The 57201-nt window shown below is 67.9% G+C and carries 55 protein-coding genes (1 of these 55 only partly in view); 21 read left to right on the top strand and 34 right to left on the bottom strand.

What is annotated here, in order from left to right; all coding sequences use genetic code 11:
* A protein-coding gene (locus ACFWPX_RS24120) for an ABC transporter permease (protein WP_378929215.1) crosses the window boundary here: on the top strand, positions 1-651 show its 3' portion. The gene continues 132 nt to the left of window position 1, outside the view; 651 of the gene's 783 nt are visible here — the last part of the coding sequence; its start codon lies beyond the left edge, outside the window; its stop codon occupies positions 649-651.
* Between the two features lie 68 nt (positions 652-719).
* Positions 720-1691: a heme A synthase gene (locus ACFWPX_RS24115; RefSeq protein ID WP_378929213.1), complete on the top strand. Its 972-nt coding sequence runs from the start codon at positions 720-722 to the stop codon at positions 1689-1691.
* A gap of 73 nt (positions 1692-1764) precedes the next feature.
* On the opposite strand, the gene ACFWPX_RS24110 is transcribed toward ACFWPX_RS24115, so the two are convergent.
* Positions 1765-2130, bottom strand: coding sequence for a hypothetical protein (locus ACFWPX_RS24110; RefSeq protein WP_378929211.1), 366 nt, complete (start codon positions 2128-2130; stop codon positions 1765-1767).
* Between the two features lie 76 nt (positions 2131-2206).
* Here ACFWPX_RS24110 and ACFWPX_RS24105 point away from each other — a divergent pair, with 76 nt between their 5' ends.
* Positions 2207-3172 (top strand): quinone oxidoreductase family protein, encoded by a 966-nt coding sequence (locus ACFWPX_RS24105; RefSeq protein WP_378929208.1) that lies wholly within the window; start codon positions 2207-2209, stop codon positions 3170-3172.
* Between the two features lie 42 nt (positions 3173-3214).
* Here ACFWPX_RS24105 and ACFWPX_RS24100 read toward each other — a convergent pair whose 3' ends face one another.
* Positions 3215-3622: a hypothetical protein gene (locus ACFWPX_RS24100; RefSeq protein WP_378929205.1), complete on the bottom strand. Its 408-nt coding sequence runs from the start codon at positions 3620-3622 to the stop codon at positions 3215-3217.
* 86 nt (positions 3623-3708) lie between these two features.
* Here ACFWPX_RS24100 and ACFWPX_RS24095 point away from each other — a divergent pair, with 86 nt between their 5' ends.
* On the top strand, positions 3709-5031 hold the full coding sequence (locus ACFWPX_RS24095) for an FAD-dependent monooxygenase (RefSeq protein WP_378929203.1): 1323 nt from the start codon (positions 3709-3711) through the stop codon (positions 5029-5031).
* Positions 5032-5122: 91 nt separating this feature from the next.
* Here the strand turns inward: ACFWPX_RS24095 and ACFWPX_RS24090 are convergent, their stop codons facing one another.
* A complete protein-coding gene (locus ACFWPX_RS24090; RefSeq protein ID WP_378929378.1) occupies positions 5123-6058 on the bottom strand; it encodes a heme o synthase in 936 nt (311 codons plus the stop codon).
* A 502-nt stretch (positions 6059-6560) separates the two neighbouring features.
* Between ACFWPX_RS24090 and tkt the strand changes: the two genes are divergently transcribed.
* The 5 genes from tkt to pgl are packed head-to-tail and all read left to right on the top strand — an operon-like array spanning position 6561 to position 13099.
* On the top strand, positions 6561-8702 hold the full coding sequence (tkt, locus tag ACFWPX_RS24085) for a transketolase (protein ID WP_378912955.1): 2142 nt from the start codon (positions 6561-6563) through the stop codon (positions 8700-8702).
* A gap of 4 nt (positions 8703-8706) precedes the next feature.
* A complete protein-coding gene (tal, locus tag ACFWPX_RS24080) occupies positions 8707-9840 on the top strand; it encodes a transaldolase (RefSeq protein ID WP_378912956.1) in 1134 nt (377 codons plus the stop codon).
* Positions 9841-9844: 4 nt separating this feature from the next.
* Complete coding sequence (gene zwf, locus ACFWPX_RS24075; RefSeq protein WP_378912957.1) at positions 9845-11416, top strand: glucose-6-phosphate dehydrogenase; 1572 nt, start codon at positions 9845-9847, stop codon at positions 11414-11416.
* Positions 11413-12321 (top strand): glucose-6-phosphate dehydrogenase assembly protein OpcA, encoded by a 909-nt coding sequence (opcA, locus tag ACFWPX_RS24070; protein ID WP_378913151.1) that lies wholly within the window; start codon positions 11413-11415, stop codon positions 12319-12321. The genes zwf and opcA overlap by 4 nt, the downstream gene beginning before the upstream one ends.
* Complete coding sequence (gene pgl / locus ACFWPX_RS24065) at positions 12314-13099, top strand: 6-phosphogluconolactonase (protein WP_378929201.1); 786 nt, start codon at positions 12314-12316, stop codon at positions 13097-13099. Before opcA ends, pgl begins: the two co-directional genes overlap by 8 nt.
* Before the next feature lie 131 nt (positions 13100-13230).
* Here the strand turns inward: pgl and ACFWPX_RS24060 are convergent, their stop codons facing one another.
* The 3 genes from ACFWPX_RS24060 to ACFWPX_RS24050 are packed head-to-tail and all read right to left on the bottom strand — an operon-like array spanning position 13231 to position 15002.
* Positions 13231-13626, bottom strand: a complete 396-nt coding sequence (locus ACFWPX_RS24060; RefSeq protein WP_378929199.1) for a hypothetical protein — start codon at positions 13624-13626, stop codon at positions 13231-13233.
* 30 nt (positions 13627-13656) lie between these two features.
* Positions 13657-14694 (bottom strand): WXG100 family type VII secretion target, encoded by a 1038-nt coding sequence (locus ACFWPX_RS24055; RefSeq protein WP_378929197.1) that lies wholly within the window; start codon positions 14692-14694, stop codon positions 13657-13659.
* Positions 14691-15002 carry a hypothetical protein gene (locus ACFWPX_RS24050; protein ID WP_378929194.1) on the bottom strand — a complete coding sequence of 104 codons (312 nt, stop codon included), beginning with the start codon at positions 15000-15002 and terminating at the stop codon, positions 14691-14693. Before ACFWPX_RS24050 ends, ACFWPX_RS24055 begins: the two co-directional genes overlap by 4 nt.
* A gap of 106 nt (positions 15003-15108) precedes the next feature.
* Between ACFWPX_RS24050 and ACFWPX_RS24045 the strand changes: the two genes are divergently transcribed.
* Complete coding sequence (locus ACFWPX_RS24045) at positions 15109-16062, top strand: hypothetical protein (RefSeq protein ID WP_378929192.1); 954 nt, start codon at positions 15109-15111, stop codon at positions 16060-16062.
* A gap of 6 nt (positions 16063-16068) precedes the next feature.
* On the opposite strand, the gene ACFWPX_RS24040 is transcribed toward ACFWPX_RS24045, so the two are convergent.
* Genes ACFWPX_RS24040 through ACFWPX_RS24030 form a run of 3 tightly spaced genes read right to left on the bottom strand, consistent with a single transcriptional unit; the run spans position 16069 to position 20515 of the window.
* Complete coding sequence (locus ACFWPX_RS24040) at positions 16069-17769, bottom strand: ABC transporter ATP-binding protein (RefSeq protein ID WP_378929190.1); 1701 nt, start codon at positions 17767-17769, stop codon at positions 16069-16071.
* A gap of 5 nt (positions 17770-17774) precedes the next feature.
* Positions 17775-19505 (bottom strand): ABC transporter ATP-binding protein, encoded by a 1731-nt coding sequence (locus ACFWPX_RS24035; protein ID WP_378929188.1) that lies wholly within the window; start codon positions 19503-19505, stop codon positions 17775-17777.
* Positions 19506-19543: 38 nt separating this feature from the next.
* On the bottom strand, positions 19544-20515 hold the full coding sequence (locus tag ACFWPX_RS24030) for an alpha/beta hydrolase fold domain-containing protein (RefSeq protein WP_378929186.1): 972 nt from the start codon (positions 20513-20515) through the stop codon (positions 19544-19546).
* A gap of 480 nt (positions 20516-20995) precedes the next feature.
* On the opposite strand from ACFWPX_RS24030, the gene ACFWPX_RS24025 reads away from it, so the two are divergent.
* Positions 20996-21919: a hypothetical protein gene (locus ACFWPX_RS24025; protein ID WP_378929184.1), complete on the top strand. Its 924-nt coding sequence runs from the start codon at positions 20996-20998 to the stop codon at positions 21917-21919.
* An 86-nt stretch (positions 21920-22005) separates the two neighbouring features.
* Here the strand turns inward: ACFWPX_RS24025 and ACFWPX_RS24020 are convergent, their stop codons facing one another.
* Positions 22006-22713 (bottom strand): hypothetical protein, encoded by a 708-nt coding sequence (locus ACFWPX_RS24020; protein WP_378929182.1) that lies wholly within the window; start codon positions 22711-22713, stop codon positions 22006-22008.
* A gap of 37 nt (positions 22714-22750) precedes the next feature.
* Here ACFWPX_RS24020 and ACFWPX_RS24015 point away from each other — a divergent pair, with 37 nt between their 5' ends.
* The gene (locus ACFWPX_RS24015; protein ID WP_378929179.1) at positions 22751-23035 is read left to right on the top strand and encodes a hypothetical protein; all 285 of its coding nucleotides are present in this window, start codon (positions 22751-22753) and stop codon (positions 23033-23035) included.
* A 212-nt stretch (positions 23036-23247) separates the two neighbouring features.
* Here the strand turns inward: ACFWPX_RS24015 and ACFWPX_RS24010 are convergent, their stop codons facing one another.
* Positions 23248-23952 (bottom strand): hypothetical protein, encoded by a 705-nt coding sequence (locus ACFWPX_RS24010; protein ID WP_378929177.1) that lies wholly within the window; start codon positions 23950-23952, stop codon positions 23248-23250.
* A gap of 266 nt (positions 23953-24218) precedes the next feature.
* Here ACFWPX_RS24010 and ACFWPX_RS24005 point away from each other — a divergent pair, with 266 nt between their 5' ends.
* Entirely contained in the window at positions 24219-26321 is a 2103-nt protein-coding gene (locus ACFWPX_RS24005) for a dehydrogenase E1 component subunit alpha/beta (RefSeq protein WP_378929375.1), read from the top strand.
* 6 nt (positions 26322-26327) lie between these two features.
* Here ACFWPX_RS24005 and ACFWPX_RS24000 read toward each other — a convergent pair whose 3' ends face one another.
* The 3 genes from ACFWPX_RS24000 to ACFWPX_RS23990 all read right to left on the bottom strand — a co-directional run bounded on the left by ACFWPX_RS24000 (position 26328) and on the right by ACFWPX_RS23990 (position 28792).
* A complete protein-coding gene (locus tag ACFWPX_RS24000) occupies positions 26328-26843 on the bottom strand; it encodes a hypothetical protein (RefSeq protein WP_378929174.1) in 516 nt (171 codons plus the stop codon).
* Positions 26844-26928: 85 nt separating this feature from the next.
* Positions 26929-27162, bottom strand: a complete 234-nt coding sequence (gene secG / locus ACFWPX_RS23995; RefSeq protein ID WP_101468684.1) for a preprotein translocase subunit SecG — start codon at positions 27160-27162, stop codon at positions 26929-26931.
* 34 nt (positions 27163-27196) lie between these two features.
* On the bottom strand, positions 27197-28792 hold the full coding sequence (locus ACFWPX_RS23990; RefSeq protein ID WP_378912967.1) for an MFS transporter: 1596 nt from the start codon (positions 28790-28792) through the stop codon (positions 27197-27199).
* A gap of 238 nt (positions 28793-29030) precedes the next feature.
* On the opposite strand from ACFWPX_RS23990, the gene ACFWPX_RS23985 reads away from it, so the two are divergent.
* On the top strand, positions 29031-29546 hold the full coding sequence (locus ACFWPX_RS23985) for an MmpS family transport accessory protein (RefSeq protein ID WP_378912968.1): 516 nt from the start codon (positions 29031-29033) through the stop codon (positions 29544-29546).
* Positions 29547-29617: 71 nt separating this feature from the next.
* The gene (locus ACFWPX_RS23980) at positions 29618-30403 is read left to right on the top strand and encodes an META domain-containing protein (RefSeq protein WP_378929171.1); all 786 of its coding nucleotides are present in this window, start codon (positions 29618-29620) and stop codon (positions 30401-30403) included.
* Between the two features lie 66 nt (positions 30404-30469).
* Here the strand turns inward: ACFWPX_RS23980 and tpiA are convergent, their stop codons facing one another.
* The 7 genes from tpiA to uvrC form a co-directional block, all read right to left on the bottom strand.
* Positions 30470-31258, bottom strand: coding sequence for a triose-phosphate isomerase (tpiA, locus tag ACFWPX_RS23975; protein WP_378912970.1), 789 nt, complete (start codon positions 31256-31258; stop codon positions 30470-30472).
* A 3-nt stretch (positions 31259-31261) separates the two neighbouring features.
* Entirely contained in the window at positions 31262-32476 is a 1215-nt protein-coding gene (locus ACFWPX_RS23970) for a phosphoglycerate kinase (protein WP_378929169.1), read from the bottom strand.
* 5 nt (positions 32477-32481) lie between these two features.
* Entirely contained in the window at positions 32482-33498 is a 1017-nt protein-coding gene (gap, locus tag ACFWPX_RS23965; protein WP_378912972.1) for a type I glyceraldehyde-3-phosphate dehydrogenase, read from the bottom strand.
* Positions 33499-33717: 219 nt separating this feature from the next.
* Entirely contained in the window at positions 33718-34701 is a 984-nt protein-coding gene (whiA, locus tag ACFWPX_RS23960) for a DNA-binding protein WhiA (protein ID WP_056810477.1), read from the bottom strand.
* Complete coding sequence (gene yvcK, locus ACFWPX_RS23955; protein ID WP_378929167.1) at positions 34692-35756, bottom strand: uridine diphosphate-N-acetylglucosamine-binding protein YvcK; 1065 nt, start codon at positions 35754-35756, stop codon at positions 34692-34694. The genes whiA and yvcK overlap by 10 nt, the downstream gene beginning before the upstream one ends.
* A complete protein-coding gene (gene rapZ, locus ACFWPX_RS23950; protein WP_378929165.1) occupies positions 35753-36709 on the bottom strand; it encodes an RNase adapter RapZ in 957 nt (318 codons plus the stop codon). Before rapZ ends, yvcK begins: the two co-directional genes overlap by 4 nt.
* A 119-nt stretch (positions 36710-36828) precedes the next feature.
* Positions 36829-38814, bottom strand: coding sequence for an excinuclease ABC subunit UvrC (gene uvrC, locus ACFWPX_RS23945; RefSeq protein WP_378912975.1), 1986 nt, complete (start codon positions 38812-38814; stop codon positions 36829-36831).
* 145 nt (positions 38815-38959) lie between these two features.
* On the opposite strand from uvrC, the gene ACFWPX_RS23940 reads away from it, so the two are divergent.
* Positions 38960-39373 carry a hypothetical protein gene (locus ACFWPX_RS23940; protein WP_378929163.1) on the top strand — a complete coding sequence of 138 codons (414 nt, stop codon included), beginning with the start codon at positions 38960-38962 and terminating at the stop codon, positions 39371-39373.
* A 30-nt stretch (positions 39374-39403) separates the two neighbouring features.
* Here ACFWPX_RS23940 and ACFWPX_RS23935 read toward each other — a convergent pair whose 3' ends face one another.
* Positions 39404-40096 carry an HAD family hydrolase gene (locus tag ACFWPX_RS23935; RefSeq protein WP_378929161.1) on the bottom strand — a complete coding sequence of 231 codons (693 nt, stop codon included), beginning with the start codon at positions 40094-40096 and terminating at the stop codon, positions 39404-39406.
* Positions 40097-40265: 169 nt separating this feature from the next.
* Here ACFWPX_RS23935 and ggt point away from each other — a divergent pair, with 169 nt between their 5' ends.
* The gene (ggt, locus tag ACFWPX_RS23930; RefSeq protein ID WP_378929158.1) at positions 40266-42218 is read left to right on the top strand and encodes a gamma-glutamyltransferase; all 1953 of its coding nucleotides are present in this window, start codon (positions 40266-40268) and stop codon (positions 42216-42218) included.
* A gap of 18 nt (positions 42219-42236) precedes the next feature.
* Here ggt and ACFWPX_RS23925 read toward each other — a convergent pair whose 3' ends face one another.
* The 4 genes from ACFWPX_RS23925 to ACFWPX_RS23910 form a co-directional block, all read right to left on the bottom strand.
* The gene (locus ACFWPX_RS23925) at positions 42237-42722 is read right to left on the bottom strand and encodes a PH domain-containing protein (RefSeq protein WP_378929372.1); all 486 of its coding nucleotides are present in this window, start codon (positions 42720-42722) and stop codon (positions 42237-42239) included.
* Positions 42723-42724: 2 nt separating this feature from the next.
* Entirely contained in the window at positions 42725-43201 is a 477-nt protein-coding gene (gene ribH, locus ACFWPX_RS23920; RefSeq protein WP_378929156.1) for a 6,7-dimethyl-8-ribityllumazine synthase, read from the bottom strand.
* Positions 43202-43226: 25 nt separating this feature from the next.
* Positions 43227-44471: a bifunctional 3,4-dihydroxy-2-butanone-4-phosphate synthase/GTP cyclohydrolase II gene (locus ACFWPX_RS23915; RefSeq protein WP_378627050.1), complete on the bottom strand. Its 1245-nt coding sequence runs from the start codon at positions 44469-44471 to the stop codon at positions 43227-43229.
* Positions 44472-44588: 117 nt separating this feature from the next.
* A complete protein-coding gene (locus tag ACFWPX_RS23910; protein WP_378912980.1) occupies positions 44589-45212 on the bottom strand; it encodes a riboflavin synthase in 624 nt (207 codons plus the stop codon).
* Between the two features lie 549 nt (positions 45213-45761).
* Here ACFWPX_RS23910 and ACFWPX_RS23905 point away from each other — a divergent pair.
* Positions 45762-46232: a hypothetical protein gene (locus ACFWPX_RS23905; RefSeq protein WP_378912982.1), complete on the top strand. Its 471-nt coding sequence runs from the start codon at positions 45762-45764 to the stop codon at positions 46230-46232.
* On the opposite strand, the gene rpe is transcribed toward ACFWPX_RS23905, so the two are convergent.
* Positions 46233-46889: a ribulose-phosphate 3-epimerase gene (rpe, locus tag ACFWPX_RS23900; protein ID WP_378929369.1), complete on the bottom strand. Its 657-nt coding sequence runs from the start codon at positions 46887-46889 to the stop codon at positions 46233-46235.
* Positions 46890-47042: 153 nt separating this feature from the next.
* Between rpe and ACFWPX_RS23895 the strand changes: the two genes are divergently transcribed.
* On the top strand, positions 47043-47411 hold the full coding sequence (locus ACFWPX_RS23895) for an anti-sigma factor (protein WP_378929154.1): 369 nt from the start codon (positions 47043-47045) through the stop codon (positions 47409-47411).
* Positions 47411-48319 carry an RNA polymerase sigma factor SigF gene (locus ACFWPX_RS23890; RefSeq protein ID WP_378912984.1) on the top strand — a complete coding sequence of 303 codons (909 nt, stop codon included), beginning with the start codon at positions 47411-47413 and terminating at the stop codon, positions 48317-48319. Before ACFWPX_RS23895 ends, ACFWPX_RS23890 begins: the two co-directional genes overlap by 1 nt.
* A 25-nt stretch (positions 48320-48344) precedes the next feature.
* On the opposite strand, the gene ACFWPX_RS23885 is transcribed toward ACFWPX_RS23890, so the two are convergent.
* The 7 genes from ACFWPX_RS23885 to ACFWPX_RS23855 all read right to left on the bottom strand — a co-directional run bounded on the left by ACFWPX_RS23885 (position 48345) and on the right by ACFWPX_RS23855 (position 54785).
* Positions 48345-48689 (bottom strand): MmcQ/YjbR family DNA-binding protein, encoded by a 345-nt coding sequence (locus ACFWPX_RS23885; RefSeq protein WP_378929152.1) that lies wholly within the window; start codon positions 48687-48689, stop codon positions 48345-48347.
* A gap of 94 nt (positions 48690-48783) precedes the next feature.
* Positions 48784-50109, bottom strand: coding sequence for an RsmB/NOP family class I SAM-dependent RNA methyltransferase (locus ACFWPX_RS23880; protein WP_378929366.1), 1326 nt, complete (start codon positions 50107-50109; stop codon positions 48784-48786).
* 686 nt (positions 50110-50795) lie between these two features.
* Positions 50796-51719, bottom strand: coding sequence for a methionyl-tRNA formyltransferase (gene fmt / locus ACFWPX_RS23875; RefSeq protein WP_378929150.1), 924 nt, complete (start codon positions 51717-51719; stop codon positions 50796-50798).
* Positions 51719-52258, bottom strand: coding sequence for a peptide deformylase (gene def, locus ACFWPX_RS23870; protein ID WP_378929146.1), 540 nt, complete (start codon positions 52256-52258; stop codon positions 51719-51721). Before def ends, fmt begins: the two co-directional genes overlap by 1 nt.
* 76 nt (positions 52259-52334) lie before the next feature.
* On the bottom strand, positions 52335-53354 hold the full coding sequence (locus ACFWPX_RS23865; protein WP_378929143.1) for an esterase/lipase family protein: 1020 nt from the start codon (positions 53352-53354) through the stop codon (positions 52335-52337).
* Between the two features lie 62 nt (positions 53355-53416).
* The gene (locus ACFWPX_RS23860) at positions 53417-54082 is read right to left on the bottom strand and encodes a PadR family transcriptional regulator (RefSeq protein ID WP_378929141.1); all 666 of its coding nucleotides are present in this window, start codon (positions 54080-54082) and stop codon (positions 53417-53419) included.
* 106 nt (positions 54083-54188) lie between these two features.
* Positions 54189-54785 (bottom strand): TetR/AcrR family transcriptional regulator, encoded by a 597-nt coding sequence (locus ACFWPX_RS23855; RefSeq protein ID WP_378929140.1) that lies wholly within the window; start codon positions 54783-54785, stop codon positions 54189-54191.
* Positions 54786-54912: 127 nt separating this feature from the next.
* Between ACFWPX_RS23855 and ACFWPX_RS23850 the strand changes: the two genes are divergently transcribed.
* Complete coding sequence (locus ACFWPX_RS23850; protein WP_378929139.1) at positions 54913-57075, top strand: MMPL family transporter; 2163 nt, start codon at positions 54913-54915, stop codon at positions 57073-57075.
* Positions 57076-57201 lie beyond the last annotated feature (126 nt).

Below are 57201 nucleotides of genomic sequence, written 5' to 3'. Positions count from 1 at the left end.
CTGCTCACCATGTTCATCCCGATCACCCTGCTCATCGGGCTCTCCCTGCTGCCGTTCGGCGACCTCGGCGAGCACCGGGTGGACCGGATCGTGCCGATGGTGATGATGACCGCGGTGATGTCGACCGCGTTCACCGGCCAGGCCATCGCCGTCGGCTTCGACCGCCGCTACGGCGCCCTCAAACGGCTCGGCGCGACGCCGCTGCCCCGCTGGGGCGTGATCGCGGGCAAGTGCGCTGCCGTGCTGATCGTGGTGGTGCTGCAGGCGATGCTGCTCGGCGCCATCGGCGTCGCGCTGGGGTGGCGGCCCGGCATCGGCGGACTCGCCCTCGGCGCGCTGGTGATCGCGCTCGGCACGGCCACCTTCGCGGCGATGGGGCTGCTGCTCGGCGGCACGCTCAAAGCCGAGATCGTGCTCGCGCTGGCCAATATCTTGTGGTTCATCATGCTCGGCATCGCCAGCCTGGTACTCGTCGGCGATACCCTGCCCACCGCGCTGAGCATGCTCGCGCGGCTCATCCCGTCCGGTGCGCTGGCCTATGCGCTGGACACGGCCCTGTCGGGATCGATCGACTGGTTCGGGGTGGCGGTGCTGGCGGCGTGGGGCGTGGTGTGCGGGTGGCTCGCGACCCGGCTGTTCCGGTTCAGCTGACGTGACCAACGACGCACTGTAGTAGCCCTGGTATCAGCGCCGAATTCCCGGCCGGTACCATTCCTGACGTGCTGTATCGCGCCTTCGTTGGCCTCGTCGACCGGCTGCCGCTCCCCTCGCTGCGGGTGCAGCGGCTCATCGCCATCGCGGTGATCCTCAGCCAGGCGGGAATCTCGGTGACCGGCGCCATCGTGCGCGTCACCGCCTCCGGGCTCGGCTGCCCGACCTGGCCGCAGTGCTTCCCCGGCAGCTTCACCCCGATCGGGGTATCGGAAGTGCCGGTCCTGCACCAGACCGTGGAGTTCGGCAATCGGCTGCTCACCTTCGTGGTGACACTGTGCGCGGCGTTGATCGTGCTGGCCGTCGTCCGGGCGCGCAGGCGCAAGGAAGTTCTGGTCTACGCCTGGTTGATGCCCGGCGGCACCGTCGTGCAGGCGATCATCGGCGGGATCACCGTGCGCACCGGTCTGCTGTGGTGGACCGTGGCTGTGCACCTGCTCGCCTCGATGGTGATGGTGTGGCTCGCGGTGGTGCTGTACGCGAAGATCAGCGAACCCGACGACGGCATCGAGACCGTCCAGGTGCCCGCTCCCCTGCGCTGGCTCACCGCGCTGTCGGGCGTGGCGCTCGCGGGGGTACTCATCGCGGGCACCCTGGTCACCGCGGCCGGGCCCCATGCCGGCGACAAGAGCATCGAGCGACAGGTCGAGCGGCTGGAAGTCGAGATCGTCACGCTGGTGCACCTGCACTCGCAGTTGCTGATCGGCTACCTGGCGCTGCTGATCGGACTCGCCTTCGGGCTGTACGCCGTCGGCATGTCGGCGGCCATCCGCAAGCGGTTGTTCGTGCTGCTCGGGCTGGTGCTGGCGCAGTCGCTCGTCGGCATCGTCCAGTACTTCACCGATGTGCCCGCCGCGCTCGTTGCCATCCATGTCGGCGGGGCCGCGGCCTGTACCGCGGCGACCGCCGCGCTGTGGGCATCGCTGCGTACCCGCGAGAAGATCGACGCGCCCGCGTTGTCACAGACTTCCGTGCACTGAGGTTTCCGGTACCTCTCGAACAACGAAAAAGCCCGCGTCGCAGTGCGATTCGCGGGCTTTTCTCGTCAGTGGGTCAGGCGCCGGCGAACAACTTCGCGTTACGCGCCTTCGGGAACTTGGTCTGACGGGCGACCCAACCGGCCATCTTGGCCCAGTGCGACGCAGCAGGGGTAACGATCGAGCCCAGCTCACGGCTCCACTCGTCGGTCTCGGCAAGACCGTCGACGCGCTCGACGATCGCCTTCGCGGTCGCCATATCGCCGACCACCCGGTCGCCGAGGATGCCGTCGGCACCGACCAGGGTGATCCGCACGCCCTGCTTGCCGATGTACTGCAGCACGGCGGTTCCCGAACCACCGTGCTGGGCGAGGAACTTCACGATGGACTTCTCGACCTCGGCCGGCACCTTCACGGCCTCGGGGGCGGCGGTTGTACTCATGAACCGCAGTTTACCGGCCGGTAGTTTCCAGTCCAGCCCCGAGTGGTCTGGAACACGGGGTGTAGAAAGGGGACTCATGCGCGCGATTCAGGTTTCCGAGCACGGTGGTCCCGAGGTCCTGCGGTCCGTCGAGGTGGCAGACCCGCAGGCCGGACCCGGTCAGCTGCTGGTCGAGACCCAGGGTGTGGGTGTCAATTACATCGACATCTACTTCCGCACGGGCCAGTACCCACAGGCGACGCCCTATATCCCGGGCTCCGAGGGCACGGGCGTCGTGGTGGCGATCGGTTCGGACGTCACCGAGTTCTCGATCGGCGATCGAGTCGCCTGGGCGTCGGCACCCGGCAGCTACGCGACGATGGTCGCCGTCGACGAGGCCGTCGCGGTGAAGGTGCCCGACGACGTCGAACCCGCCGTCGCGGCCGCCGCCCTGCTCCAGGGCATGACCGCCCACTACCTGATCGAATCGGTGTTCTCCCCCGAACCCGGCGACCCGGTGCTCATCCACGCGGGCGCGGGCGGCGTCGGGCTGCTGCTCACCCAGATGGCGGTCGCGAAGGGAGCCAGGGTGATCACCACGGTCTCCACCGACGCCAAGGAAAAACTCTCCCGCGAAGCAGGCGCCACCGACGTCCTGCACTACGGCGACGACCTCGCCGCCCGAGTCCGCGACCTCACCGACGGCATCGGCGTCGCCGCGGTCTACGACGGCGTCGGCGCCAGCACGTTCGAAGCAAGCCTTGCTTCCCTGCGCGTGCGCGGCACCCTAGCCCTCTTCGGCGCAGCCAGCGGCGCGGTCCCGCCCTTCGACCCCCAGCGCCTCAACCCTGCCGGTTCGCTGTGGCTGACTCGCCCCTCCCTGGGCGCGTACACCCGAGACCGCACCGAATTCCTCTGGCGTGCAACGGATGTCTTCGACTGGATCGCCGCCGGAACCTTGAACCTTCGCGTCGGTGCCACCTATCCGCTGGCCGATGCCACCCAGGCCCACCGCGACTTGGCCGACCGCAAGACCACCGGCTCGATCGTCCTGCTGCCCTAGTCGGCGAGGCCGGGCACTCCGGTGTCCGGCCTCGCGCTCAGCTCAGTAGTCGCGGCCGGTGAGGCCGCGGTAGACGAAGCGGGTGATCGACTCGATCGCCTCCTCGTCGGCGAGGGGCACCGAACCGTCCTCGACCATGCGCAACATCCCGTCGACCGCGGCGAACATCATGGCCAGGCTGGCATCGACCGTTCCCGGCAGGCGTAGCCCGCGTTCCGGGAAATCCGCCACGTGGTCGGCCATGTCGGTGCGTTGTTCGGCGCCGAAGCCCGCGACGATCCGCGCGAAATCCGGGCTGACCTGGGCTGCCTGACCCATCGCGCGCAGGACCGAGGCGTGTTCGCGGGCGAAGGTCCAGTAGCCGCGGACGTGGTATCGCACTGCCGCCGGATCGGTGAAGTCGCCGTTGTGCGCCGGATCGGCCGCTCGCTCGTCGCCCGCCACCGCCATATCGCGCAGAAGTGCTTGCAGCAGCTCCTCTTTGCTCGCGCAAGTGGTTGTAGAACGAGCCGGCGGCGCGGCCCGCGGCGGTGGTGATGTCGGTGATCTTCGCCGGGCGCGAGCTCCCGGTGATGCGTGCCTACTTCGCGGGGATCTTCGCCGGCGAGCTCCGCATGGCCGAACCGGTCGAGCCGACACCGGATGTGCCGTATCCGAATGCCTGGGTGCTCGGCCAGTCCGACACCGAGGCCATCCTGCGGGCGCGGCTCGCCGAGCTCGGGGTGAGGGTCGAATTCGGCACGGCGCTGGTCGATGTGACCCAGGACGACACCGGCGTCACGGTGACACTGCACCGGGACGGCACACCGGAGACGGTGCGCGCGAGCTATCTGGTCGGTGCCGACGGTGGCGCGAGCGCGGTGCGCAAGCGCCTCGGGATCGCGTTCGACGGCAGCACCGACGACTCGATCAAGATGCTGCTCGGCGATGTCCGCGCCGATGCCCTCGACCACGATTACGGCTATTGGTTCGCTGCCGCGGCCGACCAGCCGATGACCGGCTTCGCCCTGTCCCCACTACCGGGCGCGCGGCGCTTCCAGTTCGCCGCCCCGCTGGCCGACGACCGCTCCCCCGATCTGGCCACCCTGCAGGATCTCGCCGACCGCCACGGCCCCGAGGCAGGTCTGTTGCTGAGCGACCTGTCCTGGATCACGGTGTGGCGCCCCAATATTCGACTCGCGCAACGATTCCGCGACGGCCGGGTGTTCCTCGCAGGCGATGCCGCCCACGTCCACCCGCCGACCGGCGGACAGGGCTTGAACACCGGTGTCCAGGACGCCTACAACCTGGGCTGGAAACTGGCCGCTGCCCTCGGCGGCGACCCCGCCCCGCTCGACACCTACGAACCCGAACGCCGCACCGTCGCGGCCCGAATCCTCGGCCTGAGCACCGAGCTCCTCGACAAGCTCGTCGACGGTGACGAGGACGCGATGCGCCGCGGCCCCGAAACCCGCCAACTCGGCATCACCTATCGCTCCCCCACCGACCACGGCCCGCTCGTGGCCGGTGACCGCGCGCCCGACGCCCTGCTCCACGACGAAGTCGGCCGCCCACTCCGTCTGTTCGACCTCTTCCGCGGGCCCCACGCCACCCTGCTCCGTTTCGCCCCGGCAACCGGCGCACCCGACGCCGAGCTCTCAGCTCTCGCAGCCTCCGGGCGAGCGGGCTACGCGCATTCCGGCATCCGCACCGTCGACATTCGTCGCGTCGATGCCCCCACCAACGGATCCGCCGACACCGACCGGCCCGCGTGCACGACGCTCGTCGACACCGACGGCCACGCGTTCACCGCCTACGCCGCTGTGCCGGGCAATCACGTCCTGATCCGCCCGGACGGCCACCTCGCCTATCGCTGGTGAGTCCTTCACCGACGGTCAGCCGCGTCGTAACGGGTGGTCCGGAAACGACAGTGGCCGGGCATCGCTGCCCGGCCACTGTTCCGAGAATGTCTTACAGCCCGATGAGGCTGCCGATCGTGTCCCATCCGAGCACCGAGTCGACGGCCAGACCACAGAACACCACCGCGAGGTAGTTGTTCGACTGCAGGAACAGCTTCAGCGGCTTCACCGACTCGCCACGGCGCACCCCGGCGTAGAGCTGGTGCGCCATCAGCAGGAACCAGGCACCGGCCACGAGCGCGACCGCCGCGTAGATGACACCCGTCGCGGGCACCAGCGCCATCGTGGCGAGCACCGTCAGCCAGGTGTAGATGACGATCTGCTTGGTCACCACCTGCTCGGTAGCGACCACCGGCAGCATCGGCACACCGGCCGCGCGGTAGTCCTCCTTGTAGCGCATGGCCAATGCCCAGGTGTGCGGCGGCGTCCAGAAGAAGATCACCGCGAACAGCACCAGTGCGGGCCAGCCGATATCGCCGGTCACCGCGGACCAGCCGACCAGTGCGGGCATACACCCGGCCGCGCCGCCCCACACCACGTTCTGCGAGGTCCGGCGCTTGAGGCCCTTGGTGTAGACGAAAACGTAGAACAGGATCGTCGCGACGACCAGCGCGCCGCTGAGCAGGTTGGCCTGCCACCACAGCCAGGCGAAGGAGATCGCGCCGAGCACAACACCGAACACGAGCGCGTGTGAGGTGGGCACCGCATCGCGGGCGAGTGGCCGGCGTGCGGTCCGCTTCATCACCTTGTCGATGTCGGCGTCGGCGACACAGTTGAGGGTGTTGGCACTGGCCGCGCCCATCCAGCCACCGAACAGGGTGACCAGGATGAGCCGGATGTCGACGGTGCCGCGGTCGGCCAGCAACATCGTCGGAATGGTCGCGACGAGCAGCAGCTCGATGACGCGTGGCTTGGTGAGGGCGATGTAGGCAAGGGGCTTGCGCACTACCCGCGCGGCGAGGCTGTCGCCCGCGAGGCGGTCGGCCAGCGCCGTCGACGAAGTTCCGTGCGCACCGCTACTACCCGGCTCGTGACCGATCCGCACTGTTTCTCCTCGCACGCTGTGCTTCGCTTCGCATCCGGTAATGGAACGAGCAGCGCGCGGCTGCGGCGCGGCCACTACTACAGAGGATGGTAGACCCACTCACCTGCCGCTCCGCGCCAGACCCCCGCCACCGTGGGCGCGGTCACTACGCCCCGAGACCGTCTATCCCGGGCCCACGTGGCGGTGAACCCGCGCCGACGCGCAGGTGAACGCCCATCGCGACGTGGCCGGCGTGCGCCCCGACGATGGTCGACACCGCACCCCGCCGGTACGCGGCGATCCGAACTAGACTCATCGCCAGGGTTCGCGCCAATCCGGTGTAGCGGCACCACTAGGGTATTCCTGTACATCGGTACGCACCCCGGCCGCGTGCGACCCGCAGGATCCTCATCGCCGCTGCCAAGCTATCGCCGTCGACGAAACCTAGGTCAGGAGAACCACGGTCGTGCCAGTCACAGACGACATTCGCGCCCTCACTCAGCGGAACTATCCCAGCGACTGGACGGACCTCGACACCTTGGCCGTCGACACCGCCCGGGTACTCGCTGCCGACGCCGTGCAGAAAGCGGGCAACGGGCACCCCGGCACCGCGATGAGCCTCGCGCCGGTCGCCTACACGCTGTTCCAGCGCACGATGCGCCACAACCCGGCGGAGCCGCGCTGGGTCGGCCGCGACCGGTTCGTGCTGTCCTGTGGGCATTCCAGCCTCACCCTCTACATCGAGCTCTACCTGGCCGGTTTCGGCCTGGAGCTGACCGATCTCGAGCACCTGCGCCAGTGGGACTCGCTCACCCCGGGCCACCCCGAATTCCGCCACACCGACGGCGTCGAGATCACCACCGGCCCGCTGGGCCAGGGTCTGGCCTCCGCGGTCGGCATGGCGATGGCCGCACGACGTGAGCGCGGCCTGTTCGATCCGGACGCCCCCGAGGGCACCAGCCCGTTCGACCACTTCATCTACACGATCGCCTCCGACGGCGACCTGCAGGAGGGCGTCACCGCCGAGGCCTCCTCGATCGCGGGCACCCAGCAGCTGGGCAACCTCGTGGTGATCTACGACGACAACGAGATCTCCATCGAGGACGACACCGACATCGCCTTCACCGAAGACGTGGCCAAGCGCTACGAGGCCTACGGCTGGCAGGTGCAGATCGTCGAGGGTGGCGAAGACGTGGTCGCCATCGAGAAGGCTCTGGAAGCGGCCAAGGCCGAGACGTCCAAGCCCTCGATCATCATCCTGCGCACCATCATCGGCTTCCCGGCTCCGAACAAGATGAACACCGGTGGCGCGCACGGCGCAGCGCTCGGCCCCGACGAGGTCGCCGCGGTGAAGAAGGCGCTCGGCTTCGATCCGGAGAAGTCCTTCGACGTCGACCCGGCCGTCATCGAGCACACCCGCAAGGCACTGGCCCGCGGCGCCGAAGCACAGGCGAAGTGGCAGCAGAGCTTCGACCAGTGGGCCGAGGCCAACGCGGCCAACAAGGCGCTGTTCGATCGCCTGCAGACCCGCTCACTGCCCAAGGGCTGGACCGAGGCGCTGCCGAGTTTCGAGGTCGATCCCAAGGGCATGGCCACCCGCAAGGCGTCGGGCAAGTTCCTCGCCGCGGTCGCCGACGAGCTGCCCGAGCTGTGGGGCGGTTCGGCCGACCTGGCCGAGTCCAACAACACCACGATGCCCGGCCAGGCGAGCTTCGGCCCCGAGTCGATCTCCACCGGCGCGTGGAAGGCCAACCCGTACGGGCGCACCCTGCACTTCGGTATCCGTGAGCACGCGATGGGCTCGATCCTCAACGGCATCGCCCTGCACGGCCCGACCCGCCCCTACGGCGGCACCTTCCTCGTGTTCAGCGACTACATGCGCCCGGCCGTCCGCCTGGCCGCGCTGATGCGGGTGCCCGCCATCTACGTGTGGACCCACGACTCCATCGGCCTCGGCGAGGACGGTCCGACCCACCAGCCGGTCGAGCACCTGGCCGCGCTGCGCGCGATCCCCGGCCTCAATGTGGTTCGCCCGGCCGACGCCAACGAGACCGTCCACGCCTGGCGCACCGTGCTCGAGCGTGACTCCGACGAGCACATCTCGCACTTCCCGGTGCACGAGTCGCCCAAGCAGGACGGCCCGTCCGCGCTGGCATTGACCCGCCAGGACGTCCCGACCCTGGAGGGCACCAGCTACGAGGGTGTCAAGAAGGGCGGCTACGTGCTGGCCGAGGCATCCACCGGCACCCCGGAAGTGATCCTCATCGGCACCGGCTCCGAGGTCCACCTCGCGGTGGCCGCGCGCACTACCCTGGAAGAGCAGGGCATCCCGACCCGCGTGGTCTCGATGCCGTGTGTGGAGTGGTTCGACGTGCAGGATCAGGGATACCGCGACGAGGTGCTGCCCCCGTCGGTGCGGGCCAGGGTCGCGGTCGAAGCCGGTATCGCGATGCCGTGGTACCGATTCGTCGGTGACGCGGGCGAAATCGTGTCCATCGATCACTTCGGCGCGTCGGCCGATTACAAGACTCTGTACCGCGAATTCGGTATCACCCCCGATGCCGTCGTCCGCGCGGCACTGCGTTCCACCGACAAGGTGAAGGGGTAGAACCATGGCACAGAACGAGAATCTCGCCGCGCTCTCGGCCGCGGGCGTCTCGGTGTGGCTCGACGATCTCTCGCGTGATCGCATCCAGTCCGGCAATCTCGCCGAACTGATCGCGACCCGCAGCGTCGTCGGTGTCACCACCAACCCGAGCATCTTCCAGGCCGCGCTGAGTGTGGGCCACGCCTACGAGGCGCAGCTGAAAGACCTTGCGTCCCAAGGTGCCGACGCCGACGCGGCGATCCGCACGATGACCACCGACGACGTGCGCGCCGCCTGCGACGTGCTCGCGCCGGTGTTCGAGGCGACCGGTGGCGTGGACGGGCGGGTGTCGATCGAGGTCGACCCGCGGTTCGCCTTCGACGCCGACAAGACCGTCGCCCAGGCGATCGAGCTGTGGAAGATCGTCGACCGCAAGAACCTGTTCATCAAGATCCCGGCCACCGAGGCGGGCCTGCCCGCGATCACCTCGGTGATCGGCGAGGGCATCAGCGTGAACGTGACGCTGATCTTCTCCGTGCCGCGCTACCGCGCGGTGATGGGCGCCTACCTCGACGGTCTGCGCAACGCCAAGATCGTCGGCCACGACCTGGCCAAGATCCACTCGGTCGCGTCGTTCTTCGTCTCTCGGGTGGATACCGAGATCGACAAGCGCCTCGAGGCGATCGGCACCCCGGAGGCTCTTGCCCTGCGTGGCAAGGCCGGTGTGGCCAACGCTCGCCTGGCCTACGCCGAGTACCAGGACGTGTTCGACGGTGGCGCGCACACCTCCACCTACAACCACCTGGCCTCGCAGGGTGGCAACCGGCAGCGGCCGCTGTGGGCGTCGACCGGGGTGAAGAACCCGGACTACCCCGACACCCTCTACGTCACCGAACTCGTCGGCCCGAACACGGTCAACACCCTGCCGGAGAAGACGCTGCAGGCGTTCGCCGATCACGGTGAGGTGCTGGGCGACACGCTCAGCGGCCGCGGTGCCGAGGGTGCCCAGGTCTTCGCCGATCTGGCCGCGGCCGGTATCGATCTCGACGACGTGTTCGCGCTGCTCGAGCGCGAAGGCGTCGACAAGTTCGAGAGCGCGTGGGAAGAACTGATCGAGGCCACCACCGGCGCGCTCGGCGTCGCGGCGGAGGGCAACTGACACGATGGCCGGCACAGCATCGACGGATCAGGCGGCGGGGCTGTGGCACAACCCGCTGCGCGACGAACGCGACAAACGTGTTCCCTTCATCGCGGGCCCGTGCTGCCTGGTGATCTTCGGTGTCACCGGAGATCTGTCCCGCAAGAAGCTGATGCCGGCCATCTATGACCTGGCGAACCAGGGGCTGTTGCCCCCTGGTTTCGCCCTGGTCGGCTTCGCCCGGCGCAACTACGCCGACGAAGACTTCGCCGCGGTGGTACTCGAGGCCGTGAAGAAGCACGCGCGCACCCCTTTCCGCCAGGAGGTCTGGGACCACCTGGCCGAGGGGCTGCGGTTCGTGCAGGGCAGTTTCGACGACGACGCGGCGTTCGCGACGCTCGCCGATACCTTGGCCGACCTCGACGAGACCCGGGGCACCGGCGGCAATTACGCCTTCTACCTGTCGATTCCGCCGAATATGTTCCCGGTGGTGCTCGATCAGCTCTCCGAACACGACCTGGCCCAGGCCAAAGCAGAGCCCGACGGGTACACCCCGTGGCGGCGCGTGGTGATCGAGAAGCCGTTCGGCCACGACCTGACCAGCGCCAAGGAGCTCAACGCCCTGGTCAACCGGGTCTTCCCGGAGGAGCAGGTCTTTCGCATCGACCACTACCTCGGCAAGGAAACGGTCCAGAACATTCTGGCGCTGCGCTTCGCCAACGAGTTGTTCGAGCCGATCTGGAACGCCAACTATGTCGACAGCGTGCAGATCACCATGGCCGAGGACATCGGCTTGGGTGGTCGCGCGGGCTATTACGACGGGATCGGCGCCGCGCGTGACGTCATCCAGAACCACCTGTTGCAGCTGCTCGCGCTGACCGCGATGGAGGAGCCGACCTCCTTCGAACCGATGCAGCTCACCACCGAGAAGATCAAGGCCCTCTCGGCCACCAAACTCGTTGCGCCGCTGGATGAGACGACCGCGCGCGGGCAATACACCGAGGGCTGGCAGGGCAGCGAGCACGTGGTCGGCCTGCACCAGGAAGAGGGCTTCGATCCGCAGTCGCGGACCGAGACCTACGCCGCGCTCACCCTGCATGTGGAGAACCGCCGCTGGGCGGGTGTGCCGTTCTATCTGCGGACCGGAAAACGCTTGGGCCGCAGGGTGACCGAGATCGCGGTGGTGTTCAAGCGCGCGCCGCACCTGCCCTTCGACCAGACCATGACCGAGGAACTCGGCCAGAACGCGCTGGTCATCCGGGTGCAGCCGGACGAGGGCATCACCTTGCGCTTCGGCTCCAAAGTCCCCGGCTCCGGTATGGAAGTACGCGACGTGAACATGGACTTCAGCTACGGCGAAGCGTTCACCGAGTCCTCCCCCGAGGCCTACGAACGGCTGATCCTCGACGTGCTGCTCGGCGTGCCGTCGCTGTTCCCGGTCAACGCGGAGGTCGAATTGTCCTGGCGCATCCTCGATCCCGTGCTCGCGCACTGGGCCGCGGGCGGCAAACCCGAACCCTACGAGGCCGGTACCTGGGGTCCCACCTCGGCCGATGAGATGCTCGCGCGCAGCGGGCGGGAATGGCGGCGTCCGTGATCGTCGACATGCCCGATACCAACACCGTCGATGTCGGTAAGCGGATGGTGCTGTTGCGCGAGACCAACGGCGTGATCACCCAGGGCCGCGTGCTCACGCTGGTGGTGTGCACCCTGGACTCCTCGGAGGCCGAGGACGCGATCGACGCCGCCAACGACGCCAGCCGCGAACATCCCTGCCGGGTCATCGTGCTGGCGCGTGGTGACCGCGACGCCGAGACCCGCCTCGACGCCCAGATCCGCGTCGGTGGTGACGCCGGTGCGGCCGAGGTGATCGTGCTGCGCCTGCAGGGTGCGCTGGTGAACCACGAGAGCAGCGTCGTGACCCCGTTCCTGCTGCCCGACACCCCGGTGGTGGCGTGGTGGCCGCGTGGCGCGCCGGAGTACCCGTCGATGGACTCGGTGGGCAAGCTGGCCAAGCGCCGCATCACCGATGCCACCTACGCCCCCGATCCGCAGGCCGCGATCAAGAAGCGCCGCTTCTCCTATGCGACCGGTGACACCGATCTGGCGTGGAGCCGCATCACCTACTGGCGGGCCCTGCTGGCCGCGGCGCTGGACGAGCCGCCGTTCGAACCGGTCACCTCGGTCACCGTGTCGGGCCTGGCCTCCGAACCCGCACTCGACACCCTGGCCGGCTGGCTGGCCTCCCGTCTGCACTGCCCGGTGATCCGCAAGACCGGGGAGCTGAAGGTGGAAATCCAGCGTGCCACCGATTCGATCGCCATCGAACGCCCGCAACTAGGAAGGACGGCAACGCTGACCCGCACCGGCGAACCCGACCAGCGGATCGCGCTGGCACGCCGGGAAACTCGCGATTGCCTCGCCGAAGAACTGCGCCGGCTCGACGCCGACGAGATCTACGCCGAGGCGCTCGCCGGAATCGAGAAGGTGACCTATGAGTGACCATATCGACGTACACGACGACCTCGGTGCCGAATTCCCCGCGAATACGATCGAGATCCACGACGATGCCGAACTGCTCGCCGACGCGGCCGCCGAACGCTTCGTCGACGTGATCGTCGCCGCCCAGGCCCAACGCGGCAATGCCTCGGTCTCCCTCACCGGCGGCAGCGACGGCATCCGCCTGCTCGAGCGAGTCCGCCAGTCCCCCGGCGACATCGACTGGTCCACCCTCTACGTCTACTGGGGCGACGAGCGTTTCGTTCCCTCCGGCGACAAGGACCGCAACGAACTCCAGGCCCGCGAGGCGCTGCTGGACTTCGTCCCGTTGAACCCCGCCCATGTCTTCCCGATAGGCCCCTCCGACGGCCCCTACAGCACCCCGGAGGAAGCCGCGGCCGCCTACGCCCAGCTCGTGCACACCGAACTCGACGAACGCGGCGAGTTCGACCTCACGGTCCTCGGCATGGGCCCCGAAGGCCACATCGACTCCCTGTTCCCGCACTCCCCCGCGGTGCAGGAGACAACCGATTACGTTGTCGCCGTCCACAATTGCCCGAAACCCCCGCCGACCAGGGTCACGATGACCCTGCCCGCGATCCACCGCTCCCGCCACGTGATGCTCGTGGTCAGCGGCGAAGGCAAGGCCGCCGCGGTAGCCGCCGCGGTAGGCGGCGCCTCCCCCGACGACATCCCGTCGGCCGGTGCGGTCGGCATCGAGTCGACCACCTGGGTCATCGACGAGGCCGCGGCGACGGGTCTCCTGCTCGACGAGGAATAACACACCTGACGAAGCCGGTCCCGTGAATCTGGGGCCCGGCTTCCTCAGGTCAAGGGAACGGTCAGGGTGCTTGCTCACCGAATTCGGCGGCCGGTGTTTCTCCGGCCCGGCCCACTCGCGATAACCGTCAGCTAATCGTCACGCGGCGCGTAGAGCTCGGGATTGAATAGCGAACGCGCGCCAGAATGCGTGTACAGCTTGCGCTGCAGTGTCCGGAGTACAGCGATACCCTCGGCGTCGGGAAACGAGCTGACCAGACGGAATTCCACGCCTGCACCGAATAGGTCACTGCCGAAGGCGAGTTCGCTCAGAAACAGCACCCGAGCCGTGTCGACCTCAGAAAGTTTCTCCCCGGCAGAGGTAGCTCGACGCAACCGGTCCACATCATCATCGAAATGATCTCGATCCGAATATCCGAGCGCGCGTATAGGTATCGGCGCGCGCGTCGAAATCCCCGCCCAACTCGCAAGACATGCGTCGACGAAGTCGCGCTCTCGAATACTCAACGCCGCCATGTCGTATTCCACCGTAGTTCCCTTCGATTGAGCCCCGCCCACTTACTTCGCACCAGTCTTTCCGGACTGCGTGCCTCCGGTACCACCAGGGGGTTGCGATCCAGTGCGCGTCCCGTCTTTTCCGTCGCCAAGGGATGGGTCATTGACCTGACCCGTTAGTCGAATGAACTCGCCTAACGGGTCTTTAGGTCTGTAGACGGTGCCGTGGTCGGTTGTATTCGGATCGATAATAACGATGAAGCCGTCATAGCTCATCATCACCGGATCACCCTTGTGGTCTTTGCCGAGCCGCTCCATCTGCGAGCCAGAGATGATCTGGTAGACCTTCTCTGCCAGATCATCTTGTGTCATTCCCTTGAAATCGTCAGTGTGCTTCGTCCACGCATGCCCGTACGCGATTTCTTGGGCCATACGTCGTGCGGGGTCACTACTCCATCCGCCGGGTGGCTGAGGCAGACCAGGTACCTGGAATACCGCACCGGTGTCCAGGTTCTCGGGGAGGTCGACAAACGCTTCCTCGATCGCCCTCTGTACCGAGGAAGCCGCAGTGCGCGCGTTCTCCAACGCCTGCTTCACCGCAGTGGTCGACGCATCCGCATCGACCTGGAGGGCTCCGGCCGCGACCGAATAGGAGGTTGCGTCCGGCAACTGCAACAACAGCGTTTGATGCGTACTCGTCGAGATCTTGACCGTACCGTCGTCACCAACCTCGTACCCATTGGATTCCGCTGACTTCACGGCGTTCACCAGCGCAGATTTTGCCGCGGCCAGTGTGCCTGCACCCGACTGTGCCACGGTCGCGCCGTCCTGCAACGCTGTGATGAAAATCCTAGTGGTAGTGCGGATCTCCTCGTGCTTTGTCCGCATCGCGTCCGCCGCACTGCCCGTCCAGAAATCCCGGCTACCATCAACCGCGCGGTACTGCGTGTCATCGAAAGTCGTCAGTTTCTGCGCCTGGGAGGACCACGCGTCACCCCGCGCGGCAAGGGTCGCAGGTTCCCACGCCAGAACCTGTGCGACGGTGAGAGTATCCGCGCCTGCGGCCCCCGACTGCTGTTCCTCGGTGCCGAGCGTGCTCATGCCAGCGCCGCCTGCTGAGCTGCGAGGTCGCCCGCGTTCTGCATGTCCGTGCTCTGAAACTCGGTGACCACGGTCGACGTCGTCGTCGACAGCGCGTCATAGTCCGCGATCACCGTCTTGGCCGCCTTGATGACCTTCCCGATCGCCGCTGTCGCCACGTCAGGAACTTTCGTTCCCGGCAATGTCACCACGGCTTCACCGGTCTCACCGGTAAAAACACCGGTCATCTCGGCCTCGGCCCTGCCAAGTGTGGTCGCGAGCTCCTGTGTCCGTGTCGGATCGAGATCCAAATCCGATGCGCCAGCCATGATTCCCCATTTCCCGTAGTTCCCTCCGGCCGTCACCGTAGCGACAGCGACCAGCCCACGCAATGACGACGGCCTCGAGCCGTCGACGTGCTCGCACCAGCCCGATATGATTCGGCCGCTGCTGGGTCACGCGAACGAAGCAGCACTGCGATGCCGTGATGCCACAGCGGGGCGGCAAGTCGGACAGAAGGTTCAACGCATGGCGGACGTCGACCCGGTCTCGGGCCATATCGAACAGCTCCAACGGGCGCTCACCGACGCGAGAGGCCGGGCGGTCAGCGCTGATGGGTCACTTCGCCTCGAAGCAGGTGCGAACGGCACGATCCACAGCATCGAGTTGGGCGATAGTGGCGCCGATCTCGGTGCGGCTGCGGTGGTTTCGTTGATCCTCGAGCTGCATCGCGAAGCAGTCGCCGAGGCTGCCGCGACCATGCGTGCGGCAGTGGCGGCGCTGAGCAGCGATCCACGGCTGCACGAGGACCGCCAGGAGGTCGTCGGCAAGCTTGCACGGCCCCGTCCTGAGTCTGAATATGTTGCAGCACCACAGCACTACTCGCCGCACCAGTCCAGCACGACCAGGGAAGCCAACGGCGCTCCACGCGTGCGGAATAGTTCGCCGTCAGGTGAGTTGCAGAGGCGGCCGACGCCACATAAGGAACCGGAGCGCGCCAGGTCGGCACCTCTTCCGACACCGCCTCAAAAACCGGCAGCGCCGCCGAAACTCTCGGCGTTCGATCCGGTCACCTTCGCACCGCTGCCGAGGGCAAACCGTCCCGTGCCGCCGAATCAGCGTTCCATCGCGCCTGATCTGAGCGGCACGAGTTCGGGCGCGTCCCCCGAAAAGCCGATCACCCACGACGCGCGAGACGTCGGTAGCGATGCCGAACCGGCGAGCAGACCACTGAGCATCGAGCTGGCGGCGACGGAAACCGACTTCGTCCCTGCCGATCCGTTCGCCTCGTGGGGCGAGCCCGGTGACGGCACTGGAATCGCGCCGGGGAGTTGGCTTCCCGACGACAATCTGATGCTGTCCGACGACTGGTGGGAATGGCGGCGATAACAGCTGTCAGGTGACTGGGGTCAGAGAGCTCGCCCAGAAGTCGGCGTAGCGGCCTCCTTGGTGGAGGAGTTCGTCGTGGGTGCCGTCTTCCTCGATGTGGGCGTGGTCGAGGAAGATGATGCGGTCGGCGCGGCGGACGGTGCGTAGGCGGTGGGCCACCATCACGACGGTTCGGCCTGCCATCAGGCGTTCGATTCCCGCGTGGACCGCGGCCTCGTTCAAGGGGTCGAGGGCGGAGGTCACCTCGTCGAGCAGGACGATCGGGGCGTTCTTCAGGAGGGCTCGGGCGATCGAAACACGTTGGCGCTCACCGCCGGACAGTGATGTGCCGCCTTCGCCGACGTTCGTTGCCCAGCCGCCGGGGAGACGGGCGATCACCTCGTCGAGGCGGGCCGCGCCTGCTGCTGCTCGCACCTCGTCGTCGGTGGCGTCGGGGCGGCCGAGGCGGATGTTGTCTTCGATCGTGCCGTCGAAGAGGTAGACGTCCTGGAACACGATGGCGAACTGGGCCATCAGTGTTTCGGTGCTGATGGAGCGCACGTCGACGCCGCCGATGCGTACGGTGCCCGAGTCGACATCGTAGAAGCGGGCGATCAGTTGCAGCAGCGAGGTTTTGCCCGCTCCGGACGGCCCGACGACGGCCAGCCGTTGTCCTTGGGGAACCGTGAGCGATACCTCGTCGAGCACCGTGCGGGTGCCGTGCCGGAGGGTGACGGCCTCGAAGCTCAGGTCGTGGGCTCGCGGCTGGAGCGGGGTACTGGGTTCCGGCAAGGTCTCCGTCCGCAGGAGTGCGTCGAGACGCACCAGTTCGGATCGGGCGCTGCGGAGTTGGCCGCCGATATCAGCGAGCGACAGGAGTGGGTCGGCGCAGCGGGCGGCGAGGATCAGGATCGCCAGAAACTCTGCCGCACCGATGTTTCCACCGAGGGCGAGGTAGGTGCCGAGCGCCAGCAGCACGGTGAACATCGCTTGGACCGCGAGCGAGAGGCCGAGGATTCCGGGTAGCGCCGTGAATGCTCGGCGGCGCGACATGCGAGCGACTTCCCGCAGCGAATCGTCGAGCAGGCCGAACCGTTGCGCGGTGCGCCCTCCAGCCCGCAGAACCGGCTGGGCCTGCAGATATTCGATGACACGTTGCGCGGCGTCGTGGTCACGTTCGTGCCGCCGCGCGTCGTCGACCGCCATCGCGCGCCCCGACCAGACCTGGATCGCCGCGACGATCGGCACGGCGGCGGCCGCGGCCAACGCCAGCTGCCAGTTGAACGCGAACATCACGACGATGATCGTCAGCGGCGTCACCGCGGCGGAGATGAGCGGCGACATCAAATGTGCGAGCACACTCAACGCTTGCAGGACACCACGACTGGCGAGCACCGACACCTCACCGACACGACCTGCCGTGTACCAACCGATGGGCAGCCGGGCCAGATGATCACCGAGTCGGTAGTACACACCACGCAGCAGTGTGGTCCCGACCCGGAAACCGGACAGGTCGCTGAGATATCGCAGGACCGCGTAGAGAGCAACGGCACCACCCAGTGCGATCAGCCAGGGCCTGGCGTCGGCGGGATCGTCGCCGAACAGCGCTCGCAGTACGGGAACGAGCAGCGCGTAGGACAATCCCTCGGCGACCGCGGTCACGGTCATCAGCGCGACGGTGCGCCGGACCGGTCGGGCGTACTCGGGTCCGAGTACACGCAACAACATGCGAATCATCGTGGGTCTCCCTGTAGTTCCTCGGTCACCGTTCGGTGCGAGTGCCAGAAATCGGCGAACTTTCCCTGTTGGGCAAGCAGATCGGCGGGTCGGCCGCGTTCGGCAATGGTGCCGTTGTCGAGCATCACGACCATGTCGGCGTCGGCGATCGTCTCCAGCCGGTGGGCGATCACCAGGATGGTCCGGTCGCGGCCGAGCGAGGTCAATGCCTGCCGCACCGCCCGTTCGGTGTGTGGGTCGGCGAAGGCGGTCGCCTCGTCGAGGACCAGCACCGGTGCGTCGGCGAGCAAGGCTCGTGCCAGCGAAATCCGTTGCGCCTCACCGCCGGACAAGGCCGCGTCGTCACCGATCACCGTGTCGTAGCCGTGCGGCAACTCGAGGATGCGGTCGTGGATATTCGCCAGACGCGCGGCACGAATCACGTTGTCGCGGTCGGTATGTGGGACGGCGAGGGCGATATTGTCCGCGACCGACGCGCGCAGCAGTCGCACATCCTGGAAGACGAACGAGACCGTCCGATAGAGCTCGCGGCTACCGAGTTCACGCAGGTCGACGCCGCCGAGTGTCACCGTGCCGTGGGTCGGGTCGAAGAACCGCGGCAGCAGCTGGACCAGGGTGGATTTGCCACTGCCAGACGGCCCGACGAGTGCTGTCACGGTGCCGGGCTCGAGCACCAGGTCGATCCCGCGCAGCACTTCGTGTTCGGCGTCGTAGCCGAATCGGACCCCGCGCAGCTCCACCCGGTGCCCCCGCGGTGCCATCGGCCGGGTCGGCTCCGGCAGCGGCGCCTCGTCGAGCACGTCGCGAATCCGGCCTGCCGCGCGCCGAGCTGCCTGGAGATCGTCGAAACCGTGCCCGAGCGCGGCCACGGGTGCGGTCAGGCCGATGCCGAGCAGCAGGAACGGCAGCAGATCGGCCGGGGCCATCGCACCGTTCGTGATCAGCACCGTGCCGCCGATCAGCACGACCAGCAGCACGAACGGCGGCGACAGCGCCACCTGCATGCCCGCCGCGATCCCCGCCAGCCCACGCACCATCCGCAGGAAGATGTCGGCGAAATCGTCAGTGGCCGTGCGGAATCTGCGATGAGCGCGCTCGGACCCGCCGAATGCCTTCACCACCGCGATGCCCTGCACGAACTCGACGACCGAGCTGGCGATACCACCCATGGCGGTATCGAAATCCTGCTGTTCGCGTAGTCGGCTGGGGGTCATCATCAACGGGACGAGCGCGATGGCCACCACCACCGGGATCAGGGTGATGAGGGTGAGCCGCCAATCGACGGTGAACAGGTAGACCAGTGAAACCGACGGCACGACGAACGCGGACACCAGTTCGCCGGGCGCGTGGGCGATGAACGGATGCACGGCGCTCACATCGTCGCCGACGATCTTCGCCAGCTCACCGGTACGACGCCGCGCGAACCAGCCGATCGGCACCCGCGCCAGCTGATCGGCCAGCTGCCGCCGGAACGACAGCTGGACTCGATCATCGAGGAGATGCCCGATAGCCGAAGACGCTGCGGTACAGAGTAATCGGACCAGCAGACCCACCGCGCCTGCCAGCACGACGAGCCATACATGAGCGTGGTCGACCTCGTCGGGCGACAGCAGGGTACGACCCAGCTCGACTACTGCCAGCAACGGAGCCAGCCCCGCCACGGCGCCGACGACCTGTAGGATCACCACTGCGCCGAAACTGCCGAGATACGGGCGCAGCAGTCTCATGAGACTCGTTGTCCGAATCAGTTGTTCACTGCTGGTTGTCATCGACGTGCTCCCGAACGCACAGCCAGGTGGCTTCGCAAATGGTCGAGGATCTCCGCGCGGGCCGGTCCGGCGGCGGGGATCAGCCCCGACATGCTCAGGAATCCGTGCGTCGCTTCGGGATAACGGGTCAGCGTCACCTCGACACCCGCCTGCCGCAGACGAGCGGCGTAGGCGGGCGATTGATCTTCCAGCGGATCCAGACCCGCGGACTGGATGAGCGTGGGGACGGAGTGGGCGAGGTCGTCGTGGAACATCGGCGAAATCGTTCGCGCGTCGAAACCTTCGGGCAGCGCGATACGTTGCACCGCACGGCAATTGGCTGGGGTCGCCGTGGGGCTGTCCGCGTTCTCGGTGAACGAGGGATATTCGAACACCCCATCGGTCCAATCGAGTTGGGGGTTGATCAATACCTGTGTCCGCAGGTGAGGAGTCTCGAAGGCGGTCAGCGCCGCGAGTGACGCGCCCGCGCTACTTCCGAGCAGTGCGAGCCGAGTTCCGTCCGCGTCCGCGCCCCACTGCCCTGCCTGCGCGGCAAGTCGAGGCACTGCGTCGCGGGCATCCTCGACAGCGGCGGGAATCGGATGCTCAGGCGCGAGCCGGTAATCGACCGAAGCGACCACCGCCGGACACTCGGCAGCCAGGTGACTCAGCAGCCAATCGTCCTGCTCGGGCACCCCACTGATGAATCCGCCACCGTGGAACGCGACGATCAAAGGCAGCCCCGAACCTCCTCGCACGGGCCGATGCACGCGAACATTCAGTGCGCGACCAGGCAGTTCGAGCGTGTGCGTCGTGGTGCGCGCACCGCGGTCCGGCTTACCCGTGATGAGTGCCCCGATCGCGGACCGACGCAACTTCTCCTGCGCCCCGCGCGCCTCCACAACCTCCGCGGGGGTGATCGAATCCCAATCCGGCCCACCATTGAGCGCGGCCAACACCCGCATCCGTAGGGGAACTCTGCCTCGCATGATGTGCCTCCTGGCGCTCACTCACCACCCGCTCTCCCGGCGGCGTGGAGCAACCATGACAGCCGCGACCACCACTGCGCTTTCGGAAACATGCGGTCACCGTCGACGACCGGCTCGCTCGGCAATGCGCCGTGTTCGAGTCGTTCAAACATTTTTCCGTCGGATCATGATCGATCCCACAGCATGTCGGCCGAGCTCCCTGTCCGCCCATCCCGTCCGGACCCACACCTGGGAACACCGGGTAAAATCTCGGGCGATCGGTGTGGCGGGGGACGCGAGTTGCCAAACCGGGAACGTCACGGGTTGCCTGCCTGTGGTGCTGTCGTGCCCCGTGCGCTGAGTTGCGCTTGGGCCGGGTGCGAGGCGCCGGCATGGGAAGGGAAAGGGTGATGGGTGGGTTTCACAGGACCATGGGAGGACGAGAGTTCGGGGTCACCATTCGGTCCTCCATTGGACGCGCTCGGGCCTGATCCTGCCGCAGTGGCGGGTTTGCGCGAGCAGGCCCCGACTTCGTGGCGACCGGCCGATCCGGAGCCCGCCCCGGAAGCGATGATCCCGGCGCCGCCGCCCCGGTTCCGGGCGCCTGCGGGGAATGAGCCGACGCACACCACCGGCGCCGATGGACTGCCGGACTGGTCGGCACCGGTGCCCGCACGGCCGATTCAGCAGGAACCGAATCGCGAACCCCCGCCGCCGTGGGACCACGACCCGATGGCCGCGATCTTCAAGCCTGGCAAGGCATCTCCTCGTCAACGGTCGCAGTCCTCGTGGGATGAAGACGACCTGTTCGATGAGCTGTACAACGACAGCCGCGCGAACAATACGCTCCCCGCCGCGTCGAAATCGGGACGGAGCAGGATCGGCATCATGCTGCTGGGTTCGGTGGCGACGATCGCAGTCGGCGTGGCGGCGGCGATGACCTTCGTCGTCCTGGCCGGTCAGGACAGCGGACCGGAAGAAACCGTGGTCATCGCTGCCACCAGCCCGCCTACGACGACAAGAAAGACAGCAGGACCACTGCCTTGTGTCGACGAACAGCGCGGCAGTCTGACCATCGGCCGCGGTCCCGGTGACAACAGCTCCGGCCCCGGCGTGATCCTCGGATTCGAGTACGCGTTCTACACCGACCGGAACGGCGAGAAGGCGCGCTCGTTCGTGGCGCCCGAAGCCGACACCGTGGGTTCGGCCCCGATCATCCAGGGCGGCATCGACAAGTACGTCCCGCTCGGAACCACCTACTGCGCCCAGATCAACCAGATCGGCCCGGACAGCTACGAACTCGACCTCACCGAGCGTCGCCCCGGCGGCACGTCAGCAGAGGACCTGCTCTACACCCAGCTCATCACCACGACCGTCCGCGACGGGCGTACCTTGATCGCGACGATTGTCGAACGCGGACAGTGAGATCCGCTCCGTTCCGCTGAATGCCGTTGCCCTCCAGCCGAATCGGCATGGAGGGCAACGTGGTCAGATCAGTTGTCGGTGCAGCGTCAGATCGCGCTTCCCACCGCACCACCGACAACGCCGCCGACGACGGCTGCAGGCACTCCGCAGGCGACAGCGCCGACTGCCGAACCCGCGGCGACTGTCGCCGCGTATGCCGCACCCGCGGCCGGAGCCGCCAGGACACCACCCGATGCGGCGCCCGCAGCGGCACCGGCTGCTACCGCGGCACCGGGGGCGAGGGTGACGGAAGTGATCAACCCGCCGGCCACACCACACACGACCGCTGCCGGCACGCCGGCCACCGCCGCACCCGCCAGGGCACCCGCGGCGATCTTGTCCGAGCGACTCGGGTCGATACCGATCGACTTTCCGCCTGTGGCGATCGCGGCTTCGGTGTTGGCGGCAGCCGAGTTCACTCCGTCGAGAAGGTCTTCCGGCACCGCGTCGGGCACCGGCGAGGTGAAGTCGCCGAGCCGCAGCGTGCGGTCTGGTGGGGCGATGGGAGCAACCGGCTCCACCGCTTGCGGTGCGTGCAGCGCACCGAGGTTGACCGGCGGCGCACTCTCATTGCTCGGCACAGTCCGGTGGCCCGGCGGGACAGCATAGTCACCGAACGGGCCAGGTCGGGCCTCGCGCGGCACCGTGACGCCCGGCTGACGCGGGGTCGTGCGCGGCCCGAACGCGGCGTTCGGATCGTCGCCCGGCGCGGTGACGCCCGGCTGCACGGTGGTGGTGCGTCCCGGCCCGACCACGGGTGTCGCGCCGCCCCGATCGCCGGGCAGCGGCGGAGTGGCTGTTCCCGGTTCCGGTTTCGCCGGTTTCGGCGTTACCGTGGTGGATTCGGGCGACTGGGTATCGCTGGGTGCCACGCTCGTCGACGTCGAACTCGCGACATCGGTGCTGGTATTGGAGCAGGCCACAGCGAACATCACGGGAAGGATCCCTAATGCCGGTGCCGCGCGCCTCGCGATCGCTCCTGCTTTGATTCTTCGGTGCTTGCCGGCCATCTCGAACTCCCCGCTTCTGATCATGTCGACATACGGCACCGTCACGGTGCCGGACGCGCCACTGTAGACATGACCACTGGGGGGCCGTCAAAACCTGAGTGTGGGTTGACAATCACCGGGTAACGCCCCGGTCCGATTCCATAACGCCCCGCTACCAGCGGAATCTTCACCCGCCATTCCGGCCACTCCAGGTCGATTGTGTCGTCACTCACTACCGGTTCTCGCCACGCCCTTACACCATTCGAGAGATCACCTGGGCGTGGTACCCATTGTCGACGATCAGCCCAAGACCGCGCGCGGATCCGGGAGGTACATGCCGGCTTTGCCGCGCACGGTACTCCACATGGCGAATCCCATCACGGGAGTATTCTGGGCGATCATCATCTGTCGATTACCGAGGTCGATGACGGCGGGTACTACGACGGTGCCGAAGCTCATCGCTTTGTTGGTGACGGCGCCGAAGCTGGCCGGATGAACTCGATCGGATATCAGCGCGGCGATCGCGCACGCACCGCCCTTCACCGCGAAGGCGCTCGGGCGGCGGATCGAGCGGGCGAATTCGTCTACCTGCCTGGTGAATCCGGCGACGGTGGCGGGTGAGATCTCACCTGCGTGACCTACACACACGGCCAATTCGATCGGGTTCAGCGAACTCTTGATCACCGCACCGACACCGATCAGGGACAGCACCGGGCCCACCCAGTTCCGGCTCACCTGGAGGCCGCCCATATTCATATGGTGAGCGACGGCCGCCAGATAAGCCTGCACCGCCGCGCTCTCCTGGGGCGCACCCGGTGCCGGAGATTGCTGCGGCGCAACATAATTCGGCTGAGGCGCACCGTAATGAGCGGGTGGCTGCTGGTATTGCGGCTGCTGCGGCGGAAAGTGCGGCTGCTGCGGGTACGGCTGCTGCGGCGGCGCCCCGAAAGGCCCGGACTGCTGCGGATATCCCCACGGACCTCCCGGTCCACCTGGCGTAGTCATAGCCCCTCCTTCACCCGTCCCACGTGAACACCGGACACTACCGGTCCATCCGAACCGGCCCGCGTGCGAGCTACAGCTACGCGATCGACGTTCGCCGGAGGACGAACACACAGTTGCGCGCTTCTGGCGGAAATTGCACGCCGTTCATCGAAGTTCGCAGTAACTTTCTTGGCATGCCGACGGTTCGGACGTCGACTCGACTGCGGGCGAGGAGTGTTGCGGTGGCGCTGGGATCGCTTGACCTGGATGGGGCTTTTCGGGCCGCGATGGACAGTCTCGCTGTGCCCAACCGGATCGACCCGATCGCGACCATCGACGCCGCGTTCGGGATCGAATTGTTCGAATCACAGGTCGCCAGTCGGCATCTCGATCTGGCGGCGCGGAGGTTGGGGGCCGCGCGGCAGGGGTTCTACAGCATCGGGTCTTCGGGTCATGAGGGCAACGCGGCGGTGGCGGCCGCGTTGCGCGTCGATGATCCGGCGTTGTTGCACTACCGGTCGGCGGCGTTCTTCGTGCAGCGGTGCCGGCGGATTCCGGGGTCGGATCCGATTCGGGATGTGCTGCTCGGGGTTGTCGCGGCGGCTGCTGATCCGATCTCCGGTGGTCGGCACAAAGTGATCGGCAGTGCGGCGGCGTCGATCATTCCGCAGACTTCGACCATCGCTTCGCATCTGCCGCGTGCGGTGGGGTTGGCCTTCGCTTTGGATCGGGCTGCGAAGCAAGGGATTTCGTGTCCGTGGCCCGCTGATGCGGTGGTGGTGTGCAGTTTCGGCGATGCGTCGGCCAATCATTCGACGGCAGTCGGTGCCGTCAATGCCGCGCTGCATGCCGCCCATCAGGGCGTACCGATGCCGCTCGTCTTCGTCTGCGAGGACAACGGTCTCGGTATCAGCGTGCCCACCGCACCGGACTGGATCGAGCGCGCCTACGGCCCACGCCCGGGACTCACCTACCTCGCCGCCGACGGGTGCGACCTGCCCGATGCGCTCGGCGCGGCCCAGGACGCGGTGCAACTGGCGCGGACCTGGCGGGTGCCGGTCTTCCTGCACCTGCGCACCGTCCGACTGGGTGGGCACGCTGGATCCGACGTCGAGTCGGCCTATCGCGGCCCGGCCGATATCGCCGCCGACCTCGCCCGCGATCCCCTCCTCGGCACCGCCCGCTACCTGATTTCCGCCGGTGTCGCCGATGCGGGCGACCTTCTCGACCGCTACGAGCGAATCGGTGCGCGCGTGCGTGAGACCGCCGACGATGTGGTTCGAGAGGCACGGCTCGACTCCGCGGCCGCCGTGATCGCGCCGCTCGCACCGGCCCACCCCGACGCGGTCCGCGACGAGGTGAATCGCATGCACGCACCGGACCCCGCTCCCCCGATGACGCTGGCGCAGGCGATCAACCACACGCTCGGCGAACTGCTCGCCGAGGATCGCGACGTGCTGGTGTTCGGCGAGGATGTCGGCCGGAAAGGCGGCGTGTACGGCGTCACGAAGGGACTCAGAAAACGCTTCGGAGCGCGCCGGGTTTTCGACACCCTCCTCGACGAACAGTCCATCCTCGGCACCGCGCTCGGTACGGGATTGGCCGGATTCATCCCGATCCCCGAGATCCAGTACCTGGCCTACGTCCACAACGCGGCCGATCAGATTCGCGGCGAAGCGGCCACCCTCCAGTTCTTCTCGAACGGCCGGTACCGCAACCCGATGGTCGTGCGCATCGCCGGCCTCGCCTATCAAAAGGGTTTCGGCGGCCACTTCCACAACGACGATTCCCTGGCGGCACTGCGCGATATCCCCGGCGTCGTCGTCGCGGTGCCCGCGCGCGCCGACGACGCGGCGGCGATGCTGCGCACCTGCGTGTCAGCAGCGCGAGTCGATGGCCGAGTATGCGTGTTCGTCGAGCCGATTGCGCTGTACCACACGAAAGATCTACATCCAGGCGACGAAGCCTGGCTGGCCTCCCCCACCACCGAACACGTCCCGATCGGCGATGCGCGCACCTACGGCGACGGCACCGACCTCACCATCGTCACCTTCGGCAACGGCGTCCCGATGAGCCTGCGCACAGCGAATCGCCTGGCCGCCCGAGGAATTCACGCACGCGTACTCGACCTCCGCTGGCTCAATCCCCTTCCGACCACTGACCTGCTCCATCATGCCGAAGCCACCGGACGCGTCTTGGTCGCCGACGAAACACGTAGCAGCGGTGGGGTTTCCGAGTCGGTTTTCGCGGCGCTGATCGATGCGGGCTATCGCGGTGCGCTCGCCCGGGTCACGAGTGCAGACAGTTTCGTTCCACTCGGTCCCGCCGCCGACACTGTCCTGCTGAGCGAGTCGGACATAGAAGAAGCCGCCGACCGTCTTCTGCACTGAGCTCAGCTAGATCCAATACCGGTACCAGACACCGTCATACGATCGATAGCTCTCGTCATATTCACCGGAGCGAGGTGGCGCGCCCTCAGGTAGATAGGCGAATCCCACGCTGCCCAGGAATCCGCCCTGCGTCCGGAACAGGCAACCGCCATCTGCTGACCGAACCGCTTCAACGGTGTAGAGGCCAATTCGTTGACTCGCACCGGATTTCTCACAGACCTGAGCCGCCTGCTCGAAGTGCGGCTTCGACACCCACCAGCCGAACCGTTCCGGCACGCCACTCCAACCGAGTACGCCCGTCACCGCGACGACCGCGGGCGCGACTACAACCAGAACGAACCGCCGATAGGCGACGACCCCGGCCACCCCGAACCCTAACCACAGCACGCCGAGCGTACCGAGCGCGAGCAACAGCAAGCCCGTGCGATCGAGCGGACCGTCGACCATGTTCTGCCACACCAGCCACAGGCACACCAGCACAGCAAGGCCGGTCACGGTACTCATGACGATGGTCCACCACACCGGCACCAGCCGACGTGACGGCAATTCTCCCCCAAAACTCATGCACGCCACCCTACGGGCGCAGCAGGTGAGGGAAGCGGCGAACTCAGGCGAACTTGATCTCCAGGCCGATGCCCAGGATCGCGATGAACCAGACGATGCCGACGAAGATGGTGATGCGGTCGAGGTTCTTCTCGACGACGGTGGAGCCGGACAGGCTCGACTGCACGCCGCCACCGAAGAGGCTGGACAAGCCGCCACCCTTGGCGCGGTGCAACAGCACCAGCAGCACCAACAGCAAGCTGGTGATCACAAGGAGGATATCGAGGAACAGCGACATGAGGTTCATCCTAGGTGGTGGAGGACCGACTGGTCTAACCAGGCTCGACGGCGACCAGGTGTGAGACGGTGTGGGGGCCTGCGGAGTACTGGGCGACGGTCTGTTCGATCTCCTGGTCACGGGCGGTCAGGCGCACCTGGTGCTGGTGCATGTGCTCGGCCCAGGATCGGACGACGAAGGCTTCGACGAAGCGGTCGACGGTGCCCACATCGCGGTAGAGCCGCCATTCCATCGCGCCGGTGCGCTGCCGGGATCGCCCGACCAGCGCCATCGATTCGGTGAAGGCGGCGACGTCCTGCGGTGGCACGTCGTAGCCGCGCATCACCAGGACGGGGCCGTCCGCGGGTTCGGGCTCGACGACGAGTTGTGGTTCGGGCCAGTACGCCGCCGGTGAGAGGTCGATGTCCTCGACGTTGTGCCGGATCGGCCACCACACCGTGCTCACCGCGCAGCACGCCAGCATCACCGCCGCGATCAGCAGCGCCGTCACGGCACCGTAGGCGCCGGCGACCAGACCCCAGAGCAGGGAACCGATGGCCTGCCCACCCATGAACACCAGCATGTACACCGACAGACCGCGGGCGCGGACCCAGGCGGGCAGGAGCAACTGCATGGTCGAGTTCAGCGTCGACATCGCCAGCAACCACGCCAGCCCGGCCCCCACCAGCAGCACGAGTACCAGCACCACGTGGTGGACCAGCGCGGTCGCGACGGCGCCGAGGCCGAACAGGACCGCGGCGAACGCGAGTCGCTGGGTGGGGGTGAACAGGACCCGCAGCCGCGACAATCCGAGCGCACCACAGACCGCGCCGAGCCCGAGCGCGCCGAGCAGCAGACCGTAGCCGGACGACGACAGTCCGAGCCGGTCGTGCGCGATCACCGGCAGCAGCGACCACACCGCGCTGGCGGGGGCGATGAACAGGATCGCGCGGAACAGCACCCGCCTGATCGCGGGCGCGGCTCGAATGAACCGGGTACCTGCCTGCAACGCCGCGAGGGGCCGTTCACTGGGTAGCGGGCTCGTTCGCGTCGGCCACTTCGACACCAGCAGTACCGCGACGATGCCGACGAACGACACCGTGTTGAACCCGAACACCACGGTGGGCCCGGCTATCGACACGATCACACCCGCCACCGCCGGGCCGACGGCTCGACCGATATTGACGCTCATACTGCCCAGCGCCGCCGCCGAGGTGATCTGGTCGCGCGGCACCAGCTCGGGCTGGATCGCCTGCCAGGCGGGCGCGGTGAGCGCCTGCCCACAGCCCAGCAGGAACAGCAGGCTGAGCAGGACCGCGGGTGTGGTGTGGCCGGTGGCCGTGGACACCGTGAGGGTGAGCGAGACCAGCGCCATCCCGGTCTGCGCGCCGAGCAGCAGTCGGCGTCGATCCACCAGGTCCGCCAGCACCCCGGACGGGATCGACAGCAACATCACCGGCAATGTCAGCGCGGTCTGCACGAAGGCCACCAGCGCGGCCGCGTTCGGTTGGTCGACCACCAGCCACTGCGCGCCGACGGTCTGCATCCATGTGCCCAGGTTCGACACCAGCTGAGCGATCCACAACGCCCGGAACAGCGGCGACCGCAACGGGGCCCAGGTCGAGATCCGTTCCGCCGCGACGTTGCCCACCCGACGAGCTTATCCCCGGCGACTGCCATCCCGCGCGATGCGCCCCTGCTGAGATCATCGCTCGCCGTTGGCGCACACCCGCTGGGAATGATCCCGGCGAACTATCAGATACCTTGTGGCCCACGACAATAGAAAAGCGATCGACCGATACGGTGTTATCTTCTGAGCGCTTTCGAGCGATCAGAACCGCAGCTCCCGTTTCGTTCGGGGGGAGCTCGTACGACACGGAGGACAACGCATGAATGCCCCGCAGCAGCCGTATGGCCAGCAACCCTACGGTCAGCAGCCGCCGTACGGCCAGCAACCCCCCGGCGGTGGCTACCCGCCGCAGGGTGGCTACCCGCAGCCGCCGCGCAAGAAGAAGGTGTGGCCGTGGGTACTCGGCGGCATTCTCGTCGTGCTGCTGCTGATCGTCGGTGGTTGCGTGGCGTTCGTCGGCACCGTCGCCAATGAGATCGAGAACGAGGTCAGCCGCGAGGTGACCGTCTCCTATCAGGCCGCGGGTTCGGGCACCGGCACCGTCATCTACTCCGACGGGACCCTGGACGTTCAGACCGAATCCGACGTGCCACTGCCGTGGTCCAAGAACGTGACGATCACCGGGCTGGTGAAGCACTCCGCGCTGAGCGTCATGGCGGGCATCGACGGCGGAACTGTCTCCTGCAAGATCGTCGTCGACGGCAAGGTGATCGCGCAGGACGAGGCCAGCGGTTCACTCGCCACCGCCGACTGCCAGGGCGACGCGGGCAAGTAGTTCCTGCTCCGATCGCGACCCGCCCCGAACATCGACAAGCGGTGTTCGGGGCGGCCCGTACCATCGGCTCCATGCGGATATCACCTCGTCCTCTGGCTGTCCTGCTCGCACTGGTCGGCGCGGTGGTGGCCGGGTGCGGATCAGCCGACAAGGAACCGGCGGACGACACCGCCACGCCGATGGGTCACACCTATATCTCCACCGAGGTCGTCGGCGGCGAGATCCCCGGCGGCGGTCCGATGACGCTCACCTTCACCGACGGCCGGATCTCGGCGAACTCCGGCTGCAATTCCGCGGGCGGCACCGTCGACCTGAGCAATCACGTCCTGCACACCTCGCCGCTGGCAAGCACGCTGATGGCGTGCCCCGGCGACCGTGAACGCGCCGACGCCTGGCAGAGCGACTTCCTGGAATCCGACCCCACCTGGCGCCTCGACGGTGACCGGCTGACGCTGACCGGTAAGTCCGTCACCATCCAGCTCACCGACAAGAAGATCGTGAGTCCCGACAAGCCGCTGACCGGCACCGCGTGGGTGGTCACCACCATGCTCACCCCGGACGCGCAGATCCGCTCGACCACGCTCGACCAGGTGAGCCCGAATCTCACCATCGGCGACGGCGGCACCGTCAGCGGCACCGCGGGCTGCAACCGGATCACCGGCACCGCAGGGGTCGGTCCCGGCGACGCGGTGAACTTCGCCGTCGCCACCACCAAGATGATGTGCCCGCCGGAGGTGATGGAAGTCGAGCAGAACGTGCTGCGCGCGCTGGACGGCCGAACCACCGCCACCATCGACGCCGACGCCCTCACCCTGCGCAACGACAACGGCTACGGCCTGATCCTGCGCGCGCAGTAGCCCTACGACGAAAAGCGAAGGGCCGGAAACCCAGTGGCTTCCGGCCCTTCGATGTTCAGTGCCCGATCAGGGCAGCGGACCGCCCGCGGCGATCGCCGACAGGGTGGCGAACTCGTCACCCTTGAGCGAAGCACCGCCGACCAGCGCGCCGTCGATATCGGGCTGACGGATCAGCTCGCCGATATTCTTGGCGTTCACCGAGCCGCCGTAGAGCACGCGCACACCGGCGGCGACCTCCGGGGAAGCCAGCTTCTCCAGTTCGCCGCGGATCGCGCCGCACACTTCCTGCGCGTCGGCCGCCGAGGCGACCTTGCCGGTGCCGATGGCCCAGACCGGCTCGTAGGCGATGACGACCTGCGAAATCTGTTCCGCCGTCAGGCCTTTGAGCGAACCACGCAGCTGCTCGAGGTTGTACTCGACGTGCGTGCCCGCCTCGCGGACGCCGAGACCCTCACCGATGCAGACGATCGGGGTGATCTCGTACTTCAGCGCCTGCTTGGCCTTGGCCAGCACGGTCGCGTCGTCCTCGTGGTGGTACTGACGGCGCTCCGAGTGCCCGACCACCACGTAGGCGCAGCCGAGCTTCGCCAGCATCGGCGCGCTGACCTCGCCGGTGTAGGCACCGGAGTCGTGCGCCGAGACGTCCTGGGCACCGTAGGTGATCAGCAGCTTGTCGCCGTCGACGATCGACTGCACACTGCGCAGATCGGTGAACGGCGGGATCACCGTCACGTCGACCTTCGCGAAGTACTTCTCGGGCAGCGCGAACGCCACCTTCTGCACCAGCGAGATGGCCTCGAGGTGGTTGAGGTTCATCTTCCAGTTGCCCGCGATGAGCGGTTTACGCGCAGCCATCGCTCAGCCCTCCAGCACCGAAATACCGGGCAGCTCTTTGCCTTCCAGGTATTCCAGAGAAGCGCCACCACCGGTGGAGATGTGCGAGAAGCCGTCGTCTGGCAGGCCGAGGGTGCGCACGGCAGCCGCCGAGTCACCGCCGCCGACGACCGTGAACGCACCCTTGGAGGTGGCGGTCACGATGGCCTCGGCGACACCACGGGTGCCCGCGGCGAACGCGTCGAACTCGAACACGCCCATCGGGCCGTTCCAGAACACCGTCTTGGCCTCGGTCAGCAGCGCGGAGAACCGCGACACCGACTCGGGGCCGATGTCCAGGCCGAGCCAGCCGTCGGGGATCTCGGTCGATGCGACGGTCTTCGTGTCCGCGTCGGCCGCGAACTTGTCGGCCACCACGATGTCGACCGGCAGGTGCAGCACGTCGCCGAAGCGCTCGAGCAGCGACTTGCAGGTGTCGATCATCTCGGCCTGCAGCAGCGAACCACCGACCGGAAGTCCTTGCGCGGCAAGGAAGGTGAAGCACATGCCGCCGCCGATCACCAAGGTGTCGACCTTGGGGGCCAGCGCCTCGATCACCGCGAGCTTGTCGGAGACCTTGGAGCCACCGAGCACCACCGCGTACGGGCGGGCCGGGTCCTGGGTGAGCTTGCGCAGCACCTCGACCTCGGCCGCGACCAGCGTGCCCGCGTAATGCGGGAGCACCTGCGCGACGTCGTAGACCGATGCCTGCTTGCGGTGCACCACGCCGAAACCGTCGGAGACGAAAGCACCGTCGTCACCGACCAGCTCGACGAACGCCGCGGCCAGCTTGGCCCGCTCCGAGTCGTCCTTGCTGGTTTCGCGCGGGTCGAAACGCACGTTCTCGAGCAGCAGCACGTCGCCGTCGGTGAGGCCTTCCGAGCGCGAGAGCGCGTCGTAGCCAACCACGTCACCGGCCAGCTGGACATTGCGGCCGAGCAGCTCGGCCAGCTTCGCCGCCACGGGGGCGAGGGAGAACTTGGCGTCGGGCTCGCCCTTGGGGCGGCCCAGGTGCGCCATCACGACCACCTTGGCGCCCGCGTCGACCAGCGCCTGAATGGTCGGCACCGAGGCGATGATGCGGCCCGGGTCGGTGATCTGGCCGTTGTCATCGAGGGGAACGTTGAGGTCGGAGCGCACGAGCACGCCCCGGCCCTCGACACCCTCGGCCAGGAGATCCTGAAGTGTCTGGACTGTCATCGCGGTCAGAGCGACTTGCCGACGAGATCGACCAGGTTGGCCAGCCGGTTCGAGTAGCCCCACTCGTTGTCGTACCAGGAGACGACCTTGACCTGGTTGTCGATGACCTTGGTCAGCGGCGCGTCGTAGATCGACGAGTGCGGGTCGGTGACGATGTCACTGGACACGATCGGGTCCTCGTTGTACTTGAGGATGCCCTTCATCGGGCCCTCGGCGGCGGCCTTCATCGCGGCGTTGATCTCCTCGATGGTGGCGGGCTTGGCCAGGGTCGCGGTCAGGTCGGTGACCGAGCCCGTCGGGACCGGAACGCGCAGCGCGTAGCCGTCGAGCTTGCCCTGCAGCTCGGGCAGCACCAGGCCGATGGCCTTGGCGGCACCGGTGCCGGTGGGGACGATGTTCAGGGCCGCGGCACGGGCGCGACGCAGGTCCTTGTGCGGAGCGTCCTGCAGGTTCTGGTCCTGGGTGTACGCGTGGATGGTGGTCATCAGACCGTTCACGATGCCGAACGAGTCGTTGAGCACCTTGGCGATCGGGCCGAGGCAGTTGGTGGTGCACGAGGCGTTGGAGATGATGTTCTGGCTGCCGTCGTACTTGTCGTCGTTGACGCCCATCACGATGGTGATGTCGTCGCCGGTGGCAGGCGCGGAGATGATGACCTTCTTGGCGCCGGCGGAGAGGTGACCCTTGGCCTTCTCGGCGGCGGTGAAGATGCCGGTCGACTCGACGACGACGTCGACGTTCAGGTCGGCCCACGGCAGTGCGGAGGGGCCTTCCTTGATCGCGAGCGCCTTGATGCGCTGCTCGCCGACCACGATGGTGTCGCCGTCGACGGAGACGTCCTGCGGCAGACGACCCAGGATCGAGTCGTACTTCAGCAGGGTGGCGAGGGTGTTGATGTCGGTGAGGTCGTTGACCGCGACGATCTCGATATCGGTCTCGCCGACGGCCTTCAGAGCCTCCACCGCACGGAAGAAATTACGTCCGATACGACCGAAGCCGTTGATACCTACCCGGACAGTCACGTTATCGCTCCTCAGCTTTCAAGCGGATTCATTCCGACCACAACCACAGTAGTGGCCATCACCACCCCACCGACAGCCACCTGCGGTTTATTGCACCCCCGGGCCCCACGCCTCCAGGAGCCATCAGAATAAAGGGCAGAGCGGTCATGCATGACCGCTCTGCCCTAATCGTCGGATTCGCCACAGCTTTCGGCGCGAGGAGTCTGTCCCGGTTCCCGGTTACGCGTCGTCGAGGAGTTCCGCTGTCACCGCGGACTCGGTATCGGGGATACCGAGATCCTTGGCGCGGCGGTCGGCCATCGACAGCAAGCGGCGGATCCGGCCCGCCACAGCGTCTTTGGTCATCGGCGGCTCGGCCAGCTGACCGAGTTCCTCGAGCGAGGCCTGCCGGTGCTGCACACGCAGCCTGCCCGCCGCGGCGAGATGCTCGGGAACATCGTCGGCGAGGATCTCCAGCGCCCGCTCCACCCTCGCTGCCGCCGCGACGGCCGCACGCGCGGAACGACGCAGGTTCGCGTCGTCGAAGTTGGCCAGCCGGTTCGCGGTGGCCCGCACCTCGCGGCGCATCCGCCGTTCTTCCCAGGTGAGCCTGGTGTCCTGCGCGCCCATCCGGGTGAGCAGGGCGCCGATCGCCTCGCCGTCACGCACCACGACTCGATCCGTGCCGCGCACCTCCCGCGCCTTCGCGGTGATGCCGAGCCTGCGCGCCGCACCGACCAGCGCCAGTGCCGCTTCCGGACCGGGGCAGCTCACCTCGAGCGCCGAGGAACGACCCGGCTCGGTGAGCGAACCGTGCGCGAGAAACGCGCCACGCCATGCCGCTTCGGCGTCACCGATGCTGCCGCCGACCACCTGCGCGGGCAGCCCGCGAACGGGGCGTCCGCGCACGTCGAGCAAACCGGTCTGGCGCGCCAGCGCCTCGCCTTCCTTCGACACCCGCACGACGTAGCGGGAGGTCTTACGCAACCCACCCGCGCCGAGCACATGCACGTCGGAGCCGTATCCGTACAGCTCGAAAATCTCTCTGCGCAGTCGCCGGGCGATGGACCCCATGTCCACCTCGGCTTCCACGATCACCCTGCCCCCCACGATGTGCAGACCGCCCGCAAACCGCAGCAGCGCCGACAGTTCCGCTTTACGCGAGCTGACCTGCGATACCACGAGCCTGCTCAGCTCGTCCTTCACCTCGGCTGTCATCGCCACGAGACGCGCTCCTTTCCCACCGACCCCGAACGCTCATCTGCAACACTGTGCACATCTGACGCACTGTGCCGTCCCTCGACTCGAAGCCCAGCCAGTTGCGACCGCGGCGATCGGATCAGCTGATCCAGTGCGGCGGCAAGTTTTCCGGGATGATGCCGATCCGTTCCCGGCTCGGCGACATCGCAGAACGTTACCCGTGCACGCAACTGTTCGGCGGCTCTTGCCACATGTTCCCGTTGCCGCCCCTCGGGCACCGACGCCGAGTCGACGAGCACGTCGTCGACCGCGAAATCCGGTGCGTGCTGGGACAATACATGCAGATGTCGCTCCGCGGAAAAGCCGGCGGTCTCGCCCGGCTCCGCGGCCAGATTGAGAACCAGTACTTTGCGTGCCCTGGTACGTACCAGCGCCGCGTGCAACTGCGGCACCAGGACATGCGGAATGACGCTGGTGAACCACGAACCAGGTCCCAGCACAACAACATCCGCGCCGTCGATAGCCGCGGTCGCCTCGGGGCTGGCAGGCGGATCGGACGGAATCAGCCGCACCCGCCGGACCTTACCCGGCGTGGTCGCCACCGCAACCTGACCGCGCACGCACCGGCCGATCCGCGGATCCGATTCCAGGCCCGACACTTCGGCCTCGATGTCGAGCGGGATCGGCGACATCGGCAGCACCCGGCCGGTGATCCGCAACAGCCTGCCCACCTCGTCGAGCGCGGCCACCGGATCACCGAGGATATCGGTGAGCCCGGCCAGGATCAGATTTCCCACCGAGTGCCCGGCGAGCGCGCCGGTGCCGCCGAAGCGGTGCTGCACCGTCGTGGTCCACACATCGTCGGCGTCGTCGGACAGCGCCGCCAGTGCCATTCGCAGGTCACCCGGCGGGAGCATGCCCAGCTCGGCGCGTAGCCGACCGGACGACCCGCCGTCGTCGGCGACTGTGACGACGGCGGTGATCCGCCTCGTCAGCCTGCGTACCGCCGTCAATGTCGCGTACAGCCCATGTCCGCCGCCCAGCGCGACGACGGCTGGGTCGGCTTCGGTTCCACTCATTCGCGCCCCAGATCCCGGTGCACGACGCGAACGACGTCCACCGCCACGTGCCCGGTATCGGCGCCGATGCGCTCACCCAGTGCCTCGGCGATAGCGACGCTGCGATGTTTGCCGCCGGTGCACCCCACTGCCACGGTCATGTATCGCTTCCCCTCTTGGCGGTATCCGGTCGTCGTCAGGTCGACCAGGTGTTTGCCGGTCTGCAGGTAGTCCCGCGCGCCGGGCCGGGACAGCACGTAATCGCTGACCACCGACTCCTGTCCTGTGTGTTCCCGCAATTCCGGAATCCAATGCGGGTTCGGCAGGAATCGCACATCCAACACCATGTCGGCGTCGAGGGGAACACCGTACTTGAAGCCGAACGACTGCACGGTCAGTTGCAGTGCGGCTGGCGCGCCCGCGCCGTATGCCTCCTCCAGCTTGCGGTGCAGCTGGTGGATCGACAGCTCGGTGGTGTCGATGACGAGGTCGGCGGCGCCCTTGACCGGGGCGAGCCTGGCTCGTTCGGCGGCCAGACCGGCCGAGAGCGTCCCGTCGGGGCTGTCGCTCTGCAGCGGATGACGACGCCGGGCGAACCCGAACCGCCGGATCAGCACATCGTCGGACGCCTCGAGGAACAGCACCCTGGTGCGGATGCCCGCGCCGCGCAGTTGCTCGGTGACACCGGAGAGCTCGCCGGTGAAGAATCGGCTGCGCACGTCCATGACCAGCGCGAGCCGCCGGATCGGCGGGTCGGCCGCGGCGCCTAGTTCGATCATCCGCCCGATCAGTTCGGGCGGTAGGTTGTCGGTCACGTACCAGCCGAGATCCTCCAGCACGCGCGCGGCAGTGCCGCGGCCCGCGCCGGACAAGCCGGTCACGATAACCACTTCGACTGGTTGCTGTGTGTCGGTGACCGTCCCGGATTGCCCGGGTGCCGCCCCCGCCTTGTTATTCGATTCGACGCGTGTCATGTCCTACCGGATCCGTTTCTGGGTGCCTTTCGATCATCCCGCACCGGTTCGGGTATCGGGCGCAGACACACAACGTACGGCACACGCAATGTTGCGTCCTGCGATCCCGGCCGTCGCGGCTACGGGCTGTTGAGTGCCGCGAGCACTGCTTTTGCCGTCGAGACCCCGATTCCGGGCACCGAGGTGATTTCTTCGACAGTCGCGTCCTTGATTCTGGCGACCGAACCGAAGTGGGTGACCAGCGCGGTCCGCCGCGTCTCACCGAGGCCCGGCACCGAGTCCAGTGCCGATGCCGTCATCCGGCGTGAGCGTTTGCTGCGGTGGAACGTGATGGCGAAGCGGTGGGCCTCGTCACGCACACGCTGCAGCAGGAACAGTGCCTCGCTGTTGCGCGGCATGATCACCGGGTCGGCCTCGCCGGGCACCCAGACCTCTTCGAGGCGTTTGGCCAAGCCGATCACCGCGACATCGGTGATGCCGAGTTCGTCGAGGACCTCGGCGGCGGCGGCGACCTGGGGTGCACCGCCGTCGACGACGTAGAGGTTGGGCGGGTAGGCGAAGCGGCGCGGCCGGCCGGTGGTCGGGTCGATGCCGGGGCGTGAGGCGGGTTCGTCGACCTCGTCGGGTTCGATCTCGACGGGTTGTTCGCGGTCGCGGGCCAGGCGGGCGAAGCGGCGGCGGGTCACCTCGGCGATGCTGCCGACGTCGTCGGAGCGGCCGTCGCCGGCGGCTTCCTTGATCGCGTAGTGCCGGTAGTCGGACTTGCGGGCCAGGCCGTCTTCGAAGACCACCAGTGAGGCGACCACGTCGGTGCCCTGCACGTGGCTGATGTCGACGCATTCGATCCGCAGCGGGGCGCTGTCGAGTTCGAGTGCGTCTTGAATGTCTTGCAGCGCTTGTGATCTCGAGGTGAGGTCACCGGCACGGCGGAGCTTGTGCTGGGCCAGTGCCTCGGCGGCGTTGCGCTGCACCGTCTCGGCGAGCGCCTTCTTGTCGCCGCGCTGGGGGATGCGCAGCGAGACCGCGGAGCCGCGCATCTCACTGAGCCACTCGCCGATCTCCACGGCGTCGGCGGGCAGTTCGGGCACCAATACCTCACGCGGGACGACGATGGCCGCGTCGCCGTTCTGGTCCGCCATCGAGGCCTGTTCGCCGTAGAACTGGGTGAGGAACTGTTCGACCAGGGCGGCCAGCTCGGTTCCCGATTCCGCGACGTCGAGTGCGTCGCCCGCTTTGTCGACGACCCAGCCGCGCTGGCCGCGCACACGTCCGTCGCGGACATGGAAGATCTGGACCGCGGCTTCGAGTTCGTCGGTGGCGAAGGCGATCACATCGGCGTCGGTGCCGGTGCCGAGCACCACGGCCTGCTTCTCTAGTGCGCGGCGCAGCGCCTGGACGTCGTCGCGTAGCCGGGCGGCGTTCTCGAAGTCGAGGTCTTCGGCGGCTTCGTGCATACGGCGTTCGAGTGCGCGCACCATCTTGTCGGTCTTGCCGGAGAGGAAGTCGCAGAAGTCCTCGACGATCTGGCGGTGTTCGTCGGCATCGACCCGGCCCACGCACGGCGCGGAACACTTGTCGATGTAGCCGAGCAGGCAGGGCCGCCCGATCTGGTTGTGCCGCTTGAAGACTCCGTTGGAGCAGGTGCGTGCGGGGAACACCCGCAGCAGCAGGTCGAGGGTCTCGCGAATCGCCCAGGCGTGGGCGTAGGGGCCGAAGTAGCGCACGCCTTTCTTGCGGGCACCGCGGTAGACGAACAGCCGCGGGTACTCCTCGTTGAGGGTCACCGCGAGCACCGGGTAGGTCTTGTCGTCGCGGTAACGCACATTGAACCGCGGATCGAATTCCTTGATCCAGTTGTACTCGAGCTGCAGCGCCTCGACCTCGGTGGACACCACCGTCCACTCGACAGCGGCCGCCGTGGTCACCATCTGCTTGGTGCGCGGATGCAGCGAGTACACATCGGCGAAGTAGGAATTCAACCGGCTCCGCAGGCTCTTGGCCTTGCCGACATAGATGACCCGCCCGTGCACGTCCCGGAACTTGTACACACCGGGTTCGACGGGAATCGTGCCCGGCGCCGGCCGGTACGTCGCGGGATCTGCCACCTGTCAAGCCTAGCGAGGGGCTCCGACAGGTCCGCACCGCCGACCGAGTCGCCGTCGAAGTTCCCTGGGTCGAGGACTGCGGCAGGCGCGCCGGAACCGGCTGTGTAGCGTGAGTGCGCGGATTCTGTGTCTGGAAGGACGTCCGATGACCAACGCTGCTGCCCTGCCGTACGCCGGCGATGACCGGTACGACGACGAGGTGACCCCCTACGGGGTCATGCCCGGCACTGTGCGCGGGGCGCGGCTGATCGCGGCGGTCGCGGCCGCCGTCGGTGTGGTGCTGATCGCGATCACGGTGGCGCTGGGTGGCTCGCTCGGCGCGCTGCTCGCCGGGTATCTGCCGTCCTTCGCGCTGGTCCCGCTGGTGCTGTTGTTCCGGCAGGGCGGTGACCTGGTGCGCAAGGCGGCGATCGGGGTCGCGGTGCTGGCGCTGCTGGTGTCCTCGACCGGCATCCTCACCGGATTGCCGCCCGGGGTGGTCGGCATCGTTTCCAACGGAGCCGTCGCCGGTCTGCTTCTTCGACCCTCGGCGCTCGCCTGGTTCACCCGCGAGCGCTGACCCGTCCGCGTCGGCTCCGGCCGGCGTGGATCAGTCGGCCGTGCGGATGCCGTGTTCGGCGAGTGCGTCGATGAGGGCGCGGGGGCGATCGACGGTGGGGACCGCGTCGACGAGGGCGAAGCGGGCACCGAGGGCGGTGGCGCCGCCGTCGGCTTCGGTGCTGTCGCCGATCATGAGAACGCGTCCGGGGTCGACGCCGAGGCGATCGGTGGCGTCACGGAAGATCTGCGGGCTCGGTTTGATGGCGCCCACTTCGTAGGACAGGGTCATCGAACCGATCAGCTCCGTCCAGCCGCGCTCGGCGAAGGCCGGGCGGATGTCGAAGGCGATATTGCTGACTATGCCGACCGGAATACCCTGGGCGGCAAGAGATTTGAGAACAGTTCCGGTGTCGGGGTACGGAGTCCAGGTGAGCGGGTCGATGAGGCGTTCGTACAGGCGCGTCGCCTGGGCATCGGGGACACCGGAGCCGCGAAGCACCTCCAGGTAGGCGTGACGGTGCAGGGCGGGGTCCAGATCGCGGTTGTCCCAGGCGTGCTGGCCTGCCGCGTCGAAGGTCATGAACTGTTCGACCGGGGTCGTCATCCGCCGCAGCACTTCGGCTTTCGCCGCGATGTCGAACGGTGTTCCGTCGTCGCCGACGAGTTCGTCGGCCCAGGTCCGGTCGTCCTCCAAACGGAAGACCGTGCCCGAGTAGTCGAATAGCACCGCGTCGATATCCATATCAGCCAGGGTAGCCAGCCGGCGATCGCGCACCTGGCGGAAATCGGGCGGAGAACCCAAGATTCGCGTACACGTCATCCGGGTGTCGACATCGTCGAGTAGGTCGGCGGCATGCGGCCCGGGCCGAAAAAGATCGAATCCCGTCGGACCGGCGAGCTACGCTGCCTACATGACGCCAAGGCGACGGACGTGGATCGGGGCCACGACGGCCGCAGTGCTCGCGGTGGGGGTACTGGCCGGTTGTTCGACAGACGAGAAGACGGCAGCGGAGTGTACGAGCACACCCAACGGAACTCCGGTATCCGCGGCGCCCGTGACCGGCGGGGGTACGCCGACCTCGCAGAATCTCAGCACCAATCCTGAGATCGCCTCGGGGTACCGCTCGGACATGACGGCTGTGCGCACCAGCACCTACGCGGTGTCGACCGCCAATCCGATCGCCACGGAGGCCGCGTGCCGGGTGCTGCGGGCGGGTGGCACCGCGACCGACGCGCTGGTCACCGCGCAGGCGATGCTCGGGCTGGTCGAACCGCAGGCGTCCGGAATCGGCGGTGGCGCGTTCCTGGTGCACTACGACGCGAAGTCGCGCACGGTCGACACCTACGACGGCCGCGAGACCGCGCCTGCCGCGGCGACCGAGAACTATCTGCGCTGGGTCAGCGACACCGACCGCACCGAACCCGCGCCGAACACCCGGGCCAGTGGCCGCTCGATCGGTGTTCCCGGAGTGCTCCGGATGCTCGAACTCGCGCATTCCGAGCACGGGATGAGCGCCTGGAAGGAACTGTTCGATCCCGCGATCAGCCTGTCCGACAGCGGTTTCGAGATCAGTCCGCGCCTGGCCGGGCAGATCGCCGAGTCCGCGAAGGACCTGGCCGCCGACGAAGCCGCGCGCGGCTACTTCCTCGAACCCGATGGTTCGCCCAAGAAGGCGGGCACCGTCCTCACCAATCCGGCGCTGGCGAAAACGCTGTCGACGATCGCGACCGACGGAGCGAAAGCCTTCTACAGCGGGGCTATCGCCGAGGACATCGTCGAGGCGGCGGGCAGCACGGCGGGTAGGCGCACCCCCAGTGCGCTGACCACCACCGACCTGGCCGATTACGAGGCCAAGAAGCGCACGGCGCTGTGCACCGGGTATCGCAAGTACGAACTGTGCGGCATGCCCGCACCGTCCTCGGGTGGCAGCACCGTCGCCGCGACGCTGGGCATCCTCGCCAACTTCGACATCCCCGCGCTGCGCCCCCAGGAGCTCGACGCCAACGGCGGGCGCCCCGACGCGCAGGCCGTGCACCTGATCTCCGAGGCCGAGCGGCTGGCCTACGCCGACCGCAACAAGTATGTCGCCGACCCGGATTTCGTTCCGCTGCCGGGAAATTCGGCCCTCTCGCTGGTCCACCCGCAGTATCTGAAGGAGCGGTCGACGCTGATCGACCCCCAGAAGAGCATGGGTACCGCCAAGCCCGGCAATCTCGGACCGGTCCCCCTCGGCACCGGCCCACAGCCGCCCGAGCACGGCACCAGCCACATCTCCGTCGTCGACAAGTACGGCAATGCCGCCGCGATGACCACCACGGTCGAATCGGCGTTCGGGTCGTTCCATCTCGTCGACGGGTTCCTGCTCAACAATCAGCTCACCGACTTCGCCGCCGACCCACTCGATCCCGACGGCACCCCGGTGGCCAACCGCCTCCAGCCGAACAAGCGCCCGCGCAGTTCGATGGCCCCGACCCTGGTGTTCGAACGCGACGACAAGGGCGATCGTGGCGAACTGAAGCTCGTCACGGGTTCACCCGGCGGTTCGGTGATCATCCAGTTCGTCGTGAAAACGCTGGTCAACGTGCTGGATTGGGGCCTCGACCCGCAACAGGCGGTGTCCGGGGTGTCGTTCGGCGCGGGCAATACGCCGGTCACCGGGGTAGGCGGCGAGCACCCCGACATCGATGCCGCCGACAACGGTGACCATGATCCGCTGGTCGAGAAGCTGCGGGCGATGGGTCACCAGGTGTCGGTCGCGCCGCAGTCCAGCGGACTCAGCGCCCTGCAGCACAACGGCAAGGACGGCTGGATCGGCGGCGCGGATCCGCGACGCGAGGGAGCGGTCCTCGGCGATACCCGCTGAGGCGGCGGGCGCCCGCGCTCAGTCCTGCGGGGCGTAGCGGGCGCCCAGTTCGCGCACCCGCTCGATGGCATCCGCGGCGTGCGCCTTGTCGTTGGACCGGATCGCCAGCATCGGGACGTAGTCGTCGTCGGCCAGTTCGAGGCGGGCCCACGACTTGCGGTCGGGGAAGGACACACCGCGGATGTAGGCCCACGGATACACCTGGTCCCCGAGGATGTTGCGCACCGCGACGCCTCGGCTACCCGCGCGCACTCGCGGCCGGGTGAGCATCAGTACCGCGCCCGCACCGACCACCCCGATCAGGATCATCGCGACCTGATCGGCGACCCGGAAGTTCACCCCGGTCGACCCGGTTCGCAGCAGCAGCCCACCGGCGGTGAAGGCGACGACGATGACGACGGCTACCACGATGGCGGTGCGGATCGCCCGGCGCGGACGCACCTCGAACTCCCAGCCCGTGTCGGGCCCGGGAGCACTGCGACGCCACGTCCGCACCACCGGCACGGTCACACCGATCGCAGCGCGCGCAAGGTGAGCGCGGCATCGAGGGCGGCGGCACACGCCTGCTCGCCCTTGTCCTCCGCCGAACCGGGCAGCCCGGCCCGATCGCGCGCCTGCTCCTCGTCGTTCGTGGTGAGCACACCGTTGGTGACGGGGGTCGCCGCATCGAGCGACACCCGGGTCAGCCCGGCCGTCACCGCGTCACAGACGTATTCGAAATGCGGTGTGCCACCACGGATGACGACACCGAGAGCCACCACGGCGTCGTGGGTGCGCGCCAGTTCCTGCGCGACGACCGGCAGCTCCATCGCCCCGGCGCAGCGCACCACGGTCACGTGCTCGACGCCGGCTTCCTTGGCCACCCGTTCGGCATTGGCCACGAGGGTGTCGCAGATCTCGGTGTGCCAGCGCGAGGCGACGATGCCGAGTTTGACGTCTTTGGCCTGCGCCAGGGCAAAGGTCGGAACACCTGTGCCGCTCATCGTTGCCGCCTTTCGGAAGGAGTGATCACTGCGCGGTTTCGCCCAGGTCGAGATCGTCGAGGCCGACCAGGTCGTGGCCCATCCGATCCCGCTTGGTGCGCAGGTAGTGCAAGTTCTCGGCATTGGCCCGCAACGGCATCGGGACACGCTCGGTGATCGCGAGGCCGTAGCCGTCGAGACCGACCCGCTTGGCCGGGTTGTTGGTGAGCAGGCGCATCGAGCGGATACCCAGATCGACCAGGATCTGCGCGCCGGTGCCGTAATCGCGGGCGTCCGCGGGCAGGCCGAGATCGAGGTTGGCATCGACGGTGTCGCGGCCGGTGTCCTGCAACTGGTAGGCCTGCAGCTTGTGCATCAGGCCGATGCCACGGCCCTCGTGCCCGCGCATGTAGAGGACTACGCCGCGACCCTCCTGATCGACCATCTCGAGCGCCGCGTCCAGCTGCGGGCCGCAATCGCAGCGCAGCGAGCCGAAGACATCGCCGGTGAGGCACTCGGAGTGCACGCGCACCAGCACGTCCTCGCCGTCGCCGATGTCGCCGCGCACCAGCGCGACATGCTCGGCGTCGTCGAAGATGCTCTGGTAGCCCACGGCCTTGAAGTCGCCGTGCGCGGTCGGGATCCTGGCCTCGGCCACCCGCACGACATGCTTCTCGTGCTTGCGCCGCCAGGCGATCATGTCGGCGATCGAGATCATCGCCAGGTTGTGCTCGTCGGCGAACACGCGCAGCTCGTCGGTGCGAGCCATGTGCCCGTCGTCCTTCTGGCTGACGATCTCGCAGATCACGCCCGCGGGGCGCAGTCCGGCCATCCGGGCCAGATCGACCGCGGCCTCGGTGTGGCCGGGCCTGCGCAGCACGCCGCCGTCCTTGGCGCGCAGCGGCACCACGTGGCCGGGGCGGGTGAATTCGTCGGCCTTGGCTTGGGCACTGGCCAGCAGGCGCATGGTGACGGCCCGGTCGGCGCCGGAGATGCCGGTGGTGATGCCCTCGCGCGCGTCCACCGAGACGGTGTAGGCGGTGCCGTGCTTGTCCTGGTTCATCGCGTACGCGGGCGGCAGGCCGAGGCGGTCGCAGTCGTCGGCGGTGAGCGGCACGCAGATGTAGCCGGAGGTGTAGCGGATCATGAACGCGACCAGCTCCGGGGTGGCCTTCTCGGCCGCGAAGATGAGATCGCCTTCGTTCTCCCGGTCCTCGTCGTCGATGACGACAACAGCCTTGCCGGCCGCGATATCGGCGACCGCGCGCTCGATGCTGTCCAACCTGGTCACGTCTGCTTGCTCCGTAATTTTGGCGGCCGGGGCCGCGGGTTTGCCGTGGGGATGGCAACTAGTCCTACATTACGGCGTGGTCCCTGGGTGCTCGGTCAGGCCCGACGCCGATCGGTTTCAGCCTCGTTGGGCGAGACGTTCCACGTACTTCGCGATGACGTCCACCTCGAGGTTCACGGTGGCACCGACAGGGGCGGTGCCGAGAACCGTCAAAGACAGGGTGGTCGGGATCAGGGAGACCTCGAACCAGTCACGCGATCCGTCGGCGTTCGGTTCCGCTTCGATGCCGAGGCCGGAGACGGTGAGCGAGACGCCGTCGACGGTGATCGAGCCCTTCTCCACTACATAGCGCGCGATGGAATCCGGCAGCGAGATCCGCACGACCTCCCAGTTCTCCGACGGGCTGCGGCGCAGGACCGTGCCGGTGCCGTCGACATGGCCCTGTACGAGGTGCCCGCCGAGGCGGCTGTTCAGCGCGGCCGCGCGCTCGAGGTTGACCGGCGAACCGGCGACCAGCCCGCCGATGCTCGAACGCTTCAACGTCTCGTCCATGACATCGACGGTGAAGCTGTCGCCGTCGACCACGTCGACGACGGTGAGGCAGACACCGTTGACGGCGATCGAATCGCCGTGTCCGGCATCGGAAGTCACCAGCTTGCCGCGGATCGTCAACCGGGCGGCGTCGGTCAGCGCTTCGGTGGCCACGATCTCGCCAAGCTCCTCGACGATCCCTGTGAACATGCCTGACTCCCTTGTCGCGTCATCCGTACCCGTTGGGCCCAACAGCAGGTGGGTGGCCGCTATTCCCGCGCGGCCGCCCAGCTCGTCGCACAGCCTAGTAGCGCGGCCGGTGAGCCCGGGGCGGGGGCCGAACCCGACCACGCGCAGCACTCGGTCACCGAAAGCGATCGGCGGGCCGGCGATCGGGCGGCAAAGGTGTACCGACATGACGGAACGCCGCCGTTAATCAGTCCGGCGGTTGTCGTTCAATCCAATTTTCGACGAACCGGCCCCCTGCATTCATCCGGCAGCCTTAACCTGGTATTACCCGCCATTACGAACTGGAAACACGGTGAGTGGAATGCTTGCGCCCGCCGCGCCATTGACGCAATATTGTTACGTCAACGATTCCTGCTGTTCAACCAGATGTCGGGGCCTGGAACTGCGGGTTCTCCCGACATCATCGCCCGGAGCACTGCGGCTACCGGGAGTTCGCCCCAGGGATAGTCCACCACTCCAGGAAGACAACACTGTGGGTTACAACAGGTTCGCTATATGTGGGGGTGCCGCGTGAGCACATTGATCGATTCGACGCTGGAAATGCGCTGCGTGCGTTATCGGCGAGAGTTGCATCTGCCGGCCAAGATCGATTTCGATTCCCGCCGCATTCTGCTCCAGATCGGCGCGCACTACGGCGCGGTGACCATGCCCGGCGACCTGGGCGAGCGAGTGCAGGCCCGATTGCGCGAGGCCGCTATCGCGGGCCCGGTCGTCGATCACCCCCGCGCCCGGCGCTGGACGTTCCTCACCGGCCCGTGCCGGCCCGACTCCCTCACCGCGACCGCCTCGGCCGAACTGTTCCGCCTCTACGCGACCGTCGCCTGCGCGGGCAGCCAGATCGTGCTGCCTTCCCCCGACGACGAGCGCACCGGCTACCGCACCTGGGTGCAGGAACCCGAGTCCGGCGACCATCGGCCGCCGGTGCAGGCAGTCGTCGACGCGGCACGGGCGCTCGGCACCCGCAAACTCCGCGCCCTGTAACTAGGGCAGCCAGACCGACGCGGCGAGGTTGCGCAGCGTCTGCACGGCGGCACCGGGATCGGCGGTGTTGTAGACGGCCGACCCGGCCACGAAACAATCGATTCCGGCCGCGGCGGCCTGCTCGATGGTGTCCGCGTTGATGCCGCCGTCGATTTCGACGACCAGGCGCAACTCACCCGAGTCGACCAGGTTGCGCACGATCCGCGCCTTCTCCAGCACGCCGGGAATGAACGACTGCCCGCCGAAACCGGGTTCCACGCTCATCACCAGCAGGGTGTCGAACTCACGCAGGATTTCCAGGTACGGCTCGATCGGAGTGTTCGGCTTCACCGACAGCCCGGCTCGGGCACCCGCGGCGCGGATATCGCGCGCCACCGCGATCGGATCGTCGGCCGCCTCGGCGTGGATGGTGACGTTGTAGGCGCCCGCCTCGGCGTAGCTCGGGGCCCAGCGGCCCGGATCGTCGATCATCAGATGGCAATCGAACGGGATGTCGGTGGCCTTGAGCAGGCTCTGCACGATCGGCAGACCCAGTGTGAGGTTCGGCACGAAGTGGCCGTCCATGACGTCGACATGGAGCCAGTCGCATCCTTCGACAGCCGCGGCCTCGGCGGCGAGGTTCGCGAAGTCCGCGGACAGGATTGACGGGGCGATCATCGGCTGGGACGGACGAGAGAACGTCGGTGTGGACACAGCGCGCCAGTGTAGCGACGGCAATGGTGATTGCCCTGCCGGGATATGGGTAGCCTTCTCAGGGTGACCAATTTTTCGGCGGAACATGGGCCCTTCGGCGCCCCGGTGGAGATTCGTGTGGCAGCACAGCTGACGCAGCTGCCAATCGTGCGCGGACTGGCCGAAACACTGGTACTACTCAGCGATTTCACCCTCGACGAGGTAGCCGATGTGCGCCTCGCCGTGGACGAAGTGTGCTCGACGCTCATCGCGATCGCCGCCCCGGATACGCTGCTCACCTGCCAATTCCTTGTCGGTGACACCGAATTGCAGGTGCGCGTCGACGGTGTCGCGGCGGCGCAGGGCATGCCGGACCAGCGCAGCTTCGGGTGGCATGTGCTGCGCACGCTGTGCGACGAGGTGACTGCCGAGCAGCAGGATTTCGACAGCGGTGTGTCCGGTTTTCCGACGACGGTCCGATTCCGTCGGGTCCGGGGGAAGGCGTAGTGCACGGCGAAGACAACGAGCCCGACCACAACAATCTCGGCGAACCAGGAAAACCCGACTCCCCTCCCGCGGATTCGGACAAGGCCGCTGAACCGGAGAAGGAAACCCTCGAGCAGGAAACTCTCGACGAGGAGACCGAAACCCCCGAACCGGTGTCCGGATACGACGATGTCAGCGCCCTGTTCGAGCGCCTCGCGGCGACCGAGCCGGGCAGCGTCGCGCACGCGGTGGCGCGCGACGCGCTGATCAACCGCTGCATTCCGCTGGCCGACCACATCGCGCGCAAGTTCAGCGGGCGCGGTGAGCCGTTCGACGATCTGTCGCAGGTGGCGCGGGTCGGCCTGGTGCACGCGGTGGATCGGTTCGATCTGAGCCGCGGCTCGAATTTCCTGTCCTTCGCTGTGCCGACGATCATGGGTGAGGTCCGGCGGTATTTCCGTGACAACACCTGGGCGATGCGGGTTCCGCGGCGCGTCAAGGAAACTCACCTGCGCATCGGCGCGGCGGTGGATCAGCTGTCGCAGCGATTGGGGCGCTCCCCCACCGCCAAGGAGATCGCCGCCGAACTCGATGTCGACCCCGACGAGGTGACCCAGGCGGTCATCGCGGGCAACGCCTATCAGCCGACGTCGATCGACGCCGCCTCGATCGGGCGTGACAGCGACGCGTCGCTGCTCGACACCCTCGGCGAGGAGGAATCGCAGTTCGACCGGGTCGAGGAGTACATCGCGGTGCGGCCGCTGCTGGCCGGCCTGCCCGAACGTGAGCGCCGCATTCTGACCATGCGGTTCTTCGAGTCGATGACGCAGACCCAGATCGCTTCGCAGCTGGGGATCTCGCAGATGCACGTGTCGCGAATTCTCGCGAAAACCCTGGCGCGCCTGCGCGAATTGTCCGAACGGGACTGACTCGCGCGGACCGGACAACGGTGTCCTACGCGCCCTGCCTCGCCCGCCGCAGCTTCGCGGGTGCGCGCAGCCACCAGGCGCTGTCGAGCAACTCGGCGAGCTGTTGCGGGTCGACCGCGTCGAGGTCGATGAGGATGTACGGGTGCCCGTCGTAGTGCGGGGTGGTGTAGAAGGCCGCGTCGCCGGAGGCCAGCAGCGCCTCCTTTTCCGCGGGTTCACAGAGCAGGACAAGGCCGCCTTCGGCTTCGTCACGTAATCGGGCGAAACCCTTTCCGCCGACATTCAGGCCCGGACTGCGCCACCAGGTGCCCTCCGCTACCTCCGGCAGCGCCGTCGCCATCGCGACCACCTGCTCCCACGTCATCGTCATACGCCGATTCTCCTCCTCGGCGATCGCTTCCCGCTTGGACAAATGGAACGGCGCCGTCCCCTGTACTGGGAACGGCGCCGTCGTATCGTCGCGTCTACTTCTTGCGCAAAGTCGCCAGGAACATGGCGTCGGTGCCGTGGCGGTGCGGCCACAGCTGCGCGGACGGGCCGTCACCGAGATCGGTGACGCCGGGCAGGAACTCGCGGCTGTCGAGTTCTTCGGCGCCGGTGCGACGGACGAAATCGGCGACCACCGACACTGTTTCCGCGAGGTGTGGCGAGCAGGTCGAATACACGACGACACCGCCCGGACGCACCAGATCCCATGCGGCGGTGAGGAGTTCACGCTGCAAGGTGACCAGTTCGGCCACGTCTGCCGGGGTGCGACGCCAGCGCGCCTCGGGGCGCCGGCGCAGGGCACCGAGGCCGGTGCACGGCGCGTCGACCAGAACGCGGTCGTAGCCGGGGGTCAGACCGCTGTCGCGACCGTCGGCGACGTGCACGGTGACGGGCAGGTTCCGGGTGGACTTGCGGACCAGTTCGGCGCGGTGCTCGGCCGGTTCGACGGCGTCGACGGTGAACAGGTCGATCGCCGCCAGCGCGCCGAGCAGGGCGGCCTTACCGCCGGGACCCGCGCAGAGGTCGAGCCAGCGGCCCTTGTCCTCGCCTTGCAGCGGCGCGCGGGTGAGGGCGAGCGCGACCAGCTGGCTGCCCTCGTCCTGAACGGCGGCGATGCCGTCGCGGACCGGTTCGAGCTGGCCGGGGTCGCCGCCATCGAGGTACACCGCGTAGGGCGACCAGCGGCCTTCCTCACCGCCGGTGACCAGCGCGAGCTCTTCGGAGGTGATCTCGCCGGGCCGCGCGACCAGGTGCACGACCGGGCGCTCGTCGTCGGCCGCCAGCAGTGCGTCCAGCTCGCCCGCCTGTGCGCCGAGCGCGTCGGCGAAGGATTGGGCGATCCACTTCGGGTGCGCGTGTTCGAAGGCGAGCTTGCCGACCGGGTCGGCCGGGGCCAGCTCGGTGATCCACTCCTCGGCGGTCTTCTCCCCCGCCCTGCGCAGCACGGCATTGACGAAACCGGCACGGCCCTGGCCGAATTCGGCGCTGGCCAGGTCGACGGAGGTGTCGACGGCGGCGTGCGCGCTGGTGCGGGTCCGCAGCAGCTGGTAGACGCCGAGGCGCAGGATATCGAGGATGGGTCCGTCGATCTCGTCGACCGGGCGGCCCGCGCACGCCGAGATCACCGCGTCGAGCTGCCCCTGCGAACGGCTGGCGCCATAGGTGAGCTCGGTCGCGAACGCGGCGTCGCGCCCACTGATCTTGCGCTCGCGCAACAGCTTCGGCAGCGCGAGGTTGGCGTAGGCATCGCGCTCACGCACCGCACGCAGTACATCGAGGGCGACCTCGCGCGCCGGATCCACGGGTTCGCCGCGCCGCTTGCGCGGACTCGGGACGGTGGGATCGGGCCGCTCGGGGCGACGCGCAGCGGCGGCCTTGCCCGCCGGTCCCGCACCGGCAGCTCGGCTGCCCGCGCCACGGCCACGCGCATCTCCTTCGCGCGCACCACGATCGGGACGGGAGGCGCCACGGTCGGGTCGTCCGTCGCCGGGACGTGCCGCGCCGGAGCGACCGGTCGACCCACGCTCATCGCGCTGATCAGCCGCGTCACGCCGCTGCGCGGGTGCCTTCGCACCGCCGAAGCCGGGACGGTCATCGGCACGTCGGGGCGCACGGGATCGCGGAGCGTCGCCGCGTTGTTCGCCCGCGTCACGACCCTGCGGGCCGCGAGCGAAACCGGGGCGGTCGTCCGCACGGCGGGGTGCGCCGGATCGGTTGCCGCCGTCGCGGTCGTCACGGCGGGGTCGATCGGAGCCGCCGCGGTCGTCGCGGCCACCCGTCCAGCGGTCACCGTCCGCGCGCGGGGTGGTGGTGCCCTTCGCGGCGCGTGCTGCCCAGCCGCCGTCGACGTTCTTACCGGTGATCTTGCGGTCGTCGCGGGGGCTGCTGCCGCGCGGCGCGCCCGCCTTTCCGGTGGGCTTGCGGTCCTCGCCGGACGTGATGCCTTTCGCGGCATCGGCTTCGCGTCGACGTCGACGGTCCGAGGCACTCATCCGATCACCGTGCCGGGGGTGAGGCGGGCGCCGCGGGCCCAGTCGAGGGCGTTCATCATCTTCTTGCCGGGTGGCTGGACCTGCCCCAGGCGGACCGCTGTGGTCGATGTTCCGACGAAGACGCCGGACTTGCGCACCTCGATCTCGCGTTCGGGCAAGGTTTCCTCCACCATTTCCACCGGGCCGAGTTTGAGGCGCAGCCCGTTCACCTCGGTCCACGCGCCGGGCGCCGGAGTGACGGCGCGGATGTGACGGTGGATGGCCAGCGCGGGTTCGGCGAAACCGATCCGCCCCGCCTCCACGGTCACCTTCGGTGCGTAGGACACGCCGTCGTGGGGTTGCGCAATCGCTCGCAGCGAACCGTCTTCCACTCCGTCCAGGGTCTTCTCGAGCAAGACGGCGCCCGCCTCGGCCAGCCGGGCCAGCAGCTCACCCGCAGTGTCGGTGAGCCCGATCTTCTCGGTCATCACCCCGAACACCGGGCCGGTGTCGAGGCCCGCTTCGATCAGGAAGGTCGACGCGCCGGTCATGTCGTCACCCGCGTCGATGGCCGCCTGCACGGGAGCCGCCCCACGCCAGGCGGGCAGCAGCGAGAAGTGCAGATTGATCCAGCCGTGCGCGGGGATATCGAGCACCTGCTGCGGCAGCAACGCGCCGTAGGCGACGACCGGGCAGCAGTCCGGCGCGAGTTCGGTGAGCGCGGCGACGAATTCGGGGTCGGAGGGCTTGCGCGGGGTGAACACCGGGATGCCGTGTTCATCGGCGAGCTGTCCCACCGGCGAGCGCATGATCTTGCGGCCGCGGCCCGCGACCGCGTCGGGCCGGGTGAGCACCGCGACGACCTCGTGGCCCTCGCTCTCGATCAACCGGCGCAGCGACGGCACCGCGGGTTCGGGCGTGCCCGCGAAAACGAGGCGCATCAGCGACCACCGCCGACGCCACTGGATTCGCGCACGGTGACTCCGCCGCGGAACCAGTCGGATTCGCGGATGGTGCGCATCGCGGCTTTGCGGTCGGCCGGTTCGAGCCTGCTGATGAACAGCACGCCGTCGAGGTGATCATGTTCGTGCTGTACGCAGCGCGCGAGCAGGCCGTCGGCCTCGAATTCCACCGGCGCACCGGTGACGTCGACCCCGGTGACCCGAACGCGCGATGCCCGGCGCACGTCGTAGCGCACGCCGGGAATCGACAGGCAGCCCTCGGGACCGACCTGTTCGTCGGCCCCGATGGCCGACCATTCCGGATTCACGACGTGACCCGCGGCATCGCCGGTGTCATAGACGAACACCCGCAGCCCGACCCCGATCTGCGGCGCGGCCATCCCGACCCCACCGTCGTCGTGCATGGTCTCGGTGAGGTCGGCGACCAACGTGGCGAGGTCGGGACCGAACTCGGTGACCGCGTCGGCACGCGAACGCAGGATCGGGTCGCCGAACAGGCGAACGGGCTGAATGGTCACGGCGGCTCCCGGGGAGGACGAATTGCGGTCGTCCCAGTCTAGTGACCCCGGGAGGTGCTTCCGCCCAGCCCGGCCGTCAGGAGTTGCCCGCGATGATCACCTCGGGGATGCCGGTGCCGAGCGGGACCGGCTTGCAGACCGGGGCGGGTGCCCGGACGGGGTCGAGGATGCGCTGGAGCAACTGCTGCACGAAGGGGTCGTAGACCAGGTGGAAGTGGCCGGTCATGTCGTCGGCGCACAGGTCCTGCAGGACGAGGTTCTCCGCGCCCGCACCGCGCAGCGCGATATTGGAGAAGGGCTGGATCATCTCGTCCACCCGGCTGCCGACGGTGACGTAACGGACACCGGGCACGGTGTCGCCACCCGCGTTGAGCTCGACCATGAGTGGTTCGCCCTGGGCCTGCTGGACCGCGGCCGTCGAGGTGACCTTCGCGAAGACGTCCATCATTCCGGGAATGGCCTGTCCTACCGGAACCAGCCCGTACATGACCCCGCCGTAGCTGGGTGAGGCAAGGCCGACCCAGGTCCCGACCTTCGGCGCTCCCCCGAGCTTGTTGACGTAGAACCGGCTGACGTTCGCCCCCTGCGAGAACCCGACCAGATCGACCTTGGTCGCCTTGGTCGCGGCGAGAACATCGTCGACGAACTGGGCGAGCTGAGCGAAACTGATCCGCATGTCCTCGGTGCCGTAGGTGTCGGCACCCGGCGCCCCGCCGTAGTTCGGCGCGAAGACGCAGTAGCCGGCCGACACCAGTTGCGGTCCGATTCCCGCCCAGTCGGAGTACGCGCTCGAGTCGGTGCCGTGCACCAACACGATCGGCCGCGGATGCTCGACGCTCGGGATACACCCGAAGTTGTTGAGGCCCACCGGAACCGAGTTCGGATGGGCATTAATGTAATGGGCGGCGTCCAGATGATCAGCCTGTGCCGGACCCGCCTCCATCGGAATGACAGCGGGCCGATAGCCCGCCGGTTCAGCGGCGGTGATCGGCGCGAAAGACACACCGATCACCGCCGCGCAGGCGAGTGCCGTGACCGACACCGCGCCCCGCAATCGTGATGTTCCCCAACCCCACAACATTCCCGGTTGTTCCATGTCCCAAACATTTACTCCATCGGTCCGACAACCGCACGCCGGGCAGGGGGTTCACGACGCCCTCACTTCTCGGGGGTTGCGTCGCCCTCGACGGTGACGTCGTCCTCGGCGAGGATTCGATACAGCGCCCGACGGGTCTCGGCGAGCACCTCGGCCGCCTTCACCGCCTGCTGTGCCGTGCCGACCTGGGCCACCTGGCCGACCGCGCCCATCACCTGTCCGACCAGGCCGCGCAGGTCGAGCGCCTGGGCGCCGACATCCTGCTTGACCTCGGCCCACGGGTCGCCGAGATCCTCACGATGAGTCTCGACATAGGTCTTGCCCTCGTCGGTGAGCTGCGCGGTCTTGCGACCGGCCACCTTCTCGATAAGCACCAGGCCCTCGTCCTCGAGCTGGGCCAATGCCGGGTAGATGGACCCCGGGCTGGGGCGCCAGACATCGTCGCTGCGATCGCGGATCTGCTGGATCAGTTCGTAGCCGTGCATGGGGCGCTCGACGAGCAGCAGCAGCACCGCGGCCCGCACGTCACCGCGCCTGCCACGACCGCCGCGGCCGCGTCCACGGCCGAATCCGGGGCCGAATCCCGGTCCGAAACCCGGTCCGAACTCGGGGCCGTGCCCGTGCCGCCCGCCCTGACGGAACTGCCGCCGGTCGGGACCGAATTCCATGGGGCCCGGTCCACGACCGCGCCGGAAGTGTCCGAATTCTCGTTGTTCCTGGTTCTGCATGACAGCCTCCTGTGGCTCTCTCGTTGTACTTGACACTATCGACGATATATCGGCAATGCATCGAATGCAAGGAGAGAACTGAATTCACCGCGCTCGCCGGCGCGCCTCATTCCCTGGTGAGGATTTCCCAGATCCATTCCGCTACGACCGCGGGTGACGTCTCGGGCAACTGTTCGAGCCAGCAGGTGAGCACCGCGAGCATCGCGCCCGCCAGCGCCGCCGCGTCGACCTCGATCGGCACACCCGAGACGACCGGCTCTTGCTCACCCAGCAGCCGGATGCCGTCGGCCAGGATGGTCGCGATGCGGCGGGCCAGCCGTGCGTGCACCGCGGCGGATCCGTGCTCGCCGAGCACATTGCGATAGAGCTGGGCGTGGTCGGCGATGTGCTGGATGTAGCCGAGCAGAAAATGCGGCGGCCGGTCGGGCAGACCGTCACCGAACCCGCCTTCGCGCAGTGAGATCCCCGCGTCGAGCGCATGGCGTTCGATCGCGTCGGCGAGCAGGGTTTCCTTGTCGGTGTAGTGGTCGTAGAAGGTGCTGCGACTCACTCCGGCGCGACCGGTGATGTCGGAGATCGCGATGCCGTCGACCGGGCCTTCCAGCCCCAGCTCGAGGATCGCGTCCTGGAGCAGACCCCGGCTGCGCAGTACCCGCGGATCGTCGGAGGTCTGCTTGCGCCCTACCGGCTGCGTTCTGATCACTTCTCCACCTTCACATCCACCGATCCCTGTGTCGCGCGACACGTTGACGTCCGCCGGGCCACCGCGCCTATCCTACACATGTAGGTAATCAGACAGTTGTAGGCTAAATACCCTGAAGGGGTACCCCATGGCGCGAGTTCTCTATCGCCTCGGCGATCTCTGTTTTCGCAATCCGTGGCGGGTGGTCGCCGTCTGGTCACTGCTCGCCACTGCAGTCACACTGGTCGGAATCACCTTGGGCGCCAAGGTTTCCGATCGGTTCGACATTCCCGGCACCGAATCCGACCGCGCCCAGATCGTGCTGGCCGACAGCTTCGGCGAGGGCGCGCCGACCACACCGGGCGAGGCGCCTGCCAGGCTCGTCGTGCGCGCACCCGACGGCGCTCCGCTGCCGCTGACCCGGATCGACGCCGAACTCGCGACACTGAGCGGCACCCCCGGCATCGACAGCGTCACCCCGGCGGCGTTCGCGGTCTCGGAAAACGGTGCCGTCACCTTCGTCGACATCACCTTCGCGACCCCGGTGAATCCGACCGCGACAGCGTCGGTGGAGACGGTGCGCGACCGGTTGAGCGCCGAGGGATTGCGGCCGCTGCTCACCGGTGGCCCGTTCTACACCGAGGCGTCGTTCGTCGGTCCGTCCGAGGCGGTCGGGGTGGCGATCGCGATGGCCGTGCTGGTCATTACCTTCGGTTCACTGCTCGCGGCGGGTCTGCCGTTGCTGCTCGCGCTGGTCGGGGTCGGTATCGGCACCGGGGGCGTGGTCGCGGCCTCGACCCTGTTCGACGCGTCGTCGGCCACGCTGGCACTGTCGCTGATGCTCGGTTTGGCGGTCGGAATCGACTACACGCTGTTCATCGTGTCGCGGCACCGTCAGCAATTGGCGGAGGCGATGCCGGTGCGCGAGTCCGCGGCGCGATCCATCGCGACGGCGGGCAGTGCGGTCGTTTTCGCGGGCGCCACCGTGCTGATCGCCCTGTGTGGCCTGGCGATCGCGCGGATCCCGTTCCTCACCGGCATGGGCCTCGCGGCCGCGTCGAGCGTGGGAGTTGTTGTACTGCTATCGATTACGCTGTTGCCCGCGATTCTCGGGCTCACCGGCGAACGCTTGATTCCGCGCGGCCGGGGACTTGCCTCGATCGAGGCGTCGCAGCGCCCCAATCGCTGGGGCGAGCTGGTGACAAGACGCCCGATCCTCACGTTGCTGGCGGGCATCGGCGTGCTCGCGGTGATCGCGCTGCCCGCGCTCGGGCTGCGTCTGGGCCTGCCCAATGCCGGCCAGGAGCCGACCGATACCGTCGCGCGTCAGTCCTACGATCTGCTCGCCGAGGCCTACACGCCCGGCCTGAACGGGCCGCTCGTCGCGGTGGTGCAGGGTGAACCGAGCCGTATCCAAGCCCAGACCCAGGCCGCGATCGAGCAGATCGCCGCGCTACCGGGCGTCGCCATGACGCTGCCACCCGAGGTGAACGCCGCCGCTGACACCGCTCAGTTCGTGGTCGTCCCGACCACCGAACCCAGCTCGGAAGACACTGCCACCCTGGTGAAGTCGATCCGGCGTGGCGGGGCCGACCTGCACGCCGATCACGGTGCGACCCTGCACCTGACCGGCGAGACGGTGATCGCGATCGATGTGGCACGCAAGCTCTCCGCCGCGCTGGCACCGTTTCTGATCGTGGTGGTCGGCCTGGCATTGACCCTGCTGATGCTGGCCTTCCGCTCACTGCTGGTTCCGCTCACCGCGGCGCTCGGCTTCCTGCTCTCCCTGGCCGCGGCGCTCGGCGCGACCACCGCGGTGTACCAGTGGGGCTGGCTGGGTTCGGTGCTCAATGTGCACCACCCGGCGCCGATCCTCGCGTTCCTGCCGATCCTGCTGATCGGGGTGCTGTTCGGCCTGGCGATGGACTACCAGGTGTTCCTGGTGTCGCGGATGCGCGAGGCCTACGTCACCGGAAACGGATCAGCGCTCACCGCGGTGCGCACCGGTTACGCCCACAGCGTGCGGGTGGTCGCGGCGGCGGCGGTGATCATGATCGCGGTCTTCGCCGGATTCCTGTTCAGCCACAACACCATGATCGGCCCGATCGGTTTCGCGATGGGCGTCGGCGTGCTGTTCGACGCGCTGATCGTGCGCATGACACTGATTCCCGCTGTGATGGCGCTGCTCGGTCGCTGGGCGTGGTGGTTGCCGCGTCCGCTCGAGCGGCTGCTGCCCCACGTCGACATCGAAGGCGAGTCGCTGCCGAAAGCCCCAGGGGTTCGGTCAGAGCGTGAAACCATCACGGCCTGAACGGATTTCACCCGAGTCGAGGGGGGCCCCCCCCCCCCCCCCCGGCGGGCGCCGCCCCCCCCCCCCCCCCCCCCCCGCCGGGCCATCGCCCCCCCCCGCGCCCCCCCCGGGGCCCCCCCACGCGGG

Origin of the sequence: Nocardia sp. NPDC058518 (assembly GCF_042719655.1) — a bacterium.
Lineage (GTDB): Bacteria > Actinomycetota > Actinomycetes > Mycobacteriales > Mycobacteriaceae > Nocardia.
This window is presented reverse-complemented; position numbering and strand designations above follow the sequence as displayed.

Coding starts and splice junctions, on each gene's coding strand:
- ACFWPX_RS24110 (WP_378929211.1), bottom strand. CDS start 2,130: ATGAGTACAACCGCCGCCCCCGAGGCCGTGAAGGTGCCGGCCGAGGTC.
- ACFWPX_RS24105 (WP_378929208.1), top strand. CDS start 2,207: ATGCGCGCGATTCAGGTTTCCGAGCACGGTGGTCCCGAGGTCCTGCGG.
- ACFWPX_RS24100 (WP_378929205.1), bottom strand. CDS start 3,622: ATGGCGGTGGCGGGCGACGAGCGAGCGGCCGATCCGGCGCACAACGGC.
- ACFWPX_RS24095 (WP_378929203.1), top strand. CDS start 3,709: ATGTCGGTGATCTTCGCCGGGCGCGAGCTCCCGGTGATGCGTGCCTAC.
- tal (WP_378912956.1), top strand. CDS start 8,707: ATGGCACAGAACGAGAATCTCGCCGCGCTCTCGGCCGCGGGCGTCTCG.
- zwf (WP_378912957.1), top strand. CDS start 9,845: ATGGCCGGCACAGCATCGACGGATCAGGCGGCGGGGCTGTGGCACAAC.
- pgl (WP_378929201.1), top strand. CDS start 12,314: ATGAGTGACCATATCGACGTACACGACGACCTCGGTGCCGAATTCCCC.
- ACFWPX_RS24055 (WP_378929197.1), bottom strand. CDS start 14,694: ATGAGCACGCTCGGCACCGAGGAACAGCAGTCGGGGGCCGCAGGCGCG.
- ACFWPX_RS24050 (WP_378929194.1), bottom strand. CDS start 15,002: ATGGCTGGCGCATCGGATTTGGATCTCGATCCGACACGGACACAGGAG.
- ACFWPX_RS24045 (WP_378929192.1), top strand. CDS start 15,109: ATGATTCGGCCGCTGCTGGGTCACGCGAACGAAGCAGCACTGCGATGC.
- ACFWPX_RS24040 (WP_378929190.1), bottom strand. CDS start 17,769: ATGTTGTTGCGTGTACTCGGACCCGAGTACGCCCGACCGGTCCGGCGC.
- ACFWPX_RS24035 (WP_378929188.1), bottom strand. CDS start 19,505: ATGAGACTGCTGCGCCCGTATCTCGGCAGTTTCGGCGCAGTGGTGATC.
- ACFWPX_RS24030 (WP_378929186.1), bottom strand. CDS start 20,515: ATGCGAGGCAGAGTTCCCCTACGGATGCGGGTGTTGGCCGCGCTCAAT.
- ACFWPX_RS24010 (WP_378929177.1), bottom strand. CDS start 23,952: ATGACTACGCCAGGTGGACCGGGAGGTCCGTGGGGATATCCGCAGCAG.
- ACFWPX_RS24005 (WP_378929375.1), top strand. CDS start 24,219: ATGGACAGTCTCGCTGTGCCCAACCGGATCGACCCGATCGCGACCATC.
- secG (WP_101468684.1), bottom strand. CDS start 27,162: ATGTCGCTGTTCCTCGATATCCTCCTTGTGATCACCAGCTTGCTGTTG.
- ACFWPX_RS23985 (WP_378912968.1), top strand. CDS start 29,031: ATGAATGCCCCGCAGCAGCCGTATGGCCAGCAACCCTACGGTCAGCAG.
- ACFWPX_RS23980 (WP_378929171.1), top strand. CDS start 29,618: ATGCGGATATCACCTCGTCCTCTGGCTGTCCTGCTCGCACTGGTCGGC.
- tpiA (WP_378912970.1), bottom strand. CDS start 31,258: ATGGCTGCGCGTAAACCGCTCATCGCGGGCAACTGGAAGATGAACCTC.
- ACFWPX_RS23970 (WP_378929169.1), bottom strand. CDS start 32,476: ATGACAGTCCAGACACTTCAGGATCTCCTGGCCGAGGGTGTCGAGGGC.
- yvcK (WP_378929167.1), bottom strand. CDS start 35,756: ATGAGTGGAACCGAAGCCGACCCAGCCGTCGTCGCGCTGGGCGGCGGA.
- rapZ (WP_378929165.1), bottom strand. CDS start 36,709: ATGACACGCGTCGAATCGAATAACAAGGCGGGGGCGGCACCCGGGCAA.
- ACFWPX_RS23940 (WP_378929163.1), top strand. CDS start 38,960: ATGACCAACGCTGCTGCCCTGCCGTACGCCGGCGATGACCGGTACGAC.
- ACFWPX_RS23935 (WP_378929161.1), bottom strand. CDS start 40,096: ATGGATATCGACGCGGTGCTATTCGACTACTCGGGCACGGTCTTCCGT.
- ggt (WP_378929158.1), top strand. CDS start 40,266: ATGACGCCAAGGCGACGGACGTGGATCGGGGCCACGACGGCCGCAGTG.
- ribH (WP_378929156.1), bottom strand. CDS start 43,201: ATGAGCGGCACAGGTGTTCCGACCTTTGCCCTGGCGCAGGCCAAAGAC.
- ACFWPX_RS23910 (WP_378912980.1), bottom strand. CDS start 45,212: ATGTTCACAGGGATCGTCGAGGAGCTTGGCGAGATCGTGGCCACCGAA.
- rpe (WP_378929369.1), bottom strand. CDS start 46,889: ATGATCGCCCCGTCAATCCTGTCCGCGGACTTCGCGAACCTCGCCGCC.
- ACFWPX_RS23885 (WP_378929152.1), bottom strand. CDS start 48,689: ATGACGATGACGTGGGAGCAGGTGGTCGCGATGGCGACGGCGCTGCCG.
- fmt (WP_378929150.1), bottom strand. CDS start 51,719: ATGCGCCTCGTTTTCGCGGGCACGCCCGAACCCGCGGTGCCGTCGCTG.
- ACFWPX_RS23865 (WP_378929143.1), bottom strand. CDS start 53,354: ATGGAACAACCGGGAATGTTGTGGGGTTGGGGAACATCACGATTGCGG.
- ACFWPX_RS23860 (WP_378929141.1), bottom strand. CDS start 54,082: ATGCAGAACCAGGAACAACGAGAATTCGGACACTTCCGGCGCGGTCGT.
- ACFWPX_RS23850 (WP_378929139.1), top strand. CDS start 54,913: ATGGCGCGAGTTCTCTATCGCCTCGGCGATCTCTGTTTTCGCAATCCG.